Origin of the sequence: Roseivivax jejudonensis (genome assembly GCF_900172265.1) — a bacterium.
Taxonomy (GTDB): Bacteria; Pseudomonadota; Alphaproteobacteria; order Rhodobacterales; family Rhodobacteraceae; genus Roseivivax; species Roseivivax jejudonensis.
Window position 1 is genome coordinate 553,967 of sequence record NZ_FWFK01000001.1, and the last position, 55,125, is coordinate 609,091.

Sequence of the window (55,125 nt, forward strand, 5' to 3'; positions counted from 1 at the left end):
ATCGGACCAGGTGCACGTGCCGGCCCTTCTGGACAGGCTCGGACAATGACCGGAACGCTCGTCTACGATCCTCTCCTGCCATGGGTCGCGATCGCCGCGCTCGCCGGGCTCGCGACGCTCGGGATCGGCCTCGCACTCTGGCGCGGTCTGGCGGGATGGGCGCTGCGCGCGCTTGCCGCGCTGGTTCTGGTCGCCGCGCTGACGCAGCCGTCGTGGCAGGTCGAGGACCGCGCCCCGCTCGACGACATCGTGCTGATGGTGGTCGATACCAGCGCCTCGCAACAGCTGGCCGAACGCGCCGGCGTGACCGAGGACGCCGCCACGACGCTCGAGGCCGAGCTCGCCAACCGCCCGAACACGCAGGTGCGCCGGGTCGAGGTGGGCGACGGTGACGAGGATGCCGGCACGCTCCTGATGACGGCGCTGTCGGAGGCGCTCGCCGAAGAGCCGCCGGCGCAGGTCGCGGGCATCCTGCTTCTGTCCGACGGGCGGCTGCACGATCTGGAGCGGGCGCCGGACCTGCCCGCGCCGATGCACCTGCTGATGACCGGGCAGGAGGACGATTGGGACCGCCGCCTCGTCGTCGAGAACGCGCCGGCCTTCGCCATCCTCGACGAGCCCGTGACCCTGACCGTGCGCGTCGAGGACGAGGGCGCGGCGCCGGAGGCGACCACCACGGATCTGGACATATCGGTCGACGGCGCGGCGCCGCAGACCTTCAACATTCCCATCGGCGAGAGTTTCGAGCTGCCGATCACCCTGCCCCATGGCGGGCTCAATGTGATCCAGTTCACCGTTCCCGAGGCCGAGGGCGAGATCACCGATCGCAACAACACAGCGCTCGTGCAGATCAACGGCGTACGCGACCGGCTGCGCGTTCTGTTGGTCTCGGGCGAGCCGCATGCCGGCGGCCGCACGTGGCGCAACCTCCTGAAGTCCGACAGCTCGGTCGACCTCGTCCATTTCACCATTCTGCGCCCGCCCGAGAAACAGGACGGCGTGCCGGTGAACGAACTGTCGCTCATCGCCTTTCCGACGCGCGAGCTTTTCCTCGAGAAGATCGAGGATTTCGACCTCATCATCTTCGACCGCTACAAGCGCCGCGGCATCCTGCCGTCGATCTACCTCGACAACGTTCGGCAATACGTGGAGGACGGCGGCGCGGTGCTGGTCGCGGCGGGGCCGGACTTTGCCACCGCCGACAGCCTGTGGAACTCGCCGCTGAACGAGGTTCTGCCGGCCGAACCCTCGCGCCGTATCCTCGACGAGGATTACCGACCCGAGATCACCGACCTGGGCCAACGCCACCCCGTGACCGCCGGCCTCGGCGATGCCGACAGCTGGGGCAGCTGGCTGCGCCAGATCGACGTCATGCCGACCGACGATTCCGAGGTGGTGATGTCCGGGATCGACGACCGCCCGCTGCTCGTGCTCGACCGCGTGGGCGAGGGGCGCGTCTCCCTCATGGCATCCGATCAGGCATGGCTCTGGTCGCGCGGCTACGAAGGCGGCGGGCCCCAGCTCGAGCTTCTGCGCCGGCTCGCGCACTGGATGATGAAAGAGCCGGAGCTGGAGGAGGAAACCCTTCTCGCCCAGCCCACCGGGCAGACCATGCGCATCATCCGCCGGACGCTCGGCGACAGCGTCGGCCCGGTCACCGTCACCCGCCCCGATGGCGAGACCGAGGAGGTCACGCTGGAGCAGGTCGCGCCCGGCCGCTTCGAGGCGCTCTACGAAGGACCGCAAATCGGGCTCTACCGCCTCGCCGAGGGCGACCAGGAGGCCGTGGTCGGCCTCGGCCCTGCCGCCCCGCGCGAGTTCGAGCAGACGATCGCGACCGGCGACCTGCTCGACCCGCTGATCGACCAGACCGAGGGCGGCGTCGCGCGGCTGGCTGAGGGCCTGCCGGATATCCGCGAGGTCAGCCCCGGCCGCCCGGCTGCCGGGCGCGGCTGGATCGGTATCACCCCGCGCGACGCGTACGAGACGATGGACATCACGCAGGTGCCGGCCCTGCCCGCCTGGCTCGTGCTGCTGCTCGCGTCCGGGCTCATCCTCGGCGCGTGGCTCCGCGAAGGCCGCCGCTGAACGGAGCCACGAAAAAAGCGCCCCGGTCGTCGGACCGGGGCGTCAGGCATGCCCGAGGCGGGCGAGGGAATTACCAGTCGACGGGACCCTTGTCGCCGAAGACGTGCACGAGGAAATCGATGAAGGCCCGCACCTTGGGCTGCGTGAAGCGGCCCGGCGGGTAGACGGCGTAGATGCCTTGCGTCTCGACCGGCAGATCGGGGATCGCATCCTCGACCAGTCCCTTCTCCATCGCGTCGGCATAGAGGAACGACGGCAGGTAGGCGATGCCGAGCCCGGCGATGCAGGCATTGAGCAGAGACTGGCCGTCATTGACCGACAGCCACCCGGCCGTGCGGATCTGGCGCTTTTCGCCCGACGGCGCGGTGACCTTCCAGACATTGCCGGAGGCCTGGTTGGAGTAGTGCAGCAGCTTGTGCTCGTTCAGGTCGTCGATCCGGTTGGGCCGGCCGAACCGCTCGAAATACGACGGCGCGGCAATCATCCGCTTCGTCGTCTCCGTGAGCTTGCGCGCCCGCAGCGTCGAATCCTCGAGCTCGCCGATCCGCACGGCCATGTCGAAGCCCTCGGAAATCAGCTCCACGTAGCGGTTGTTCAGGACCATGTTCACGGTGATGTCCGGAAACTCGGCGAGGAAGTCGCCAAGTACCGGCGACAGGTGGTTCACGCCGAAATCCGTGGCCACCGAAATCCGCAACAGCCCCGACGGGGCCGACTGCATCGACGTCACCAGCGCATCGGCCTCGCCCGCATCGTTCAGGACGCGTCGCGCCCGATCGTAGTAGGCCAGCCCGATCTCCGTCGGGCTGACCCGCCGGGTGGTGCGATTGAGAAGGCGCGCGCCGAGCCGCGCCTCGAGGGAGGAGACATGCTTCGAGACGGCGGATTTCGATATCCCCATCTTCTTGGCGGCGTCGGTGAACCCGCCCTGATCCACCACGGTGGCGAACGCCTCCATTTCGGTGAGCCGGTCCATGCGCGTCTCCTTCGTAAATCCCTTCGTCCGGTCTTCGGATATGACGGCGAAACAAGGCAGAAACACGGCTGGGCGCCGACAATAGGGGGGTGATAGTCAGCAATGTTTGAGGCGCCGAAACAGCGGATCGCATGTTACCCTAGGGTCAGCAACAATCCACTGGGAGGGGAATTCAATGTTCGCACGTACAATCACAGCTTTTACGCTTGCGCTGGCCGGTCCGCTCGCCGCGCAGCAGACGGCGGCGCCCGAGGGGGCCGAGGTCTACTTCGTCGAACCGGCAGACGGCGCGACCGTGTCCTCGCCGGTCCGCGTGGTGTTCGGCCTGTCGGGGATGGGCGTCGCGCCGGCCGGCACCGAGGCCGACGGCACCGGACATCATCACCTGCTGATCGACCGCCCGCCCTTCGGCGAAGGCGCCGAGGGTGAGACGAGCGAACCGCTCCCGGCCGATGACAACCACGTGCATTTCGGCGGTGGGCAGACCGAAACCTCCGTCGAACTCGAACCCGGTGACCACACGCTGCAACTCGTCCTCGGCGACTGGAGCCACATTCCGCACGATCCGCCGGTGACGTCCGAGGTCATCACCATAACCGTGGAGTAACGGGACCCGTGGCGTGAGGGCGGTACTTGACGTGACCGGCCCTGACGTCACGTTGACATCGACACCCCGCGGGCTTCGTGGAACCTTGCGCCGCAAGGCAAGGGAGGCCCGCACATGACCGTTCTCTACCCGCATCTGCTGTCGCCGCTGGACCTCGGGTTCACCACGCTGAAGAACCGCGTGCTCATGGGCTCGATGCACACCAACCTCGAGGAAACCGGCGACTGGAACCGGGTGGCGGAATTCTACGCCGCACGCGCCCGCGGCGGCGCAGCGCTGATGGTCACCGGCGGCATGGCCCCGAACCGCGAAGGCGGCGTCTTTCCCGGCGCGGCGGGCCTCTTCACCGACGAGGACATCGCGCACCACCGCATGGTGACGGACCGCGTGCACGAGGCCGACGGCAAGATCGCGATGCAGATCCTGCACGCCGGGCGCTACGCCTACGGTCCCGAATGCGTCGCCCCGTCGCCGGTCAAGTCGCCGATCTCGCCCTTCCCGCCGAACGAACTCGACGAAGACGGGATCGAGAAGCAGATCGCCGACATGGTGACCGCCGCCCGCCGCGCGCAGGAGGCCGGTTATGACGGGGTCGAGGTGATGGGATCCGAGGGATACTTCATCAACCAGTTCCTCGTGACGCACACCAACAAGCGCACCGATCGCTGGGGCGGCTCCTACGAGAACCGGATGCGGCTGCCGGTCGAGATCGTGCGCCGCGTACGCGAGGCCGTGGGCCCGGACTTCATCCTGATCTTCCGCATCTCGATGATCGATCTCGTGCCCGAAGGCTCCACCCACGACGAGGTGGTGCAACTCGCCCGCGCGGTCGAGGCCGCCGGCGCGACGATCCTCAACACCGGGATCGGCTGGCACGAAGCCCGCGTGCCAACGATCGTCACCTCGGTGCCACGCGCGGCCTTTGCCTGGGTCACCAAGAAGCTCATGGGCAAGGTCGGCATTCCGATCATCACGTCAAACCGGATCAACACGCCCGACGTGGCCGAGCAGGTGCTCGCCGACGGCTGCGGCGACATGGTGTCGATGGCGCGCCCGTGGCTCGCCGATGCGGACTTCGTGACAAAGGCGGCCGAGGGCCGCGCCGCCGAGATCGCGCCGTGCATCGCATGCAACCAGGCGTGCCTCGACCACACGTTCCAGGGCAAGATCTCGTCCTGCCTCGTCAACCCGCGCGCCTGCTACGAGACCGAGCTGTTGATCGAGCCGACGGACACACCGAAACGCGTGGCGGTCGTCGGGGCCGGCCCGGCCGGCCTGTCCGCGGCGCTCACCGCGGCCGAGCGCGGGCACGCCGTCACGCTCTTCGACAAGGCCGACGAGATCGGCGGGCAGCTCAACATGGCCAAGCAGATCCCCGGCAAGGAGGAGTTCTGGGGCCTCGTGGACTGGTTCCACACGATGATCGAGCGCCACGGCGTCGAGACGCGACTGGGCGCGGAGGCAAACGCCGAAACGCTCGAGGGCTACGACGCGGTAGTCGTCGCCACCGGCGTTCTTCCCCGCGATCCGGAGATCGACGGTCAGGATGCGCCGAACGTCGTCAGCTACGTCGACGTGCTCACCGGGCGCGCGACCGCGGGCAAGCGCGTCGCCGTCGTCGGCGCCGGCGGGATCGGCTTCGACGTGTCGGAGTTCCTCGTCATGGACGGTCAGAGCCCGACCACCTCGCTGCCCGACTGGATGCGCGAATGGGGCGTGACCGATCCCGACGCGGCGCGCTCCGGCTTGTCGCCCGACGGCCCGCAGCCGCACGCGCCCGCGCGGCAGGTCACGATGCTGCAGCGCAAGGCCGAGAAACCCGGCAAGCGGCTGGGCAAGACCACCGGCTGGATCCATCGCGCCGGACTGCAGATGAAGGCCGTGCAGATGAAGACGGGCGTGAACTACGAGCGCATCGACGCCGAGGGCCTGCACATCTCGTACGGCGAGGCGCGCGAGAGGCCCGAGGTCGTGGAATGCGACACAGTCGTGCTGTGCGCAGGCCAGGTCAGCGAGCGCGGGCTCGCCGACGCGCTCGAGGCGAAGGGTGTTGCCGTCCACGTCATCGGCGGCGCGGACGTTGCGGCAGAACTCGACGCGAAGCGCGCAATCGATCAGGGCACGCGGCTCGCCGCGACGCTCTGACCAAGGGAACGGGGTCACCGTCCACGGCGTTTTCCGGATGACCGCGGCCGATGCAAGCCGCGCCCCGAAACCAGACGTCACAGGAGGCAAGCATGCCCCAGATCAACGAAGCGAAGATCCTCATCATCGCAACCCACGGGTTCGAGCAATCCGAGCTCGAGGTCCCGCGCGACCAACTCAAGGACCGTGGCGCGAGCGTGCATGTCGCCTCGCTCGACGGCGAGACGATCAAGGGCTGGGATGGCGACGATTGGGGCCGGACGGTTCCGGTCGATATGTCCATCTCGGACGTGAACCCGGGTGACTACGATGCGCTCGTCCTGCCGGGCGGCCAGATCAACCCCGACATCCTGCGCGTGAACGACAAGGTCATGACCGCGGTCAGCGCCTTCTTCGACCAGGGCAAGACCATCGCCGCGATCTGCCACGCGCCGTGGATCCTCGTCGAGGCGGGCATCCTGAAGGACCGCCAGGCAACGTCGTATAAGTCCATCGCCACGGACGTGAAGAACGCCGGCGCGCACTGGGTCGACCAGACCGTCGTCGCCGACAACGGTATCGTGACCAGCCGGAACCCGGGCGATCTCGACGCGTTTGTTAACAAGATCGTCGAAGAGATTGAGGAAGGCACGCACGAGCGCAAGGCCGCCTGATCTCCGAGGCATCCCTCATGTGTTCCCTTGTGGCCCGGATGCAGTTCCCCGCATCCGGGCCATTTCTTTGCGGGCCGGTCGCGCGCCGGAGCGAGCTGGCACCGGATACTGGGCGCTCCGTTTGCCTTTCGCTGATGTCGCTCCGAGGTTCGGACCAAGCACGCGACGGATTGCGCCTCGGCCCGCGGGGCGGGCTCGATGCGTGGCCGGTGTCCGCCCTACGGTTCAAGCGGGGGACCGGTGAAACGAAAAGAGCCCCAGCAATGCCGAGGCTCTTTTCCTGTGGCTCAGGGCTTCACCCATTTGCGTCGGACACGCTCCCCCGGAGCGTGTCCGAACCGGCGCTTACCCTTTCATCGCGTCCCAGAAGCTCTTCACGCTCTTGAAGAAGCTCTTGGACTCGGGGTTGTTGTCCTCGCTCAGGGAGTCGAACTCCTTGAGCAATTCCTTCTGCCGCGCGGTCAGGTTGACCGGCGTTTCCACCGCAAGCTCGATGAACATGTCGCCGTGCCCGCCCCCGCGCAGGGCCGGCATCCCCTTGCCGCGCAGACGCATCTGGCGACCGGATTGCGACCCCGCGGGAATCGACACGCGCGACCGCCCGCCGGCAATCGTCGGCACCTCTATGTCGCCGCCGAGCGCGGCCGTCGCCATCGACACCGGCACGCGGCATTGCAGGTTCACGCCGTCGCGGTCGAAGATCTCGTGCCGCGTGACCTCCACGAAAATGTAGAGATCGCCCGGCGGTCCGCCGCGCACTCCGGCCTCGCCCTCTCCGGCGAGACGGATCCGGGTGCCGGTCTCGACGCCCGGCGGCACGTTCACGCTCAGCGCACGTTCCTTCTGCACGCGGCCGTTGCCGCCGCAGGTGTTGCACGGGTTCTTGATGATCTGGCCCAGCCCCGAACAGGTCGGGCAGGTCCGCTCGACCGTAAAGAAGCCCTGCGTCGCCCGCACCTTGCCCATGCCCGAGCAGGTCGGGCAGGTGGTCGGCTCGGCACCGCCCTCGGCGCCCGATCCCGTGCACGCGTCGCACTGGACCGAGGTCGGAACGGTGATCGTCTTGGTCAGGCCGTTATAGGCCTCTTCCAGTGTCACACGCAGATTGTAGCGCAGGTCGGAGCCGCGCGCGGCACGGCTGCGGCCGCCACGTCCGCCGCCCATGAAATCGCCGAACAGGTCGTCGAACACGTCGGAGAAGGCCGAGGCGAAGTCGCCCTGACCGCCGCCGAAGCCACCGGCACCCGGACGCGGGCCGCCGCCGCCGCCCATGCCGCCGTCGAACGCCGCATGACCGAACCGGTCATAGGCCGCTTTCTTCTCGGGATCCTTGAGGACGTCGTAGGCCTCGTTCGCCTCCTTGAACTGCGTCTCCGCCTCGGGATTGTCGGCGTTGCGGTCCGGATGCAGTTCCTTGGCCTTGCGACGGTAGGCCTTCTTGATGTCGTCCGCCGAGGCGCCCTTCTGGAGGCCGAGCACGTCGTAATAGTCACGCTTGGACATTCATGCCCTCCTTCTGGGGCAAGCGGGCACGCGGAACGGACGAGGGCCGGTCCGGCGTCCGGACCGGCCCTGTCTGGGTTCCGCGGGCAAAAGGCTCAGGCCCGCTTGCTGTCGTCGAGATCCTCGAAGTCGGCATCGACGATGTCGTCGTCACCCGAGCCGCTCTGCGCTTCGTCCGACGCTTCCGGCGCGTCCTCGGAAGAGCCCTCGGCGGACTGGGACTTGTAGATCGCCTCGCCGAGCTTCATCGCAGCCTCGGTGACGTTCTGAATCCCGGCGCGGATCTTCTCCGCGTCGTCGTTTTCCAGTTCGTCCTTCAGCGCGGCAATGGCCAGCTCGATCGCTTCGATCGTGGACGGATCGACCTTGTCGCCGTGCTCTTCCATCGACTTCTCGGTCGAGTGGATGAGGCTTTCGGCCTGGTTCCGGGCATCGACGAGATCACGGCGTTTCTTGTCGGCCTCCGCGTTCTCCTCGGCATCCTTCACCATCTTGTCGATATCCTCGTCGGACAGACCGCCCGAGGCCTGAATGGTGATCTTCTGCTCCTTGTTCGTGCCCTTGTCCTTCGCCGCGACGTGCACGATGCCGTTCGCGTCGATGTCGAAGGTCACCTCGATCTGGGGCATGCCGCGCGGTGCCGGCGGAATGTCCTCGAGGTTGAACTGCCCGAGCATCTTGTTGTCGGACGCCATCTCGCGCTCACCCTGGAAGACGCGGATCGTCACGGCGTTCTGGTTGTCCTCCGCCGTGGAGAAGATCTGCGACTTCTTCGTCGGGATCGTCGTGTTGCGGTCGATCAGGCGGGTGAACACGCCACCCAGCGTCTCGATGCCGAGCGACAGCGGGGTCACGTCGAGAAGGACCACGTCCTTGACGTCACCTTGCAGAACGCCGGCCTGGATCGCCGCACCCATGGCAACGACCTCGTCGGGGTTCACGCCCTTGTGCGGCTCCTTGCCGAAGAACTTGGTGACCTCTTCCATCACCTTCGGCATCCGGGTCTGACCACCGACCAGCACGACCTCGTCGATGTCGTCCGTCGACAGGCCGGCATCCTTCAGCGCCGCCTGGCACGGCTTGATCGATGCCTTGATCAGGTCGTTCACAAGGCTCTCGAGCTTCGCACGGGTCAGCTTCATCACCATGTGCAGCGGCTGACCGTTGGAGCCCATCGAGATGAACGGCTGGTTGATCTCGGTCTGGCTCGCCGAGGACAGCTCGATCTTCGCCTTTTCAGCTGCTTCCTTCAGGCGCTGGAGCGCCATCTTGTCCTGCGTGAGATCGACCTGGTTCTCTTTCTTGAACTCGTCGGCGAGGTAATTGACGATCCGCATGTCGAAGTCTTCACCGCCGAGGAACGTGTCGCCGTTCGTCGACTTCACCTCGAACAGGCCGTCATCGATCTCGAGGATGGTCACGTCGAACGTGCCGCCGCCGAGGTCGTAGACCGCGATCGTCTTGCTGTCCTTCTTGTCAAGCCCGTAGGCCAGCGCGGCGGCCGTCGGCTCGTTGATGATGCGAAGCACCTCGAGACCGGCGATCTTGCCGGCGTCCTTCGTGGCCTGACGCTGCTGGTCGTTGAAGTAGGCCGGGACGGTGATGACCGCCTGCGTGACCTCTTCGCCGAGATAGCTCTCGGCGGTTTCCTTCATCTTCTGCAGGATGAAGGCGGAAATCTGGGACGGGGAGTACTTCTCGCCCTTCGCTTCGACCCAAGCGTCGCCGTTGCCGCCGTCGATGATCTCGTACGGCATGTTCTTCTTGTCTTTCGCCAGATCCGGATCGTCCTGACGACGACCGACCAGGCGCTTGACGCCGAAGATCGTGTTGGTCGGGTTGGTCACCGCCTGGCGCTTGGCCGGCTGGCCGACGAGCCGCTCGTCATCGGTGAAAGCGACGATCGACGGCGTGGTGCGTGCGCCCTCGGCGTTCTCGATCACCTTCGACTGGCTGCCATCCATGATGGCGACGCAGCTGTTGGTGGTGCCGAGGTCGATGCCGATAACTTTGCCCATATCGTTTCGTTCCCTTTTTGACTTCAAGGCGAATCCCCGAGGCGCAGACCCGTTCCGGCGTCCGGCCCCGGTGTGTGAGGCGGGTGCCATACGGCTCGCTCCCGCGTTCGAGCGGTATATAAGGAGCGACATTTTGGCCTGCAAGCAGCCCCCGGCCGGCGGTTCCCGGAAATTGCCGGGAAATTCCGGCCGCTCCCGGTTTGCATCCGGCGCTCGCGACGGCAAAGACTGCGCCCATGACCGACACGCTGGAGATCCGCGGTTTCCGCATCCACCCCGGCCATCTCGACCGCGCGGCGCAGATCCGCGTCGTCGAGGCACTGCGTGGCGTGCTGCGCATCGCACCGCTGTTTCAGCCGGTGACGCCGCGCGGGCGGCCGATGTCGGTGCGGATGAGCGCGGCGGGTCGCTTCGGCTGGATCACCGACCGGCGCGGCTATCGCTACGCGGAAACGCACCCCGACGGCCAGCCGTGGCCGCCGATCCCGAACGAGATCATGGCGATCTGGACCGCCGTGGTGCCCGAGGCGCGCGCGCCCGAGTGCTGTCTCGTCAACTGGTACGGAGAGGGCGCCCGGATGGGTCTGCATCAGGATCGCGACGAGGCCGATTTCGACCAGCCGGTCGTGTCGGTGTCGCTGGGCGACGATGGCCTGTTCCGCATGGGCAACACGGAGCGTGGCGGCAAGACGGAATCGGTCTGGCTGGGCTCCGGCGACGTCGTGGTCATGGGCGGAGAGGCGCGGTTGCGCCATCACGGCGTCGACCGCATCCGGTTCGGCTCATCGACCCTTCTGCCGCAGGGCGGGCGGATCAACCTCACCCTGCGCGTGGTGACCTGATCAATCCGGCGTCTCGAGAGAGCAGCAGCCCGACAGCATCCGCGACCCGCTGCCGCCGAGGATAAGCGCCGCGTCGAGCCCGTAGAGCCTGTCGGACATGCCGTCGGAACATCCCGTCACGGTGATCGCCAGCGCCAGCTGCCGCCCGGCCGCGCCGCCGGTCACGCCGTAGCGGCCCGTCCGCCCCTCGCCCGTCTGCACCGGGCCGGTCAGGAACAGCGCCTCGCTCTCGGGCTCGGAAAAGTTCGACAGTCCGCCGGCGTCCACGTCGAGCGTCCAGAACGGCTCGGTCCCGAAACAGCTCAGCCGCGCGACGTCGGGCAGCGCGCCGCCCTCCTCGGGCGAAAGGAAGTCGAGAGAGGCCCAGCCCGCGCGTTCGTTGGTGTTGACCCGCGCCCAGCCTGTCGCCGCATCGATCGCCGTGACCTCGACCCCGATCGCGTCGGCCGCCAGTTCGCCGATCTTCTCGGCCTCGGGGTCGGGCTCCGCCCTAACGTTCAGGACATCGCCCGGCACGACGCCGGTGACCGCGTGCAGAGCGGGCAGAGTCGGAGCATCGGATGGCATGACGGCGGCGCCCTCCTGCGCGGAAGCGGGCCCGGCGGCGAAGGCGGTGGCGACCGACGCAAGCGCGGCGGCGAGGACCAGGGTAAATCGTGTCATGCGCAGAGCTTACGCATGGTCAGGCGCGCTCGGCAACGGTCGCGTGGCCCGACCGGCGGGCTATCGCCGCGCGCCCCACGACGCCGAGGCGTGGCGACGGGTGTAGAATTCGCCCATCAGCCCGATCATCAGCGCGACCAGCGCGAACCAGAGCGCGTACTCCCAGCTCGAATTGCGCGGGAAGTAGTTGACGAAGGTATAGCCCCGGCACTGGTCGATCGCGTGGAACAGCGGGTTCCAATCGAAGAGCTGCAGCATCGTCGGCGGCAGCGCATTGGCGACGAACATCTTGCCGGACGCGATCATGTTGGCCCGCTGGTAGACCGTGCTGAGCAGACCGACGAAGGTCGGCGCCCACGGTTTTGCGGCGAGGAAAACCATACCGATCGCCGCGCCTGAGAACCACGCCAGAAGCAGCATGCCGAGCGCCGAGATCGGGTCGACGATCTCGGCCAGGACGCCTGGATTGAGCAGCGCGTCGTAGACGAACAGGATGACCACGAGGCTCAGGATTTGCACGTAAAGCGTCGACAGCATCGCCGACAGGATCGACACCGCCGTCGTCATCGGTGCGTGTTGCATCATCGGCGAGGTCGGCCCTTCGGCCGACGATACCGCGCCCACGCTCTTGGTATGGGTCAGGAACAGAAACACCCCGGTCATGATGTAGAGCAGGAAGTCGCCCCGCATGGAGACGCCCTTCAGCCCGAGGATCATGAACATGAAGTAGAAGATGGTGACGAAGATCACCGCCTGCATGATGTTCAGGCCGATGGCGAGCACGGCGTTGCCGTGCGACTTGCGCACCGATCGGACCGAGGCGTGATAGACCGTCTCGGCCAGCATGTAGGCCGATCCGACCTGGTTGCGCGGCTTGCGTGCCTCGAACATCGTCGCTCGTCCCGCCTCTCTGTGGCCGATGGCGGCCGTCGCCGCCGCCTGTCGCCCGCGCCGGGTCGCGCCCGGCTTCTGCCCTGCCCCGCCGTCCTCGTGCCGGCGCGCCGGTCGCGCGCATGGTTGCCGCGGCGCGGCAGGCCCAGCATAAGGGGGCGGATATTCGCGATCAATGAACCCGCGCAATGTGCCATGGAAAGGGCGAGACCTTGAATTATTCCGATCTGACCCCCGTTCTGCGGCGCCTGGCGCTCGAGGCCGGCGACGCGATCATGGAGATCTACGACGCCTACGATTTCGAGGTGAAGACAAAGTCGGACGACAGCCCCGTAACCGCCGCCGACGAAGCCGCCGACGCGCTGATCTCCGCCGGATTGCGCGCGGCCTTTCCTGACGTTGCGCTGGTGACCGAAGAACAGGCCGACAGCCACGACCAGGATGTCGAGACCTTCCTGATCGTCGATCCGCTCGACGGCACGAAGGAATTCGTCAATCGCCGTGGCGATTTCACCGTGAACATCGCGCTGGTCGAGGATGGCGTGCCGTCGCGCGGCGTCGTCTATGCGCCGGCCAAGGGGCGTCTGTTCTACACCGACAGCGTCGGCAGCACGGTCGAGGAAACCGGCCCCTTCGACAAGGACGAGGCCGGCGAAACGAAGCCGCTGCGCGTGTCCGATCCGGACAACGGCGCGCTGATGGTCGTGGCGTCGAAATCGCACCGGGACGAGGCCACGGACTCCTACATCGGCAAGTACTCGGTGAAGGACATGACGTCGGCGGGCTCGTCGCTCAAGTTCTGCCTCGTCGCCACGGGCGAGGCCGATCTCTATCCGCGTCTCGGCCGCACGATGGAATGGGACACCGCTGCGGGCCACGCCGTGCTGATGGGCGCGGGCGGCCGCGTCGTGCGCTTCGACGATCACACGCCGCTCTCCTACGGCAAGCCGGGCTTCGCCAATCCCTACTTCATCGCCTACGCCCCCGGCGTGAAGCTTCAGAAGGGCTGAGCGCAGCCGGGTGACGGGCGCGCGACGCGATACCCTGCCGAACCGGCCGCCGTCCCGGTTGGGCAGGGGCCCCACGCCCCGTTCGGCCCGGCCACGTCCCCCTATGGATACGCGACCTATCCGTTTTTTCGGTGGTCTCGCGCCGGCCGCGCATGCAAAACCGGGCCCGAGGCGTTAGGCTGGCACGGAAGCTGAGGAGAGTGAGATGTCGAACAAGGTAACCAAGGCGATCTTTCCGGTCGCCGGTCTCGGGACCCGGTTCCTGCCGGCCACGAAATCCGTGCCGAAGGAGATCATGACGCTCGTCGACCGGCCGCTCGTGCAATACGCCATCGACGAGGCGCGGGCCGCCGGGATCAAGGAGTTCATCTTCGTGACGTCGCGCGGCAAGGGCGCGCTCGAGGACTATTTCGACCACGCCCCGCAGCTCGAGCAGGAGCTCAAGGCGAAGGAGAAGGACGACCTTCTCGACATCCTCAAGTCGACGAACATGGACTCGGGCGAAATTGCCTATGTCCGCCAGCACAAGGCGCTCGGTCTCGGCCACGCCGTGTGGTGCGCCCGCCGGCTCATCGGCGACGAACCCTTTGCCGTCATGCTGCCGGACGACGTGATCTCGGGCGGCACGCCGTGTCTTCAGCAGATGGTCGAAGCCTACGAGACCTCGGGCGGCAACATGGTCGCCGCGATGGAGGTGCCGCGCGAAAAGACGTCGTCCTACGGCATCCTCGATGTGGCCGAAGACATGGGATCGCTGGTCTCGGTCAAGGGCATGGTGGAAAAGCCGAAAGTCGATGACGCCCCGTCCAACCTGGCGGTGATCGGCCGCTACATCCTGTCGCCGCAGATCCTGAAGAACCTCAACAGGATGAAGGAAGGCGCAGGCGGCGAGATCCAGCTGACCGACGCGATCGCGCAGGAGATCGGCGGCTCCGAGGGCGTCTACGGCCTGCGCTTCAACGGCCGGCGCTTCGACTGCGGATCGAAGGCGGGCTTCCTCCAGGCGACCGTCGCCTTCGGCCTCGAGCGCGAGGATCTGGGCGGCGACCTGCGGCGCTACCTCCACGAGGTGGTGGCGGCCGACAAGGCGGCGGAGTAACCGACCGACATGGCGAACGTGCTCGTCACCGGCGGCGCCGGCTACATCGGCTCGCATGCCTGCAAGGCACTGAAGGCGGCAGGCTACACCCCTGTCACCTACGACAACCTTGCCACCGGCTGGGACTGGGCGGTCAAGTACGGGCCCTTCGTCGAGGGCGACCTGCTCGACCGCGACAGGCTCGACGCGGCCTTTGCCGAGCATGCGCCCGTCGCGGTCATGCATTTCGCGGCGCTCAGCCTCGTGGGCGAGGCGATGTCGAACCCGGCGAAATACTGGCGCAACAACGTGGCGGGCTCGCTCAACCTGCTGGAGGCGACGGTCGCGGCCGGCGTGCCGCACTTCGTATTTTCGTCGACCTGCGCGACCTACGGCGAACACGACAACGTCGTGCTGGACGAGCACACGCCGCAGCAACCGCTCAACGCCTACGGCGCGTCGAAGCGCGCGATCGAGGACATGCTGCGGGATTTCGAGGCGGCGCACGGCCTGCAATCGGTGATCTTCCGTTACTTCAACGTCGCCGGTGCGGATCCCGACGCCGAGATCGGCGAGGCGCACGAGCCCGAGACACACCTGATCCCGGTGATGCTGGAGGCGATCCAGGGCAAGCGCGACGCGCTGACCATCCACGGCACCGACTATGACACGCCCGACGGCACCTGCATCCGCGACTACGTGCATGTCTGCGATCTGGTCGATGCGCACGTGCTCGGCCTGTCCTGGCTGCGCGAGGGCCGGGGCAGCCGGGTCTTCAACCTCGGCACCGGGCGTGGCTTCTCGGTGCGCGAGGTGATCGACGCCTCTCGCGCGGTCACCAACGAGGACGTGCCCCACGGCGAAGGCCCGCGCCGCGCCGGTGACGCGACCAAGCTCGTCTCGGGATCGACGCGCGCCGAAGAGGAACTGGGGTGGGTGCCGGGCCGCTCGACCCTCGCGCGGATGATCGCGGATGCGTGGCGCTGGCAGCAGACCCGAAGCTGACCCGGCCGAGCGCGTCCGGCGCAGCGTGGCCGAGGCGTTTCGCCTGCGCTGGATGCGCCGGCGGCTGTTGTGGCGGGCTCTGCGGGCGCGCCACGCGCTGACACCGGTGGCCGACCGCACCCGAACGATCGCCCCGGGCGTGGTTCTGGCCTTCACCGTCGTGCGCAACGAGGCGCTGCGCCTGCCATATTTCCTGTCGCATTACCGCGCGCTCGGCGTCGGACATTTCCTGGTGGTCGACAACGACAACGACAGCGACGACGACACGCGCGCGCTCCTCGTCGACCAGCCCGACGTGTCGCTCTGGCACACGACCGCGCGCTACCGCGCGGCACGCTTCGGGCTCGACTGGTGCGGCTGGCTGCGGATGCGTCACGGCCACGGGCGCTGGTGCCTGACGGTCGATGCCGACGAACTTCTCGTCTATCCCGGCTGCGACCGGACGGACCTGCCGGCGCTGACGCGCTGGCTCGACCGGCAGGGCCTGTCCGGCTTCGGCGCGCTGATGCTCGACCTCTATCCCGCAGGCCCGCTCGATGCCGTGCGCTACACGCCCGGGCAGGACCCGACCGAGGTGCTCCGCCATTTCGACGCCGGCCCCTATCGCAGCGTGCGCCAGCGGCCAATGGGCAACCTTTGGACACAGGGCGGCGCGCGGGAACGGGCGTTCTTCGCCGATGCGCCCCGGCGCTCGCCCACGCTCAACAAGATCCCGCTGATGCGGTGGAACCGCCGGCACGTCTACGTCAACTCGACGCATTCGGCGCTGCCGCCGCGGCTCAATGCGCTCTACGACGGCCCGGGCGGCATGTGTCCGTCGGGCGTGCTGCTCCACACCAAGTTCCTGCCCGACGCACCGGCGCGGGCGGCGCGCGAACGCGCGCGCGGCGAACATTTCCACACGCCCGAGATGTTCGCGGATTACTACGTCTCGGTCGAGGCGGCGCCGACGCTGCATCACGCAGGTTCCGTCCGCTACACCGGTCCCGCGCAACTCGCCGCGCTCGGCCTCGCGACACCGGGCGGCTGGCCGGGCGCTGTCCCGACCGCGGCCGGAACGGACGACCCCGACAGCACGCCCGCGACGTAACGCGATCTCAACCTCTTGCGCGCAACACGAACGCGATGCGATGACTGATCCACGCCGCGGGCCGGAACCGGCACGGCGCGCAGCACCCCACCGGGAAGGATCAAGAACGACGTGGGCGTATGGGACTCCTACCGGATGCGACTGCGCCGCAAGCGCAGGATCATCCGGGCGACGCGGAAAGGCCGCGAGCTGCGGATCGTCGCCAACCGGACCGACCGGATCCGGTCGTCCGATGTGCTCCTGTTCTCGTGCCAACGCAACGAGGGTGTGCGCCTCCCGTATTTCCTCGACTACTACCGCGGCCTGGGCGTCGATCACTTCCTGATCGTCGACAACGATTCCACCGACGGCTCGCTCGACTTCCTCGCGCGACAGCCCGACGTCTCGGTCTGGCACACGCGGGCGAGTTACAAGCGCGCGACGTTCGGGGTCGACTGGCTGAACCGGCTCGCGCGGCTCTACGGGCACGGGCATTGGTGCCTCACCGTCGATCCCGACGAGCTGTTTCTCTACCCGTTCTGCGACACGCGCCCGATCCGCGGGCTGACCGACTGGCTCGATGCCTGCTCGATCCGCTCGTTCTCGGCCATGCTGCTCGACATGTATCCCAAGGGCCGGATCGACGCGACGCCATACCGGCCCGGTCAGGATCCGCTCGAGGTCGCGCCTTGGTTCGACGCCGGGAACTACAAGGTCGCGCGCAATCCCGAATACGGCAACCTGTGGATCCAGGGCGGACCGCGGGCGCGCGTCTTCTTTCCCGACGCGCCTGCGAAGGCGCCCGCGCTCAACAAGATCCCGCTGGTGAAATGGCACCGCCGTTACACCTACGTATCGTCGACGCACATGCTGCTGCCGCGCGGCCTGAACCTCGTCTATGACGAGTGGGGCGGCGAGAAGGCCTCGGGCGTGCTGCTGCACACCAAGTTTCTCGACACCTTCACCGGCAAGGCCGAGGAAGAGCTGCGGCGGCGCCAGCACTACGGCGCGTCGCGCGAATACATCGCCTATGCCGACGGCGTGCAGTCCAATCCGGACCTCTGGTGCAAGTGGTCCGAGAAATACATCAACTGGCGCCAGCTCGAGATCCTGGGCCTGATGTCCAAGGGCAACTGGGCATGACGGTCGGCATCGTCATGCTGGTGCATACCGCGCTCGGCCGGGCCGAGCAGGTGGCGCGGCAATGGACGCGCGCGGGCTGCCCTGTTGTCATTCACGCCGACCGCAACGTGCCCAAGGCCGACTACGACGCGTTCACCGCGGCACTTTCCGACGAGCCGCTGGTGCGGTTCTCGCGCCGCCACCGGTGCGACTGGGGCACCTGGGCGCTCGTCGCCGCGACGCAGGACGCCTGCGAACGGATGCTGGCGGAGTTTCCCGAGGCGCGGCATGTCTACCTGGCCTCCGGCGCCTGCCTGCCCCTGCGCCCGGTCGAGGAATTGGTCGCCTACCTCGCCGACCGCCCGCACACCGATTTCATCGAGAGCGCGACCACCTCGGAGGTGCCCTGGACTGTCGGCGGCCTCGACGAGGAGCGCTTCACGCTCCGGTTCCCGTTCTCGTGGCGGCGCAACCGCTACCTCTTCGACCGGTTCACCGAGTTCCAGCGGCGCGTCGGCTTCCGACGGCGCATCCCGAAGGACATCGTGCCCCATATGGGCAGCCAGTGGTGGTGCCTGACCCGCAAGACATTGACGGCGATCCTCGAGGATCCGCGCCGCCCGGTCTACGATCGCTATTTCCGCCGCGTCTGGATCCCCGACGAAAGCTATTTCCAGACGCTCGCGCGGCTCTACTCGACAAATATCGAAAGCCGGTCGCTCACGCTGTCCAAGTTCGACTACCAGGGCAAGCCACACATCTTCTACGACGATCACCTGCAACTCCTGCGGCGCTCGGACTGCTTTGTCGCGCGCAAGATCTGGCCGCACGCGGACCGGCTCTACCGCGCCTTCCTCGGAGACGCGGCGGCCCGGAACCGGGCGGAACCGAACCCCGGCAAGATCGACCGCATCTTCGCCAAGGCCGTCGAGCGCCGGCTGCGCGGCCGCGCCGGGCTCTACATGCAGTCGCGCTATCCGCACTGGGGATGGGAAAACGGCGTGACGGCCGGCAAGTATTCCGTCTTTCAGGGCTTCGCGGAGCTGTTCGAGGATTTCGAGACTTGGCTCGCGCGAACGACTGGGGCGCAGGTTCACGGCCACCTCTTCGCGCCGGAACGCGCGGAGTTCGCGGGCGGGCAGACTCTCGTCGCGGGCGCGCTGCCGGACAATGCCGCCCTGCGCGACGCCGATCCGCGCGCCTTTCTGACGAACCTCATCTGGAACACGCGCGGCGAACGTCAGTGCTTTCAGCTCGGGCCCCGCGACAACGTCTGGATCAACTGGCACATGGCCCGCGATCCCAACGCGCAGATCTCCGTCATCTCCGGCGCCTGGGCCGTGCCGCTCTTCCGCTCGGACAAGAGCTTTGCCGACCTGCGCGCCGAGGCCGCAGAGCTGCAGAAGATCGAGGCCCGCATGATCGGCGAGCTGCGCCACCCGGAGGTCAAGGCGCGCGTGCGGATCTGGTCGATGGCCGAGTTCATCGAGGCGCCGATGGAACCCCTGCAGGTCATCATCGACGAGATCGGGCAGAAGACCCAGCGCCGGCTCGCCGAGGCGCCGCGCATGACCGACCTCGCGGGCTTCGGCCAGTTCCTGCAGAACCTCAAGAACCAGGGCATGCACCCCTACCTGATGGGGGACTTCCCGGTCGATCCGGCGCCGCGCGCGGGCAACGCGCCGAAGAAGCGCCCGTACCTCGTGAAGAAATCGGCCGGATGACGCCGTCCTCCCCCTGCCCCAAGGCCCCGAGATGACCGACCGCTTCGACTACTTCGTCGTCTTCGCCGAGATGCGGACCGGTTCGAACTTCCTCGAGACGAACCTCAACGCGTTTCCGACGCTGACCTGCTACGGCGAGGCGTTCAATCCGCATTTCATCGGCTACCCGAACGGCACCGAGATCCTCGGGCTCGACCGCGCCGCGCGCGACGCCGATCCGACGCGGCTGCTCGCGCGGATTGCCAGGGCCAGCCACGGCATGGGCGGCTTTCGCTATTTTCACGACCACGATCCCCGGGTGCTGTCGGAGATCCTCGACGATCCCAGCGCCGCGAAAATCGTGCTGACCCGCAATCCGGTCGACAGCTATGTCAGCTGGAAGATCGCGCAGGCCACCGGACAGTGGAAGCTGACGAACGTCGCCCGCCGGCAGGACGGCCGCGCCCGCTTCGACCGGGCCGAGTTCGAGCGGCACCTGTCCGAGTTGCAGGCGTTCCAGGTCGCGCTGCTCGGCGCGCTTCAACGCAGCGGCCAGACCGCGTTCTACGTCGATTACGAGGATCTGCAGGACGTCGCGGTGATGAACGGGATCGCCGCGTGGCTGGGCATCCCCGAACGCCTCGAAGCGCTCGACACCTCGCTGAAGCGGCAGAACCCCGATCCGGTGGACACCAAGGTCGAGAACTTCGAAGAGATGGAGACCGCGCTGGCCCGGCTCGACCGGTTCAACCTGTCGCGCACCCCGAATTTCGAGCCGCGGCGCGGGCCGGTCGTGCCGTCCTACGTCGCCGCAGCCAAGACGCCGCTTCTGTTCATGCCCGTGCGCTCTGGGCCCGAGACGGCCGTGACCGACTGGCTCGCCGCGCTGGACGGCGTGGACCCTGATGCGCTCGAATCGGAGTTCAGCCAGAAAACGCTGCGCCGCTGGAAATCGGCCCGCCCCGGCCACCGCACGTTCACGGTGGTCCGCCACCCGCTTGCCCGGGCGCACGCGGCCTTCTGCGACAAGATCCTCGCGACAGGCCCGGGCAGCTTTGCCGCGATCCGCAAGATGCTCGTGAACAAGCACGACCTGCCGCTGCCCGACGACCCGAGCGATCCGGGCTACACGACAGAGCGGCATCGCGCGGCGTTCGAGGGTTTCCTGCGCTTCGTTAAGGAGACGCTGAACGGCCAGTCGCCGGTGCGGGTCGACGCGCATTGGGCGAGCCAGAGCCAGATCCTGCAGGGCATGGCCGACTTCGCCCTGCCCGACATGATCGTGCGGGAAGACGAGATGGCCGCCTATCTGCCGGCGCTCGCGATGCAGGTCGGCCATGCCGCCCCGCCCGAGCCCGGCGTCGCGCCGGACGCGCACCCGCACGCTCTGTCCGAGATCCACGACGCTGCGCTGGAGAAACTCGCGCGGGAAGTCTACCAGCGCGATTACCTGATGTTCGGGTTTTCGGACTGGGCCTGACCGGCCCGGCGGTTCAGGCCGCCTGGACCGGGGTGATTTCCGTCAGGATTGTGTAGATCTTCGCAGGGTCCGGGTTGGCCCGAAGCTTGGCGCAGAACGCTCCGTCGCGCAGCGTGCGCGAGATGAGCGCAAGCGCCTTCAGGTGCTCGACGCCCGCATCCTCGGGCGCGAACAGGGCAAAGACCAGATCGACCGGCTGGCGATCCACCGCCTCGAAATCGATCGGCCGCTCCAGAAGCACGAAGGCGCCTGTGACCGAGTCGATCTCCGGCAGCCGCGCGTGCGGCAGCGCGACGCCGTGACCGACGCCGGTCGGCCCGAGGCTCTCGCGCTCCATCAGCGCCTCCACCGTGCCGTTGGCCGACACGCCGTAGGCGGACGCGGCGATGTCCCCGATGTCGTGCATCAGGCGCTTCTTGCTGGACGCGCCGGAAATCACGCGCACCGCCGCCGGCTTGAGAAGATCATTCACGTTCATTGCGCCTGCTCTTTCCCGGGCCTGTGCCCTGTTATGTCCCTGCGGCCGGGTCTTACGGATCGATCCAGCCGATGTTGCCGTCATCGCGGCGATAGACGACATTCACGCCGTCTTTCTTTTCGTTCCGGAACACCAGGACCGGCGCGCCGGCGAGTTCCATCTGCATCACTGCTTCGCCGACGGACAGCGACGGGATTTTGGTCTCCATCTCCGCCACGATGATCGGCTGAAGGCTGTCGGGTTCCGAACTCTCTTCGTCACTCTCCCGTGATCCGGCGAGGATATACGAGGACGCGCCCATCAGTTCAACCGGTACCGTACGTTCCTTGTGGTGGTCCTTGAGCCGCCGCTTGTAGCGCCGCAATTGCTTGTCCATCTTCTCGGCCGCGGCCTCGAACGCGGCGTAGATGTCGGGCGCGTGGCCCTTTGCGGTGCAGTTGAGACCGGTCGACAGGTGCACCACAGCTTCGCAGACATGCTCGTGCCCGGACTTCGAAAAGATCACGTTCGCGTCCGTCGGACGGCCGGCGTACTTTTCGAGCATCGACGAGAGTTCGGTCTCGACATGAGTCTGCAGGCTTGCACCCACGTCGATCTGCTTGCCCGTGATCTGATAGCGCATGGAACCTCCCCTCTCGGAATGGACGTCACCCGGCACGAACGGACGGAGCGGCGCCGACGGCGCAACCCCAGTGCCCGAAAGCCGGTGAAGTCGGGAAATCTGACGCTCGGCACCGCCACGTGCCGATGCGCCCGAAGATTGCGGGAGGACAGGCACGCCAGGGTCGGTGGATCGACGTCATTACGGTATTTGAGGCGAGAAGAGCCGCCGCTGTCAAACGAAACCGGAGCACGATTTTCGGAAACCGGGCGCGATCCCGCGACGGCATGCGCGGCGCGCCGCCCTCAGCCGATGCGGAAGCTGTCGCCGAGATAGACCCGCCGAACGTTCTCGTTGCGCACCACCTCGTCAGGCGTGCCGGACATGAGCACCTGCCCGTCGTGCAGGATGTAGGCGCGATCCACGATCTCGAGCGTTTCGCGCACGTTGTGGTCGGTGATGAGAACGCCGATCCCGCGTTTGCGCAGATCGGCGACAAGCGCGCGGATGTCGCCAACGCTGATGGGATCGACGCCCGCGAACGGCTCGTCGAGCAGCAGGTATTTCGGATCGGCCGCAAGGCAGCGTGCGATCTCGACGCGCCGGCGCTCGCCGCCCGACAGCGCCAGCGCCGGGGCCCGGCGCAGATGCTCGATCGAGAACTCGCTCAGCAATTCCTCGAGCCGACGGCGACGCGCATGCCCCTCGCCCACCGAAATCTCGAGGATCGACAGGATGTTGTCCTCGACGGACAGGCCGCGAAAGATCGACATCTCCTGCGGCAGGTAGCCGATTCCCATCCGCGCCCGGCGATACATCGGCAGGTAGGTCGCGTCGCGCCCATCGATCAGGACCTGCCCGCCCTCGGGATTCACGAGGCCCGCGATGGCGTAGAAACTGGTTGTCTTGCCCGACCCGTTCGGCCCGAGCAGCGCCACGACCTCGCCGCGGTCGAGCGACAGGGACACGTCGCGGATCACCACCTTCTTGCGGTAGCTCTTACGCAGATGGCTGACCTGCAGGCCGTGCGGCCCCTCCGCCACGCTCAGACGCTGATCCGCCATCTCACTCGGACCCGCCGGAGGCCGCGTCGGACGGTTGCAGGACGGTCCGAACGCGGCCGTCCATCTGCGCGCGGCCCGTGTCGAGGTCGACCACCATGCGCTCGGACGACAGGGCGTTGTCGCCCTGTGTCAGAAGGACATTGCCCATCATCTCGACGGTGCCGGCATCGATGTCGTAATCGGCGCTCTCGGCCTCGGCCGCCTCCTCGCCGGACACGAGCGTGACGCCGCCGCTGGCCTCGAGCCGCTGGATCCGGCCGGCCTGTTCGGCATAGACGACGAGGACGCGCGGCGCGGCGAGGCGCATCTCTCCCTGGCCGATCACCACGTCGCCCGTGTAGAGCGCGGTGCCGTCCGACTGGTTCACCTCGAGCTGGTCGGCGCTGATCTCCACCGGGAGCGAACTATCCTGCCGCATGCCGCCAAAGGCGACCTCGGCCCCCTGCGCCGCGGCGCGTGTCGCCAGCGTCGCGGACCCTGCCACGATCACGGCGGCCGGCCCGGCCGCGAACAGCGCGGCGGCGCATGTCAGCGCGCGGATCATGTCGGGTCCCCTGTTGTGCTCACGGCTCGTATACCACGTCCACGCCGTCCGTGAAGAGCAGCCGCACATCTCCCGCGGTCGCGCCCTCGCTGCCGATCTCCTCGATCCGCATGCCGCCGGCGCGCAGCGTGCCGGCCGGGCCGACCCCCGACACCGGCGTGTCGCTCTCGACCGCGATCCGGCTCATCGCCGCCTGAAGCCGGTCGGTCTCGAGCGTGTAGCCGCGTGACGACCGTATGGTCACGCCGCCCGACAGCCGGACGAGATCCTCGGCATCGGCGAGCCTCGCCTCCGGTGCCGCAAGGTCGATGCGACTGCCGTCCTCGAATTCCATCGCCGCCTCGAGCCTGTCGGCCACGATCGTGGCGTCGTCACCGTCCTCGGGCCGCGCGCTCGCGGCGGTCATGCGAAGCGTCGCGCCGCTGTCGGTGGTCCCGGAATAACTCGGCTCGCTCACCATCTGGGATGCGCGCCCGGCGAGGTCGCGGGCAGTGGCGACCGGGATGTTGGACGTCGGGTCCGAGCTTCGCGCGAACAGGAATATCGTCGACAACAGGGCGAGCGCGACAAGCGGCAGAAGAAGCTTCAACCAGGCGACGATGCGCGAGTAGGACCCGGTGGAGCGTGTCGCCATCGCCATGCTCATGAATGAGCGAAAATGTCGGTGTCCGGCCACCCGGCAAGGTCGAGCCGCGCGCGCATCGGCAGGAAGTCCCAGCAGGCCTGCGCCATCCCGGTGCGGCCCTCGCGATCCAGCATGCCGTCGAGGGCGTCCTTCAACCGATGGAGGTGGAGCACGTCGGACGCCGCGTAGTCGCGCTGCGCCTCGCTCAGGGTCTCCGCCCCCCAGTCCGAGCTCTGCTGTTGCTTGGACACGTCGATGCCCAGCAGCTCCTGCAACAGGACCTTGAGCCCGTGCCGGTCGGTGTAGGTCCGCACGAGGCGGCTCGCGATCTTGGTGCACGCCACCGGCGCCGTCTCGACCCCGAAGGTGTGCAGCAGAACCGCGATATCGAAGCGGCCGAAGTGAAACAGCTTGAGGCACTCGGGATCCGCCAGCAGCCGCTCGAGATTGGGCGCCTGCGTCTGCCCCTGTGCGATCTGCACCAGGTGGGCATCTCCGTCGCCCGACGACAGTTGCACAACGCACAGCCGGTCGCGATGCGGGTTCAGGCCCATCGTCTCGCAGTCGATCGCGACCACGGGCCCGAGGTCGAGACCGTCGGGAAGGTCATTCTGGTGCAGATGTGTCGCCATGCCGTGCCCTTGTCGCCCGTTCTTTTGGCAGATAGCCAGCGGATGACGCGGTGACAAGGCGACGTCGGAGTGTCCACGCCTGCGGCAGGACGCCCGGCCGGGTCGGGCGAGGTCCCGGAAGGTGTCGGAAATGGGGCAAAGCCGGAAATGTGCCGGGGCGATTCGGGCAGATTCCGGCCGAATTAAGGCTTGCATGCCGGCAAAAGGCCGCTTCTCCGCCCAAATTGAAACACTTCGTGAAGATTCGGATGCACCTCCAACGTGTCAGAGCGGCGGCTCCGACATCGCTTTGACGGCGCCCGCGGCAGGGGACCCAGACCGCGCGTGAGACGGGATTTTCGCTGTCTGCAAAGGCCGCCGATTGTTTCCTCTACGGCAATAGCCAGCAACCCGGCTCGATCCGGGGACACCACGTATCGCTGTCTTCGGCGCACAACACCCACACGGCGCGATATCGGCACAACCCTCCGGTGCATTTCGCGTCGCTTTGTTTCCTCTTTTGCCACGCGCCATGATACAATCTGCGTTAGTCCTATCGCGGAAATGACGCATCCGCGGCGTGTATATTTCCGGTCCGCTTCGGCCGCCTCCGTACGGTCATGCGACACCGCCCACGCCACCGCGTTTTCCCGCAGAGGATGAAACGCTGTGAGGCACATTGACTAAATTTGGCCTCATTTGCACAACTTAGGCATCGGGCAGTGGCCCGGTTTTGATAATGGATTTCATCTCGGCACTCAGGGGGCTGGTGCTTTTTGACAAGTGGGAGTGGGTGCGACAGCGACCTGACGCGCACGATCTGACGATCACGTGACATTGCCGCAGACCGGCCGGAGCGCCGTCACGCCGCACCCCGTGCGGTGAACGGTAATTTCGTGTCTTACGAGAATTGCGCGCGTATGGCGACGACGCGTCCACGCTGCCTCTGGAGGGCATCGTGACACTTCAATTCAGGCCGCCCGCCCAAACCGCCAGAGAGCTGGACACGCTCGTCGCGGACCTTTTCCTCCCCGGTCCCACCGCGGCCTATCGCGACGGTTTCAAGCGCGTCCTCGACATCGCGATCGTGCTGCTCGCCGCGATCCCGGTCCTGCTGGCGCTCGCTCCGATCCTCGCCGCGATCGCCGTCGACGGCGGCTCTCCGTTCTACCGGCAGCGCCGGATTGGCCGCAACGGCCGCATCTTCGGCATGTGGAAGCTGCGCAGCATGGTGCCGGACGCCGAGAGCCGGCTGGAGGCGCATCTCGAGGCGGATCCGGCCGCGCGGATGGAGTGGACGGTGTCGCAGAAGCTGCGCAACGACCCCCGTATCACCCCGATCGGCCGCATCATCCGCAAGACCTCGATCGACGAGCTGCCGCAGCTCTGGAACGTGCTGGTCGGTGACATGTCCCTTGTCGGGCCGCGCCCGATGATGGTGAACCAGCGCGACCTCTACCCCGGCACCGCCTACTACGCGCTGCGCCCGGGGATCACAGGCTACTGGCAGACCGCCACCCGCAACGAGTCGAGCTTTGCGGAGCGCGCCTCCTACGATCACGCCTACCTGCGCGACCTGTCGTTCCGGACCGATCTGAGGATCCTCGGCCGCACCGTGGGCGTCGTGCTGCACGGCACGGGCTGCTGAGGCGCCGCTGCCTCAGGCCGGGGCGCGCGCGATGCGGCGGGCGTCCGCCACGCTCCGCAACTGCCCCATGAGGTCATCGACGAGCTTGGCCGCCTGCGCGTCGTTCAGCCGGCCGTCGTCGGTCCATTTCGATCCCGTCTGCCGCACGAACACCTCGGGCCCCGGCAACAGGTATGGCCGGAACGGCGTCAGGCAGAGCCGGGCCATGTTCTGGGCCCGCTCGCCCCCGGCCGCGCCGGCCGCGGCCGACATCAGTGCGACGGGCTTGTCGCGCCACGGGTTGCCCTCGGTCCGGCTGATCCAGTCGAGCGCGTTCTTCAGGACGCCCGAGATCCCCTTGTTGTATTCCGGCGTGCAGACGATCACAGCGTCGGCGCGGCCGACGAGATCCGACAGCGCCTGCACCTTCGCCGGGATCCCGGCATCCTCCACGTCGCCGTTGTAGATCGGCAGGTCGAGGTCGCCCGCCTCGAACGTGGCGGGCCCGAACCGCCGGACGGCTTCGGACAGAAGAAGACGGTTGGTCGACGCGGCGCGCAGCGAACCGCACAGTCCCGCAAGGACGAGATCGGACATGATGTCTCTCCCCGGTGGCTGAATTCGCGCAAGACCTGATGCAAAAGGGCGCCGCGGCAAGCCGCGACGCCCTGCATCGTCCATTGGTGCCCGCGATCAGGCGTTGGGCAGGATCACGATCTCCACCCGGCGGTTCTGCTGACGGCCCTCGGGCGTCAGGTTCGACGCGACAGGCTGATCCTCACCGCGGCCGATCGCCTGAATCCGGCCCGAGGACACGCCGTTGGCGACGAGGATCCCCGACACCGACTGCGCGCGGCGCTGCGACAGGTCGTAGTTGTACGACGCGTCGCCGGTGTTGTCGGTGTGGCCGATCACCTGGATCGTCTGGTTCGGGTACTGCGACAGGTTGCCGGCGACGGCGCGCAGGTCGCCCTGGATCGACGACGACACCTGAGCGCTGTCGGTGGCAAACAGGATGTTCTGCGGCAGCGTCACGATCAGACGGTCGCCGGTGTTGCGCACGTCGATCTGGCTGTTGCCGACCGAATTGCGCAGCTCGGCCGCCTGCTTGTCGAGTTCGTTGCCGACGAGCGCGCCGGCACCGCCGCCGATCAGCGCGCCGGCCGCAGCGTTCGCGCGCCGCTCCTCGGCATCGTTGCCGAGAGCCGCACCCGCGATGGCACCGAGGCCCGCACCGATCAGCGCGCCCTGCTGGGTGTTGCGGCGCGGGTTGTTCGGGTCGTTCAGGCCGCCCATTTGTTCGGTGCAGCCGGCGACGGCGAGCATCGCGGCGGAGGCGAGAAGAAGGGACGTTCGAGCGCGGAGCATGACTGTGCCTCGTGTGTTCGTTGTGGTGCGTCCCGCGACATGCGGGCTCGCCCGCCTGTATAGCCACCTGCCCGCGGTCAAGCGATAACAACGCGACGAAAACCGGCAAGACTCCGCCGACACCGATGGTGTCAGCCGTCTTCTCGCGCGGCCTCCCACGCCAGGATCGCGCGCTTGACGGGCAGACCCCAGTGATACCCCCCGAGCCCTCCGGATTTGCGCAGCGCCCGGTGACAGGGAATGAGAAAACTGACCGGGTTGCGCCCGACCGCCGTGCCGACCGCGCGCACGGCCTTCGGGTGGCCGATCGCGGCGGCGATCTCGGAATACGTGGTCACCTGGCCAGACGGGATCCGCATCAGCGCCTCCCACACCTTGATCTGGAAGGGCGCCCCGATCAGGAACAGCGGCGTTGGCGCCGCCGGGTCCGGTGCCGCGCCGAAGGCCGACAGGACCCACGGGCGCAGGCGGGCGGGCGCCTCGACGAAACGTGCCGAAGGCCAGCGCCCGGTCAGATCGGCGAAGGCCGCGTCGGCGCCCGCCTCGGCGGCAAAGGCGATGCCGCAGATCCCGCGCTCCGTCCCGGTGACGAGCGCCGGTCCGAACGGACTGTCGAACCAGCCCCACGCGATGTCGAGCCCGTCACCCGCACGCGCCCAGTCGCCCGGGCTCATCGCCTCCCACCGCAGGAACAGGTCGTGCAGGCGCGACGACCCCGACAGCCCGGTCGCGTGCGCCGTCTCCAGCGTGGTGAACCGCTCGGCCAGGAGCGCCTTGGCGTGCCCGAGCGTCAGGTATTGCTGGAACCGCTTGGGGCTGACTCCGGCCCATTCGGAAAAGACGCGCTGGAAATGCGCCGGGCTCATGTCCATCGCGGCGGCAAGGTCGTCGAGCCGCGCCTGCGGCCCCATCTCGTCGACGAGGTCGATCGCGCGGCGCATCACGTCGAAATGGTAGCGGCGGGTTTCGGGGATCGGGGTCTGGTCGGTCATGGCATGGGGTCCGATGCTGGCACGTGTCCCGTTCTACGGCAGGCCGCGCCGGTGGCGCGATCCGTTTCTTGCGGATTGGCGCCGTTAAGGCCCCTTTCAGGATATCATGTCAGATTGCGGCGCATGTCGGTCCTTCGCTCCATCGCGGCGCTCCTCGCGCTTCTTCTGGCCGCCGCCTGCAACGTCCCCGCCCCGAGTCTGTCCGCGGGCCCGGCCCGCGCGCTGGCCGAGGGGCCGAGCCGCTTCCTGCTCTTTCGCCATGGCGACGCCGCCGATGTCATCCGCACGAGCGTGGAGCCGGCGCCTTCGACGCCCGCCGTCGCGCGCCGCGCCGGGCGCGCGGTCGCGCGCGCCACCGGCTGCGGGGTCGCGTGGATCCGGGGCGATGCGGCACAACTGCGCCTCGGCCTCGACTGTCCCGGACGGATCGCGCCGCGCCCGCCGGATCCGCCGCCCGAACTCGACTGCCTGGCGCTCGACCTCGACGCCCCGCCCGGCGCGGTCCACGGCGAACTCGGGCTCGACTGCGCAGGTCTCCCCGGCATCCGCGCCTCGGCGGCCGTGCCCCTCAGCCGCTGATCCGGGCGCCGCCGCCCAGCGGCTTTTCGTAGAACACGCTTGATCCGTTCGCAGCGTAGCCGCCGAACGGGCCGCGCTGGCGATAGCCGCTTTGCGCGTAGAGCGCCCCTGCCGCCGCAAGCTTGTTGCCGGTCTCCAGTCGCAGCAGCGAAAAACCCTCCTCGCGCGCCACCGCCTCGACATGCAGCAGCAGTTTGCGCCCGAGGCCGAGCCCCCGCGCCTCCGGCGCCACGAACAGGGACTTCACCTCGCCGTACCCCGCGTGCCGCTGCAACGCGACGCAGCCCAGCACCTCGGCCTCCGCCTCTGCCCCCCACAGCCGGACATCCGGCCCCGCGAGCGCGTCGAGATCGAGCATGTGATTTTCGTCAGCGGGAAACAGCGCGCACATCAACGCATGGCTCGCCTCGATAAGCGCCCGCACCGGCGGCGCATCGGGCGACATTGGCGCGATCCTGACGGACATCGCATTCCCCTACCCTTGACCCGAGTCAGAGCAAAGTCCGGCGATGCGCCATCCGTCAACCCCGCCAGCGCTTGCTCGATCGTCAATATCTTGTGGATAATCGACGTGTCGATGCGACATCGTGGGAAAAGCCTTTGACACGGGGCCGGGTCGGCCGCCACATTACGCATCGAGGCAGGTTCAAGGACGCGCACCATGCGGTTTTCACGGCTGCGGCTGACCGGATTCAAGAGCTTCGTCGATCCCACGGACCTGCTGATCCAGGACGGCCTGACCGGAGTCGTCGGCCCGAACGGCTGCGGCAAGTCCAACCTGCTCGAGGCACTGCGCTGGGTCATGGGCGAGAACCGCCCCACCGCCATGCGCGGTGGCGGCATGGAGGACGTGATCTTCGCCGGCGCGGCCTCCCGCCCGGCCCGCAACTTCGCCGAAGTCGCCCTGTCGCTCGACAATTCCGAGCGCCTCGCCCCCGCCGGATTCAACGAAACCGACGCGCTCGAGATCACTCGCCGCATCACTCGCGACGTGGGCTCCGCCTACCGCGTGAACGGCAAGGAGGTGCGCGCCCGCGACGTGCAGATGCTGTTTGCCGACGCGGCGACCGGCTCGCATTCGCCGGCGCTCGTGCGGCAGGGCCAAATCTCCGAGCTGATCAACGCCAAGCCCAAGTCGCGCCGCCGCGTGCTCGAGGACGCGGCCGGGATCGGCGGCCTCTACCAGAGGCGCCACGAGGCCGAACTGAAACTGAAGAACACCGAGGCCAATCTCACCCGCGTCGACGATGTGGTGGAGGGCCTCGCGACGCAACTGGCGAGCCTCGCGCGGCAGGCCAAGCAGGCCGCGCGTTACCGCGCGATCGGCGCCGATCTCCGTGCGGCCGAGGGGCAGCTGCTCTACCGGCGCTGGAAAGATGCCGATGCGGCCCGCGCCGCCGCCGCGACCGCGTTGCGCGCCGCGGTGACCGAGGCAGCCCGGGCCGAAACCGCCGCGCGCGGCGCCGCGACGGCGCGAGAGACGGCCGAGGCCGCGCTGCCCCCGCTCCGCGAAGAGGATTCGATCGCCGCCGCGATCCTGCAGCGCCTGAGCGTCGAACGCGACGCCCTCACCGCCGAGGAGGAGCGCGCGCGCGCCGCGATCGAGACCCTGACGGCGCGCATCGCCCAGCTGACCAAAGACATCGAGCGCGAGGGCGGTCTCGACCGCGACGCCGGAGAGACGATCCGCGCGCTCGAGGACGAATCCGAAGCGCTGGCGGCGGCCGAGGACGGCCACGACGAACGGCTGGCCGAGGCGGCCGAGGCCGCGCGCGAGGCCGCGTCGGTGCTCGAGACCCGCGAGGCCGCGCTCGCGGAAAAGACCGAGGACATGGCCCGGCTGTCCGCCCGGCACCAATCCGCGACGCGGGCGCTGTCGGACGCGCGCAAGACGGCGGAGCGCAGCGAGGGCGAAGCCGCCAAGGCCGAAACGGCCGCGCAGGAGGCCACCGCCCGCAAGACTGCCGCGGCCGCCACGCTCGCCGAGGCCGAAACCGCCGCCGCCGCGGCGCAGGAGACCGCCGGCCGCGCCGAGCGCGTGCTCGCCGATGCCGAGACCGCGCGCGCCGAAACGCAGTCGCGCGAGGCGGACGCCCGCGCAGCGCGCAGCGCCGCCGAGGGCGAAACCGCCGCGCTGGCCGCCGAGGTGGGCGCGCTCGCGCGCCTGCTCGACCGCGACACCGCCGAGGGCGGGCACGTTCTCGACCGGCTGCAGGTGGAACAGGGCTTCGAGAAGGCGCTCGGCGCCGCGCTTGCGGACGATCTGCGCGCGCCGCAGGTCGACGGCAGCCACGGCTCGGGCTGGACGGTTCTCGCACCGTACGACACCGACCAGCCGCTGCCGGCCGGGATCACGCCGCTCGACCGCCACGTGTCAGTGCCCGACGTGCTGGCGCGGCGGATGTCGCAGATCGGGCTCGTCGACCCGGACGAGGGCGCGCGGCTGCAGCCGGCGCTGGCGCCGGGCCAGCGGCTGGTGAGCCTCGAGGGCGATCTCTGGCGCTGGGACGGCTATCGCGCCGCCGCGGTGGACATGCCGTCGGCCGCCGCGCTCCGGCTGGAGCAGCTCAACCGTCTCGAGGCGCTGAAGCAGGAAACCGCGCGCGCCGAGGCCCGGCAGGCCGGGGCCCGGTCGGCGCACGAGGCGCTGTCGGCGCGGCTGGCCGAGCTCACCGAGGCGGACAAGGCCGCCCGCGACGCGCGGCGCGAGGCCGACCGGCGCGTCGCTGAAACCCAGCGCGCGGTGTCACGGGCAGAGGCCGACCGCGACATGGCCGAGGGCCGGCTCGAAAGCGCACGCCTCGCCACCCGCCGCCACGCCGAGGAGGCCGCGCAGGCCCGCGCGCAGCTGGCCGAGGCCGAGCGCGCCGCCGCCGACCTGCCGGACCTGGAGAGCGCCCGCGCCGAGGTCGAGGATGTCCGCATGACGGTCGAGGCCGCGCGCATGACGATGATGGCGCGCCGCTCGGCCCACGACGAGATCCGCCGCGAGGGCGAGGCCCGCCGCGACCGCGCCGCCAAGGTCACGGACGAGCTGGCCGGCTGGCGGCGCCGGCTCGACACCGCGCGCACCCGCACCACCGAGCTCGACTCGCGCCGCGAGGCCGCCGAGGCCGAACTGTCGGAGGCGCGCGGCGCCCCCGATGCACTGGCCGAAAAGCGCGCCGCCCTGTCGCGCGACATCGACACCGCCGAGGCACGACGCCGGGCTGCGGCAGACGCGCTCGCCACCGCGGACACGTCGCTGCGCGCAAGCGTCGCCGCCGAACGCGAGGCCGAGCGCGTCGCCTCCGAGGCGCGCGAGGCCCGCGCCCGCGCCGAAGCTCGCGCCGAGGCTGCGGATGAGGCCGTGACCGCCGCCGCCGAGCGCATCGCGGACGAGCAGGAGACGACCCCGCACGAGCTCTTGGCCCGGCTCGACATCGATCCCGAAACGCTCGCCAGCGCCGAGGACATCGAGGCGCGCGTGAACCAGTTCAAGCGCCAGCGCGACGCGCTCGGCGCGGTCAACCTGCGGGCCGAGGAGGATGCGCGCGAGGTCCAGACCGAGCACGACGCGCTGCAGACCGAAAAGGCCGATCTCGAAGAGGCCGTGCGCACGCTGCGCTCCGGCATCGCCAGCCTCAACCGCGAGGGGCGGGAGCGCCTGCTCACCGCGTTCGAACAGGTGAACGCCAACTTCGGAATGCTGTTCACCCACCTCTTCAACGGCGGGGAGGCCAACCTCGTGATGGTCGAGAGCGACGATCCGCTCGAGGCCGGCCTCGAGATCATGTGCCAGCCTCCGGGCAAGAAGCTGTCGACCTTGTCGCTGCTATCGGGCGGGGAGCAGACGCTGACCGCGCTCGCACTCATCTTCGCGGTGTTCCTGGCGAATCCCGCGCCGATCTGCGTGCTCGACGAGGTGGACGCGCCGCTCGACGACGCGAACGTCACCCGTTTCTGCGACATGCTCGACGAGATGTGCCGCCGCACCGACACGCGATTTCTCATCATCACGCACCACGCGGTGACGATGGCCCGGATGGATCGGCTGTTCGGCGTGACGATGCAGGAACAGGGCGTCAGCCAACTCGTGTCGGTGGATCTCAAGCGCGCGGAAAAGATGGTCGCCTGAGGCGACGAATGCGGGCGCGATGGCCCGTGTGCTCTATGCCGCCTTGCAGAGCTTGCGCAGCGTGCCCTTGCTGAACTGGCCGTCCTCGAGGCTCCGCAAAAGCTCGGCGAGGGTCGGCTCGTCCACCCGCTTGGCCGCGGAGCGGATCGAGAACCAGCGCCGCTTGCGCTGCTTGCGCTCTTTCCAGCGCCGCTTGAGCTTGTCGGCGATCATCGGAAAGAGCTGAACGCGACAGGGCTGGACGCTGCCGTCATCGAGCACCTTGCCATAGGTGTACGTGCCGATTGCCTCGCGCGCGATGTGTCCGCGCACGCCGGCTTCTTCCAGCGCCTCGATGGCGGCGGCGGCCCACGGCTTCTTGCCGTCCATCTCCCAGCCTTTCGGCATCACCCAGCGCCCGGTGTCCCGCGACGTGACCATGAGCACCTGGAGGCGACCCTTGCGATCCCATCGCAGAGGCAGCGCAGCGATCTGCTCTCCCCATTCTGACATCTCGACCTAGACAACTATTATTAAATGTTGATTATCAAAAGATATTAGCACTCGCTGCCTGACTTTCAAACATTGCAAGTAGGCAGGATTAAGGAAAACGTGCCTCCGACGCGGCGTCGTAACCGGCAGACACCGCTCTCACGATCGGCTCCGGCGTCATCACCGTCACCTGCCCGAGGGGCCGTGGGACGGCCCGGTATCCCGCGACCGACCAGAGCGCCGCCCCCTCCGCCAGCAAGAGGCACGGCGCTCCCTCGGACGACAGCACGAACGTCCCCGGCGGCAGCGTCTCGGCCGCCGCCAAGAACCGCCGCTGCGCCCGGCTCCCGGGCTCGATCCGGGCGGCATGAAGCACCCTGTCCATCTCCGCCGCGCGCGGTGCGGGCCCGAGCTCAGGGTGCGCCGCCGCGAAGGCCGCGCGAAACCGGAGGTAGTCGGCCCGCCGACACTCCGCGCAAGGCCGGTGCCCGGCCGCGAACGCCACAGCCTCGTCGGTGAAGAACAGCTCGGTATAGCGTCCGGGGGTCATCACCGCGCGCCGGCGCCCCCGGAACGACAGGCGGCAGGCGATCCACGCCCGGTGGCGCCATCGCGCGGCCCCGAGCCGGCGATCGTCGTCATGCAGGATCCCGCGATTGCCCATCAGCGTCCCGCGCATGTCGAGCGCGAGGATCTCGCCGGCAGGAGTGACGCGGTTCTGAAGAGGCACGGAACTTCCCTGTTTCACGCGGCGGCGAAGAGAGGAAGTGGCGGACCGAGGAGGATTCGAACCCCCGACCCCCTGATTCGTAGTCAGGTACTCTATCCAGCTGAGCTATCGGTCCGTGGAGCGCTGATTTATCTGGCCCCGCCGAGTGATGCAAGGGGCGCTCCGGGAAAATCTCGGGCCTTCCGCGGCGGCAGGCGGCCGCTCAGCTCAGGTCGCCCATCGGCAGGCGGATCACGAAGCACGTGCCATCCGGCCCAGACTGCGACAGGTCGAGCGTGCCGCCGTGGCCGCGCACCAGCTCCAGCACGATGGCGAGCCCGAGGCCCGAGCCGCCCTTGCGCACCCCGCCCCGGAAGGGCTGGAACAGGTTTTCGCGTGCCTTGGGGGGCAGACCGGGCCCGGTATCGGCCACCTCGATGCGCCAGACCGTTTCCTCGGCGGCGGCGCTGACGGTGATGTGGCCGGGCTGGCCCGATCCGATGATCGCCTGCCGGGCATTGCGCACGAGGTTCGACACGATCCGGTGCAGTTGCTCGGGGTCGGCGCGCAGCATCAGGTTGGGCGGGATGTCCGCGGCAAGCGACACGTCGTAATCGCCGATCGCGAGGTGCTCGGCCTCCAGCACGTCGTCGACCACCTGCGCGAGGTTAACGTGACCGAGGGTCGGCGCGGGTTCTTCCGCGCGGCCGAAGGCCAGCGTCGACTCGCACAGAGACACCGCCCGCGCGATGGAATTGACGAGCTTCGGCGCCAGCCGCTTCACCACCGGGTCCTCCGAGCTCTCGAGCCGGTCGGTGAAAAGCTGCGCCGATGTCAGGATGTTGCGCAGGTCGTGGCTCACCCGCGCGACGGCGCCGCCCAGCTGCGCCAGCCGCTCCTTCTGGCGCAGCGCCTGCGTCAGCTCCGTCTGCATCCGCGCGAGCGCATCCTCGGCCTCGCGTAGCTCGCGCACGGTGGCCTTTGGGCGGATGATCCGCCCGGCATCCTCGGGCGCGGCGGCGTAATTCTGCATGTGCGACACCACGCCCTTGATCGGTTTCACCAGCAGACGTCGGACCGCGAGAAACAGAAGGAACGCCGTCAGGACCGAAATCACCGCCGACAGCACCAGGATCCGCAGGCCGTAGTCGATCATCGCGGCGCGCAATTCGCCGGTCTGCAGCGTCACCTCGATCTGCAGCCCCGCGTCGCGCGACGGACTGCCGATCACCCGCACGAGTTCGCTCTCGGGCGTGACCAGCCGCGACAGCGCGTCGTAGATAAGCGTCAGCGCGCTCGCATCCCGCAGATCGTAGGTTTCCGACACCTCGCCCGGCATCGGCGAGGACAACACCAGCTGGCGCGCCTCGTCGCGGCGCAGAACGACGTTGTAGACCCCGGCATTGAGCAGCAGTTCCTCTTCCAGCGCCGGGTCGATCATGTCCGTCGCCAAGAGGGACAGAGACGCGATCTGCGCGCGTTCCAGCCGCGTGAGCAGGAAGCTCTCGCGGAATCGCGCGACCGACGGCACGAAGATCAGGACTTCGGCCAGCATCACGAAAATCGTCGTGAGGATCAGGAAACGGCCGGAAAGCGAATTAACCATAGTGCCCTGATGTAGCGCCGGGTTTACGGCATCCAGCGTTGGACCAATCCCACCGCACGCTTCACCGCCGCGCTGTCGAAAAGCTTGGGGGAGAAATATGCGCCGGCGGCCCGTTTGTTAACCTCTCCGTAGGTCGGGTACGGCGAGACCATGCCGGTCACCGCCGACATCTTCGCCTTTGACGACAGCGCGAAGGCCCAGAGGTTGATATGTTCGCCGGCCTGATGGCCGACGATCCCGGCGCCGACGGGTCGTCCGCGATGGACCACCACCTTCACCAGCCCTGCGGTGTGGCGCTCTGCATGCGCGCGGTCGTTGCCCGAATACTCGAAGCGTGCCACCTCGATCCTGTCGCCGTGCCGCTCGCGCGCCTGATCTTCGGTCAGGCCGACATTGGCCAGTTCCGGATCGGTATAGGTCGCCCACGGCAGGTGATCCGTCGTCGCCTTCGCCGGCAGACCAAGCACCGCGGAGCGCACCACGACGCCGGCATGATAGCCGGCCACGTGCGTGAACTGCAGCCCGCCTGCAACGTCGCCGATGGCGTAGACCCGGCGGTTTGTGGTCTTGAGCCGGTCGTCGACGCGGATACCGGTGCGCGTCGTCTCGATGCCTGCCTTGTCGAGATCGAGATCCTCGACATTCGCGCGCCGCCCCACCGCGACGAGCAGATGCGACCCCGAGACGGTGCGCCCGTCCTCGGTCTCTACCTCGATCGCGCCGGCCGTGCCCCGAACCTGCGCGGCCGTGGCATTTTCGAGGATGTCGACACCCTCTCCGCGGATCGCGTCGAGCGCGATGGCCGATAGCTCCGGATCGTCCTTGCCCAGCGCCTTTGCGCCTTCGAGGACCGTGACCTCGGCGCCGAGACGGCGATGCGCCTGCGCCATTTCCATGCCGATCGGGCCGCCACCGATCACGATCAGGTGCCGCGGCAGCTCGCGCAGGTCCCACAGAGTCTCGTTCGTCAGGTAGGGCACGCCGTCGAGCCCCGGGATGGGCGGCACGAAGGGCCGCGAGCCGGTGGCCAGGACGATCCGGCGCGCGGCGATCCGGTAGCCGTCGGTCTCCATCTCGCGGTCCGACACGAAGCGTCCGCTTTCGCGAATGACGCGCACGCCGAAGCCTTCGAAGCGCTCCTGGCTGTCATGCGGGGCGATGTTGGCGATGACGCCGTGCACGTGATCCTTCGCGGCGGCGTAATCGACCTCGGGCGTCACCGACGCGATGCCGTAGCGGTCGGCGTGGCGCATGGCGTGGGCGGTCTTGGCCGACTGGATCAAAGCCTTGGACGGCACGCAGCCATAGTTCAGGCAGTCGCCGCCCATCTCGTGACGTTCCAGAAGGACCACCCGCGCGCCCATCTGCGCCGCGCCGGCCGCGACCGACAGCCCGCCCGAGCCCGCGCCGACGATCAGGATGTCCGTGTCGATCCGCTCCATCGATCAGAGTCCCTTCTTGCCGCGCACAGCCCGGATGGCGATCGGCAGCGCGGCCAGCGCCGCGAGGCCGAGAAGCGGCAGGATCACCTGCGGCGCATAGAGCAGCGACAGGTCGGGCGTTCCGCCGCGGTCGAACACTTCGCCCACGCCGACGCCGATCGAGGTGAACACGATGGCCCCCGGCACGATGCCGAGCGCGGTGGTCAGAACGAAGTTGCGCAGCGACACACCGACGAAGGCCGGCACGATGTTGGCGACGAAGAACGGCACGACCGGGATCAGCCGCATCAGGAACAGCACCTCGATCTCGTTCTCGTGGAGCCGCGCCTTCAGCGTCTTCACCGTTCCTTCTGAAGCGTTCATCTTGGCCGACAGGGTCTGGCCGAGGCCCGTGCGCGCAGCAAGAAAGATCGCCACCGCGCCAATCGTCGCCGCGAGAACGTTGAAGGCCGTCCCGGCCCACAGCCCGAACAGGAAGCCGCCGGTCACCGACGCCACCGCCGCGCCCGGCAGCGAAAACGCGACGATGAGCACGTAGACCGCGACGAACGCCGCGGCGAGCCCGGCGAAGTTGTCGTTCCGGAACGCCAGCAGCGCGTCGCGATTCTCGGCGAGCGTCTGGAAGGTCAGGTAGTCGCGCAGGGTGAAGAAGCCGACCGCCGCGACGATCAGGATGAGCGCGAGCGGCAGGTGCCGCAGCAGGCCGGTCCGGGTCATCGTCGCGGTCTCCTTGGTGTCGCGTCGGGGGACGCTGTTGTCGGACACGGTCATCGGGGCGGCTCCTCGCGGGCTGGGCTGAAGTGGTCGATCTCAGAGCCAAAATGCGCGCCCCGGCCCGATCGAAACAGCGCCCTCACGCGCGCTTGATGCGCGGTGACGCGACAGGCGCCCAAACCGGGGGTCCCGCGCCGCGACTGAAACATTTCGGCCCGCCCGCGACCAGACATGTGTCAGAGTCTGGGATCTCGGGGCCCGATTTCCGTCGCGACACCCGGGCAGGATCAGCACGTTTGACAGCGGCAGGCGCTTTCCCTATAGCGCGGGCTTCATCACAGATTCCGTCCCGCGGGCCACGTCCGCGCCATGCGGGACCCGAAAGAAGACGACGGAGAACGGCGCCATGTCCAAGCGCACTTATCAGCCCTCGAACTACGTGCGGAAAGCCCGCCACGGTTTCCGCGCGCGCATGGCCACGAAGGCCGGCCGCAAGGTGCTGAACGCCCGCCGCGCGCGCGGCCGGAAGAAGCTCAGCGCCTGATCTCGCCCGCCGCGAGCCAGCGCATGATGCCGCCGGAGGCTCCGACAGATCCGTCGGGCGCCGTTCATCCGGCGGCTTCGTCGCGTTTGCCCGTCCGCATTGATCGGTTGCGGCGGCGGCCCGATTTTCTGGCCGCCGCACGCGCGGACAAGCAAGGCACGCCCTCCATGCTGGTTCAGGCCCGCAATCGCCGCGACGGCGATCCGCTGGTGCGCGTGGGGTTCACCTGTTCCAAGAAGATCGGCAATGCCGTGGCCCGCAACCGCGCCAAGCGTCGGCTGCGCGAGGCCGCACGACTCGTGCTCCCCGGCATCGCGCGCCCCGGTGTCGATTACGTCCTGATCGGGCGGCCCGGCGCGACCATCGAACGACCGTTCGACGCGCTCTGCACCGACCTCGGCCAGGCGGTGCGCCGCCTCAACGCCCGCCAGCAGGGCTGAGATGACGCCCGCGGCCCGGCTCCTCGCCCTGCCGGTTCGCGCCTACCGGCTCGTCTTTTCGCCGTGGGTCGGCTTCAACTGCCGCTATACGCCAACGTGCTCCGCCTATGCGCTCGAGGCGCTCGAGCGGCACGGCGCGCTGCGCGGTGCCTGGCTCACGCTGCGGCGGATCGGGCGCTGCAATCCCTGGGGCGGCAGCGGCATCGACAACGTCCCGGACTGACGCACGGTCAGGCGAGCTCTCGCCGAGGGTTCGAGAAACATGTCGCCCGATCGCGCGCGAGCGTGTATGCCAGCGGTACGGAGCCCGCATGACACGAGGAGGGGCGAGTATGACAGTATCGTTTCGCTTCGCCCATGCCGGCATCCGCGCGGGATCAGGCTGCTGCCGTCTAGGCTGAGCCGTCGTCCCGACTGATCCGGGCCGAGGCATCCGCCGGCCGGGATCCCTTTCGCACTTCAGACCAGCCAGTCCGGCGCGCAACGCCTGCGGGTGACGTGTGTCTCGGCCATGTCCGCCTAGTGCGTCCGGCCTGACATTTACACACACAGGAGCCCGGCCCGGCCGGGACAGATGCATGATCCGACTCGTTCACACCAATGCCGTCTCCGAGACGAGCATAGATGCCACCATCGCGCGCCATGGCGCGCTTCGGGTTCTCATGGCCGCGCTCGGCGCGCTGTTGCGGCCGGCCGCGCCGCACCCGCCGCCCGAAGCCGGGGTCGATGGCCTCACGCCACATCTGCGGCGCGACATCGGCCTTCCGCCCGAGGCGGCCCACGCGCGACTCGAGGCGCTGCCGCCATTGATGCCGCCGGTCTGACCCGGCGGCCACGCCCCGGGCCGTCGCGGGCCCGGGGCAGACATGCACCGATCAGGATGCGGTCTCGATCACGCCGCAGGCCAGGCGGGTGCCCGCGCCGGCTTCGGCGCCGTAGCTGTCGGCGTTTTCGTGCACGATGATGGCAGAGCCGTCGTCGTCCATCACCGGCGCGTCGCCGCCGTCGATCGACAGGACCGTGCTCACCACGTCGGCGCGCACGTTGCCTTCGGCCCCGGCGAACACGTTGGGCAGATCGCCCGCATGCGCGCCGTCGGAGTTCATCAGGCCGTGCGCATTGTCGCCCGGCGCGTAGTGATCGCCGGCGGACGTGAAGTCGCCGCTGCACTCACCGGTCTGGTGCACGTGGAAGCCGTGACCGCCCTCGGGCATGCCGGTGGCTTCGACATGGAACAGCAGGCCGTCCACGGTCTCGAAGATGTCGACCTGCCCGACCTCGACGCCGCTCTGGTCCATCAGCGTCGCGGTGGCGGCGGGCGCCGCATCGTCCTGCGCCAGTGCCGCGCCGGAGGCGAGGATGGCGGCCGCGGATGCGGTGGCGGCAAATGTGCGAAGACGCATGTCTTCCTCCTGTAAGTCGTCGTTCGGATACGGCCGAAACGTGTGGCCGCGCGCGCCCGTTCCCCGCGTTTCCCCTTGTCCGGTCAGGCGCGCGCGCGTATCCCGCAGCCCATGCTCGACGACACCGACGACATCCACCCGCTCTTCCGCGGCGCGCCCAAGACCACGGAATTCAAGAAGCTGCGCAAGCGGCTCGTACAGCAGGTGCGCGAGGCGGTGGAACAATACGGCATGGTGTCGCCTGCGGCGCGCGACGGCGCCCGCCCGCGCTGGCTCGTCTGCCTCTCGGGCGGCAAGGACAGCTACACCCTCCTCGCGATCCTGCACGAGTTGCAATGGCGCGGCATGCTGCCGGTCGACATCCTCGCCTGCAACCTCGACCAGGGACAGCCCGGCTTTCCCGCCACGGTCCTGCCCGCGTTCCTCGAGGATCGCGGCGTGCCGCACCGGATCGAGTACCAGGACACCTACTCGGTCGTCGTCGACAAGGTGCCGCAGGGGCGGACCTTCTGCGCGCTCTGCTCGCGGCTCCGGCGCGGGCACCTGTATCGCATCGCGCGGGAGGAAGGCTGCGAGGCGGTGGTTCTCGGCCATCACCGCGACGACATCCTCGAAACGTTCTTCATGAACCTCTTTCACGGCGGGCGGCTGGCCACGATGCCGCCGAAGCTCGTGAACGAGGAGGGCGACCTCTTCGTCTTCCGCCCGCTGGCCCACGTGGCCGAAGCCGATTGCGAGCGGTTCGCCCGTGCGATGGACTACCCGATCATCCCCTGCGACCTCTGCGGCAGCCAGGACGGCCTGCAGCGCCAGCAGGTCAAGCAGATCCTCGACGGGTGGGAGCACAACAGCCCCGGCCGGCGTCAGGTGATGTTCCGCGCGTTGATGAACGCGCGGCCCTCGCACCTCCTCGATCCGAAGCTGTTCGATTTCGCAGGGCTCGTGCGCGACGCGGAGGCTAACGCGGAGACGGTGGCGCCCGACGTTCCGGATCTGTCTCCCGGCCATTAACGGAACGCACATCGCGCGGTTGTACCGTCCGACGCAACGGCGTGCGATTGGGGCGTTTCCATGTTCGAAGTCTTTGCGGTCCGGCGCGCGCAGGCCGGTCAGGCGATCCGGCGCAGCCTTGGCGGCGGGCAGATGCTGGCTTTCCTGCCCGCACTCGCACTCGCGGGTTTCTGGATCGGCGGGGAATGGCTGCTTCTGGCCGTTGCGCTCGGCCTGCCGGCCGCACTCGCCGCGGGGGGCGCACTCGACGCGCGCCGCCCTGCCGGCCCCACGGGGGCGGAACCCCGTGATCTCCTCGGCATCCCCTGCGCGGAGGCTGCCTGCGAGACCGCGATCCGCGACGCCCGGCTGTCGGGGCTCTCGACCGCCGCGATCGCCTTCGACCTCGACGGCCTGCAAACTGTGGCAGAGGACGCCGGCGACCGCAGCGCCGCGCAGGTCAGTGAAACCTGCCTCACCCGTCTGCGACACGCGATCCGCCTGGGCGATCGGGCGTGGCGCATCGGTGATGCCCGGTTTCTCGTGCTGCTCGAGCCCCGCACCCGGCTCGACGCGGAATCGGTTCTGGAGGCGGCGACGCGGCTTCAGCCGCTCCTCGAAGAGCCGGTGCGCGTCGATGGGACACCGCTCTGTCTCAGCGCCGCCGCGGGCTTCTGCACCATGACGCGGCTGCGAGAGGGTGCAACCGGGGAACGCCTGCTCGAGGCCACGCTCGACGCGCTGGCAGAGGCGAAGGCTGCCGGGCCGTCCGCGATCCGCGCATGGTCCGACGGGCTCGACGCCTCACGCGCGCTGCGCCGTGTCCTGCGCAGCGATGCGGCGACAGCGCTGGAGGCGGGCCAGATCCAGCCGTGGTTCCAACCGCAGATCTGCACCTCGACCGGGGAGATCAGCGGCGCCGAGGCGTTGGCCCGTTGGGTGCACCCCGAGCGGGGACTGGTTTCCCCGCTGCACTTCCTCGACGCGCTCGAAGACGGTGGCCACATGGGCCAGCTCTCCGACGTGATGATCCGTGGCGCGCTCGCCGCGCTCGCCTCGTGGGACACGATCGGGCTCGGCATTCAACGCGTCGCCATCAACCTGTCCGGCGCCGATCTGCGCGATTCCACCTTCGTGGAGCGCCTGAAATGGGAGCTCGACCGCCACGACCTGCGCGGCGATCGGCTCTGCGCCGAGGTGCTCGAAACGGCCTTCCGCGACGGCACCGATGATGGCGTCGCCACCACGATCGCCGAGCTGAAGCGGCTCGGCTGCCGTATCGATCTCGACGATTTCGGCACTGGGTCCGCCTCGATCATGGCCCTGCACCGCCTGCCAATCGACCGTGTGAAGATCGACCGCGGCTTCATCGCCGGCATCGACCGCAACGAACGGCAGCGCCGCATGGTCGCCGGCATCCTCAGCCTCGCCGAACACCTCGGGATGGAGACGCTCGCCGAAGGTGTCGAAAGCGCAGGAGAGCACGCGCTGCTCGCGCAGCTCGGCTGCGACCACGTGCAGGGGTTTCGCATCGCCCGGCCGATGCCTGCCGGCCAGATGCCCGACTGGGTCGTCACCCACCGCCAGAGCGTGGCCACCCCCGACCTGTCGCGCCGGGCGAAGTAGTCGCCACCGCCTCCGCCGCACCGGAGCGGGTCACGGTCCGTGCCGAGGCGCCGTTGTTGCAGACCCCGCCGAACCGCGCGCCCGGGCCGACCGACATGCCGGGCCGGCCCAGGCCCACCATGGCGACCGGCCAGTCGAAGCCGCTTGCGTGCACGCGCGAACACGATGCGCTCTCGCCCCGACCGGGCAAACATCCACCCGGCCGCCCTTGTCGCGCCGGGTCCGCGGGCGCGACGCGCCGTCCCGCCATCCGGAATCTCCTTGACCTTCGCTGCCCGGCTCTGTTGAACCCCTGCCATCTTGTCAGGACCGGGATCTCCGCCTCATGGACGACCAGAACAGGAACCTAATCGTCGCGACTGCACTCAGTTTCCTCGTGATCCTGGTGTGGTTCGTGCTGTTCCCGCCGCCGGAGCCCGATCCCAACGCGCAGCAGACCGAAACATCAGAGTCCGAACAGGTCGGAACGCCCGGTGACAACCCCGAGGCGATCGCCCCCTCGGCACAGCCCGACTCCGCCACGACGGATACCGGCCTCAGCGCCGAGGCCGACCCGGAGGCGCCGCGCGTGTCGATCGAAACGCCGCGCCTGACGGGGTCGATCTCGACGCTCGGCGGCCGGATCGATGATCTGCAGCTCAAGGACTACACCGAGACGATCGAAGAGGATTCCGAGATCGTCCACCTCTTCAACCCGGTCGGCGGCGATGACGCGTATTACGCCCTCTACGGCTGGGCGCCCGGGCAGGGCCTCGCCGTCGATGCGGTGCCCGGCCCGAACACCACGTGGCAGGCCGAGGACGGTGCGACCCTGACCCCCGACAGCCCGGTGACTTTGACCTGGGACAGTCCCGCCGGCCTGACCTTCTCGCGCACCATCTCGGTCGACGACGATTACATGTTCACCGTAACCCAGCGCGTCGAGAACACCGGCGAGGGCACGGCGTCGCTCGCGCCATACGGGATCCTGCGCCGGCACGGCGAGCCCGCCAACGCCAAGAACTTCTTCATCCTCCACGAAGGCGCCATGGCGATGGCCGATGGCGAACTGAGCGAGACCTCGTGGGGCGGCCTTACCGATCTCGACACCGATTCCGCGCTCGGCGTGCCGGCAGAGACCTTCCAGGTGGGCGAAAACGGCTGGATCGGCTTCACCGATCACTACTGGATGTCGACGCTGATCCCCGACGCCGGCCAGCGCTTCCGGGCCGTGGCGAAATACGATCCCCGCACGGACATCTACCAGACCGAGCAGGTCCTCCCGACCCAGACCGTCCAGGCCGGCGGCAGTGCCGAGGTGTCCACCCGTCTCTTCGCCGGCGCCAAGGAATGGTCGACGATCCGCGAATACCAGAACCAGCCGGGCACCCTCGCGCGGCTGTTCGGGGCCGAGGTCGACCCCGATCGCCAGCCGATCGACCGCTTCGTGGACTCGATCGACTGGGGCTGGTTCTTCTTCCTGACGAAGCCGATCTTCGCGGTGCTGCATGCCCTCAATGCCTTCATCGGCAACATGGGCGTCGCGATCATCGTGCTCACGCTCCTGATCAAGGCGCTTTTGCTGCCGCTGGCGTACAAATCTTACGTTTCGATGGCGAAGATGAAGGAGCTTCAGCCAGAAATGGAGAAGCTCAAGGAGCGCGCGGGCGACGACCGCCAGAAGCTCCAGCAGGAGATGATGGAGCTCTACAAGAAGGAGAAGGTGAACCCCGCTTCGGGCTGCCTTCCGATCCTCTTGCAGATCCCGATCTTCTTCTCGCTTTACAAGGTGATCTTCGTCACGCTCGAACTGCGCCACGCGCCGTTCTTCGGCCCGTTCCAGGATCTCTCGGCGCCGGATCCGACCTCGATCATGAACCTCTGGGGCATCCTGCCCTGGGGGGCGCCCGAGGCCGGCACGCTGCTCGCGCTCGTCTTCATCGGGATCCTGCCGCTTCTCCTCGGCGTCTCGATGTGGCTGCAGCAGAAGCTCAACCCCGCGCCGCCGGACCCGACGCAGGCGATGATCTTTGCGTGGATGCCGTGGGTATTCATGTTCATGCTCGGCAGCTTCGCGAGCGGCCTGGTTGTGTACTGGATCGCCAACAACACCATCACCTTCACGCAGCAATACGCGATCATGCGCAGCCAGGGCTACACGCCGGACGTGTTCGGAAACATCAAGGCAAGCTTCAAGCGCGGCGCCAAATCGTCGGGCGACAGCGGAAAATGACCGCCACCGTCACCGCGCTGTGGCGCCACCCGATCAAGGCGATCGGCCGCGAGGCGGTGGAGCGGGTGACGCTGGAAGCGGGCCAGACCATGCCGTGGGATCGCCACTGGGCGGTCGCGCATCAGAAGAGCAGCGCCGACGGCTCCGAGTGGGTGCCCTGCGGCAACTTCCTGCGGGCGGTCAACATCCCGACGCTGATGGCTGTCGAGGCCGACACCGACGAAGCCCGGGGCCGCGTGACCCTGCGCCATGTCGATCGTCCGGAGGTCACGCTCGACCCCGTAACCGACGAGGCCGAGCTGCTGGCCTGGCTGCAGCCCCTCACCGCCGGCAGTCCCTTTCAACCGGCGCGCGTCGTGCGAGCCGCGTCCCGCGGTCTGACCGACAGCGCGATGCCGTCGATCACGCTCTGCAACGCCGCCTCCCATGCCGACATGGCGGGCCGCGCCGGGCGCGAGCTGTCGATCCATCGCTGGCGGGGCAACATCTGGATCGACGGATTCGCCCCGTGGGAGGAGTTCGACTGGATCGGTCGGGAGGTGCGCATCGGTGACGCGACGCTGGCGGTGCGCGAACGCACCGGCCGCTGCAAGGCCACCCACGCCGATCCGGATACCGGCATCCGTGACATCGACATGCTGGGCCTGCTGTCCGCGCTCGGTCACCAGGATTTCTCGGTGCAGGCAGAAGTGACGCGGAGCGGCGCGGTGGCCATCGGCGACACGGTCGAACTGCTGTGACGACGCTGCGCTTTCCACTCTCCGATCGGCCGGAGCCGCAGGCGGCCGAGGCCGCGCACCGGCTCTTTTCAGCCGGGGCGGACTTTCTCAAGGGCGTCGTGGCGATGGACGGCCTGCCGGACGACGACCGGGTCGAGGTCTGCTTCGCCGGACGATCCAACGTCGGAAAGTCGACGCTCATCAACGCGCTGACAAACCGCAAGGGGCTGGCGCGCGCGTCGAACACGCCCGGCCGCACGCAGGAAATCAACTACTTCACGCTCGGCGACAGTCACTACCTCGTGGATCTGCCGGGCTACGGCTTCGCCAATGCGCCGGTCGCCGTGGTTCGGCGCTGGCAGGACCTGCTGAAGACCTACCTCGCCGGCCGGGCGGGCCTGCGCCGCGCGTTCGTCCTGATCGATGCGCGCCACGGCGTGAAGGACGTCGATGACGAGATCATGACTTTGCTCGACCGCAGCGCCGTGACCTTTCAAGCGGTGCTGACGAAAGCCGACAAGGTCAAGGAAAAGGACCGCGAGGCGGTCCTGGCGCAGGTGCGCGGGCGCCTGGCGACGCACCCCGCGGCCTTTCCCGAAATGGTGCTGACCTCGTCCGAAAAGGGTTGGGGCCTCGACACCCTGCGCGCGCTGATCGCCACCCTGCCCTGATCCCGGCCGCAACGCCGCGCCCCCGCGGGGCGCGGCGCGCCACGTCAGTCCGCGCCCTTGACCTCGAAGCGCATGTCGCCGCCGCTTCCCAGCATGCGCTGGAGTGCGAAGGCCGCGGCGGTGAAGGCGATGCCGATCAGGTCCGTGGCCCATCCGCCCTCGATCATGAAGAGCGCAGCGACGAGGAGCGCGATCCGGCTGAACCACGCCGCGCGCGCCCCGAGCAACCAGCCCTGCACGCCGGACGACAGCAGGAACACCCCGAACGTCGCCGTGATGCCTGCACGGGCCACCTCGAACCATGTACCCTCCATCAACAACGCGTTGTTGTAGAAGAACATGAAGGGCACGATGAAGGCGGCGATGCCGATCTTGAACGACGCCACCGATGTCTCCATCGGGTTGGCGCCCGATATGCCGGCCGCCGCGTAGGAGGCCAACGCCACCGGTGGCGTGATCGCCGAAAGGACCGCGAAGTAGAAGACGAAGAAGTGCGCGGTCAGCTGCGGAATGCCGAGTTCCACGAGGCCCGGCGCGACCACCGACGCGGCCACTGCGTAAGCCGCCGTTGTCGGCATCCCCATCCCGAGGAGGATCGAGATGCACATGGCGAAGAAGAGCGCGAGAAGCTGGCTCACCCCGGCCAGCCCGAGCAGCAGGTTGGAGAACCGCGCACCGACGCCCGTCAGCGCGATCACACCGACGATGATGCCCGCGCACGCGCAGACCGCGATGATCTGGATCGACATGTAGCCGGCCAGTTCGAACGCCTTCACGATCGAAGGCAGGCCCATGCGATATGGCGTGAGCCAGCTTACGACCGCGGCGGTCACGGTCGCCAGCGTGCCCGCCCGGATCACCGAGTAGCCCATGAACAGCGCAACGATCAGGATGATGATCGGCAGGAACAGGAATACCCGCTTCATCATCGTTTTCAGCCGGGGCAGTTCGTCGTCCCGCATGCCGCGCATGCCGAGCTTGGCCGCCTCGAAATCGACCATGAAGTAGACCGAGACGAAGTAGAGGATCGCCGGAATGACCGCGGCAAGCGCGATCTCGGTGTATGGGATTCCGGTGATCTCGGCCATGATGAACGCGCCCGCGCCCATGATCGGCGGCATGATCTGCCCGCCGGTCGACGCCGCGGCCTCGACCGCGCCGGCGGTCTGCTTCTTGTAGCCGACCTTTTTCATCAGCGGGATGGTGAGCGACCCGGTCGCCACCACGTTGCCCGCCGACGTGCCGTTGATCATGCCCATCAGGCCACTGGCGAAGATCGCGACCTTCGCCGGGCCGCCGCGGGCGCGACCGGCGCAGGCGAACGCGAAGTTGACGAAGTAATCGCCCACCTTGGAGGCCTGCAGGAACGCGGCGAAGATGATGAAGAGAATGATGTAGGTCGAACTGACCGCCGTCGTCGGCCCGAGGATACCGGCATCGGTGTAGACCTGGCTGAAAAAGCGTTTCCAGCTGATCGCCGGCGAATTGAGGAACCCGGGTAGGTACTGCCCCAGGAACACGTAGGCGAGGAACACCCCGGCAATGATGATGAGCGCGAGGCCGGCGACCCGGCGCGTCAGTTCCATGATCAGGATCGTGCCTGCGGTGGCGGCGATCGAGATCCCGACCGGCGCGAAGGGCGTGCCCGTCGAGTTGCGCATCAGCGTGCCGTAGATGGCGATGAGGTAGACCGCGACGGCGATCCCGCAGATCGACAGCACGAGGTCGAGCCATGACAGCGTCGCGCGCTGGCGGCGCGAGGCCCACGCCATCAGGACGCCGCCCACTGTCGCCACCATCAGCGGCACGCCGTAGAGCCACACCTCCCAGAAGCGGATGGTCTCGTCGATCCCGGTCCAGGAAAAGCCGTTGGAGATCTTGATGGCGAACCAGATCGACACCCCGAGCGACCACACCGCCGGGATCAGCAAGAGCGCGCCCAGCCGGTCGATCATCGGGGTCTCGCTCACGTCGTCCGCCGGATCGTTGCCGAACCGGGTCGCGGCGTAGAGCACGAACCCCAGAAGCAGCGCACCGGCCACGTGGACGATGCGGAAGTTCCACGTCTCCATCGGAAAGGTCGGCAGGAACGGAATCTCGATCCCGGTCCATTCGGCGATCGACAGACCGTTGAGCGCCGCAACGTGGAAGAAGGCGTAGATCGCGGAGAGCGCGCTCACGGTGTAGAATCGCCAGCCCGTGAACAACCGCCTGTTGGCGTCGACCGGTTCGTCGTCGACCCCCTCGGCGATCTCGAGGTCCATCGGATCGGCTTCCTGCTGTGTCATGACGGCCCCCTTCCCTGGTCAGCGCTGTCGGTCTCGGGCGCAGGTCTCTTTGGTCTGTGGATGCGCCGTCGGTTCGGGCCTCGGGGCCCGATGCAGACAGGGCCGCGTCCTGTCGCGGAACGCGGCCCTGCAATGGTCCGAAAGGACCGCGATCAGCTTCCGGAGCTGTAGATCATGTCGTCCGGAATATCGGCGTCCGCGTTCTCCATGAACCAGCGCGCCGCGCCCGGGTGCCACATGAGAACCTGGTTGCGGTCCCAGTTCTCCGGCACGGTGCTTTCCGCCGCGCGGTGGATGTTCACCATCCGCTCGTTGTCCGACATGACGATGTCGGTGACGGCGTAGACGAAGCTCTCGGGCAGGTCACAGCCTGCGATCGCGAAGTTCCACATCGACACGGAGCGTGCGGGCTCCTCGAGCGTCGAATAGGTGTCCGCCGCGATCTCGAACTCGGAGACCGGGAACTCCTCGAGCAGCATTGCCTGCTCTTCCTCGGTGAACTCGATGATGTTCACGTCGGTCTGCACCTCGAGCTGGCTGACCGCCGGGACCGGCACGCCGGCGGCGAACGCGATCACGTCCAGAAGGCCGTCCTGCAGCTGCGTGCCGAGGTCGGACCAGCCGCCGTTGCGGCGCTCGTAGTTCACGCCGAGCGTGTCCATCATGCGCGGAAAGTAGGTGTCGGAGGTCGAGCCCGCCGGGCCGAAGCCGATGCGCGCGCCATCCGGGATATCGGAGATCGACGCGATGTCCGACGACGACAGCGCGGTCACGGAGAACGGCGTCTGGTACATCGGGAACATCGCGCAGGCGCCGGTCATCTCCAGGCCGGGCGCGATCGGGTTGGTGCCCTCGAGCGACTCCGCCGCCGGGCCCATCGTCGTCATGCCGAAGGCCGCGTCACCGGTGTGAACGAGCGCCATGTTCTGCATCGGGCCGCCGGTGACCTCGCCACCGCCAGAAATGCCGAGTTCATCGGCCACGAGGTTCGCCCAGCCGGAGCCGTAGGCGAAGTAGGTGCCGCCCTGGCTCGCCGTGCCGACGGTGAAGCTGTCGGGCCAGCCCTCGCGGTCGCCGTACTCGTCCTGCGCGGAGGCGGCCGTCGCGCCCATGGACACGAGCGCCGCTGCGCAGAGCGCATGGGCGGAAGTGGTGAATTTAGTCATGAAATTCCTCCAGTCGGTACAGTCGTGCCGGTCCTCTTCCGGCGGAACCGGTGTAGTCGCACCGTACACCAACCCGGGCGTCTTGCAATCTAGGCAAATCGGGTTTGCGCCGATGACCGGTCGCACTCAGACTAGGACGGGCGCCGGCCCCGGCCAGCCCCGCGGCCGGCATCGGGCGCGCGCGACACGGCAGGGGCCCGAAGCGCAGGCCGGGCCGCGAACGGCGCCCCTTGCACCGCTGGCGCGCCCGTCCGATAACGGCGCGGCCCGCTTGAACGGTCAGACGAGATGCAGCCGCAGGACATGAACCGAGACTGGCACGCCACCGCCCGCACGCTGTCCGAGGCGCTGCCCTACATGCAGCGCTATTCGGGCGCGACCGTCGTCGTGAAATTCGGCGGCAACGCCATGGGCGACGTCCGCGAGATGGCGAGCTTCGCGCGCGACATCGTCCTGATGCGGCAGGTCGGCATGAACCCGGTCGTCGTGCATGGCGGCGGACCGATGATCAACCAGACGCTCGAGAAGCTCGGCATCGAGTCTCGCTTCGTGCGCGGCAAGCGCGTCACCGACCAGGCGACTGTCGAAGTCGTCGAGATGGTGCTGACCGGGCTCGTCAACAAGCGCATCGTGCAGGCGATCATGGACGAGGGCGGCCGCGCCGTCGGCCTGTCGGGCAAGGACGACGACCTTATCGTGTGCGCCGCCGACGATCCCGAGCTCGGCTATGTCGGCCGCCCGATCGAGATGAACGTCCAGGTGCTGCGCGATCTGTTCGCGGCGGGCATCATCCCGGTCATCGCCCCGGTGGCGACGGGCATGGACCCGAACGAGACCTTCAACGTGAACGGCGACACCGCGGCGGGTGCCATCGCCGGTGCGCTCGCCGCCGACCGCCTGCTGCTTCTCACCGACGTGCCCGGCGTGAAGGACACCACCGGCGAGGTCGTGACCCAGCTGTCGCCCGACGACGTGCGCAAGATGACCGCCGAGGGCGTGATCGCAGGCGGCATGATCCCGAAGACCGAAACCGCCCTGAAGGCGATCGGCGAAGGCGTGCGCGGTGTCGTGATCCTCGACGGGCGGGTGCCGAACGCCTGTCTTCTTGAACTCTTCACCGAGCATGGCGCGGGCTCCCTGATCCGCTCGCCCGAACTGCCGCGCCACGAGCAGCGGGTATGAGCGGCGTGCGCCGGCTTCTGCTCATGCGGCACGCGAAGTCCGACTGGAGCTTCGAGGAACCGGACCACGATCGCCCGCTGAACGCGCGCGGCCGGCGCAGCGCCGATGCCCTCGGCGCGTGGCTGCGCGACAGCGGCATGCTGCCAGATCAGGTGCTCTGCTCCACATCCCGCCGCACGCGCGAGACGCTGGAGCGGCTCGACATCGATGCGCCCGTCCGCTTCGAGGACCGGCTGTACCACGCCGCGCCCGAGGCCGTGCTGGATGCCCTGCGCGGCGCGGAGGGCTCGCGCGTGCTTATCATCGGGCACAATCCCGGCTTCCAGGAGACCGCGGCGCGGCTCGTCCGCGCCGCACCGACGCATCCGCGCTTCGGCGACTATCCCACCGGCGCGACGCTCGTCGCGCGCTTCGCGCTCGACGATTGGCGCGATGCCGTCTGGGGTATGGCAGACCCCGAGGATTTCGTGATCCCGCGCGAACTGCTCGACGCGTGAGCGCTCAGTCCCGCGTGTCTGCCCGGGCGAACGCCTCGCGAGATCTCAGGTTCTTTGCATAGGCCTTGAAGGCGTCCGGCGGCGGCGGAAACTTCGCCGCAATCGCCCAGCCACCGCAATGGCACAGGATGATGTCGGGCACGGTCATCGTGTCGCCCATCACATACGGGCCCGGAATCTCTTTGGTCAGGCGCTCGAGGTTGCGCGCGTATTCCGACTTCAGGCTGTCCTTCACCTCGGGAACCCGGTCGGCCTCGGGCAGGACGAAGCTGTGCCGCGCAGCGGTCCACAGAAGCGCGTCGAGTTCGTCGAGGATGCGGAAGGTCCACGCGTCCTGCCGCGCCCGCTCGGGCGTGCCGGCCGCATGGGTGAACCCGCCGTGCTTGTCGGCGAGATAGGTCAGGATCGCCGCACTGTCGGGAATGACGTGATCTCCGTCGAGCAGCACCGGCAGCTTGCCGAGCGGGGACACGCGCGTCACCTCTTCGGAGCGCGGCGCGGCCGGCACATGGGTGTAGTCCTGGCCCAGTTCCTCCAGCATCCAGAGAACCCGGAAGGCGCGGCTCTGGCGCATGCCGATGACGGTATAGCTCATTGATGTCTCTCCTCTGCCCGCACCGAGACTGGCCCAGTGCCGCGCGTCCGGCAAGCGCCCGTGCCCCTAGCGGCGGGCCAGCATCGCCAGGCGGATCAGCGCCCGTTCGACAAGCGCCATTGCCGGTGCATGCTGTCCGGCCGAGCGGAGCGCGAGATCGGTCTCGGTCAGGATCCGCACCGCCTGCTCCAGCCGGTGCATGCCCCAGCCTTGCGCCTGCCGCAGCATGCGGTCGCGCCGCGGACCGAAGACCGGCGGCCGCAGCCGCCCGATCCCCTGCCCCGGCCCGCCGGGATCGGCCGCCGCGGCATGGAGCGCGCGAAAGTGGCGCAGCGCGAAGATCGTCACCTGCACGGGCTGCACGCCCTGCCCCTCGAGCCGCCGAACGATCGGACCAAGCTGGTCCGCCTCTCCGTCGGCCGCGGCGTTGAGCGCGTCGTCGACCTCGGCGTCGGTCGTCGCCGGCGCCAGCAGCGCCACCTCCGCCGCCTCGAGCGGTGTCGGGTCGTCGTATTTGTAGAGCGCGACCTTCTCCACGGTCTGGCGGAAGTCGCCCGGATCGAGTTCGCGCGCGAGGGCAAAGAGCGCGTCCGACGCGGCGCGGTCGATCGACACGAGGCCGGCGCGGGTCAGCGTGTCCTCGATTTCGGCCCGCCCCGGCGGGTCATTGTAGATGCCGACGGCATACGCGCCGCGATGACCCTCGAACGCCTTGCGCAGTTTCGATCCGCCCTTGAGCGCACCGGCCGTCACCACGATCTGTGCGTCGCCCGGCCGCCACTCCGCCAGCGCGGCCTCGATCGCGGGAAAGACGGCATCGGTCGCGTCCTCGACGAAGGCGACCCGCGGCCCCGGAAAGAACCCCTGTGCCTTGATGGCGTCGAGCAGGGCAGCGCGGTCCTTGCGCAAATCTCCGCCCGGTAGCCGCGTCAAACGCATCTCGGTCTCGCCCTCGGGGCCGATGAGCGCGGCAATGACCTCTTGCCGGCGCAGCGCCACGCGCATCGCGTCCTCGCCATAGATGAGGATCCCGGTGGCGTCGGGATCGGGCCGCTTGAAATAGGCGGGCGCGTCGCGTGCCGAAAGCTTCATCGCCGTATCACCCGGGCAGTTCGGGCGCGGCGAGGATCAGCCGGTCGACGATCCGGTCGGCCAGAAGCGTCATCAGCCGCTCGAGCGCATCGCGTTCCGCCGCGAGCGTGGCGACGGCGGAGCCCGTGGCCGAATAGCCGGTGAAGCTGTCGAGCCGATCCTCCAGCACCACGGCACCGGTCGCCGTGTCGCGCAGTCGGATATCGACGCTGCCGACGACGCGATAGCGCGTCGTGGTTCCCGTCGAAGTGGTGCCGAAATCGGTCTCGCCGGTATCGATCGGTGTTTCGAGCGCATAGCGCCCGCCGGGCGCGTGGCCGAGGCGTTCCTCGATCCGACGATTGAGCACGTAGCCCGCCCGGTTCCTCGGCTCCGACAACGCAACCGAATCCTGCAGCCGACCGGCCGAGCCCTGCGGCCCGTAGGCCGGCGTGAAGCCGCAGGCCGGCGCCACGACGAGAGCGGCCAGAACGGTCCGGCGGTCCAGTCGTGTCGGAACAGGGCGGCGCGGCATCGCGGGATCTCTCGAAACGGCAGGGCGGGCCGGCGGCACCGGCCTCTCGCGGTGTTACGCGCCGCCCGCCCGCGCGTCCAGTGGCGGCGCGGTCCGGTCGGCGTTCACCGGCTGTTTACCACTTCCGTGATCTTCAGGAGGGGCCGTGCCGAGATGCAGCGACCGCGGCGGAGGTTCGACGATGGACAACGAGATTCCAGCCCTGACCGCTTCGGCCACTCGGTCGGCGCCTACACTGGTTCTGTCGCGTAGCGTGCTCGACTTCCCCGAGAACGCGACCGGCACGGTGCTGACGGCGCGCGCACCGGGCGCGACGCTGACCCTCGCAGGCCCGGACGCGCCGCGCTTCGTTCTCGGCGCGAACGGCGTTCTGCGTTTCGTCGCGCCACCGGACTACGAGGTGCCGGCCGATCTCGATCGCGACAACGTCTATCGCGTGACCGTGCGCGCGACCGCGCAGGGCGAAACCGCGACGGCCACAGCTGCGATCACCGTCGCCGACGTGGTCGAAACGCTGCCGCAGCCGGGTCTGAGCCTGTCCGAGACCGCGCCGCGCTTTTCCGAGAACGGGCTCGGTGTCGTGCTGACCGCGCGCGGTGCGCCCGGCGCCAATCTCGGTCTCATCGGACCGGACGCCGCCGCCTTCGTCCTGATTGGCGGCGTCCTTCGTTTCGTCGAGCCACCGGATTTCGAGGCGCCCGCCGACGTAGACGGCAACAACCGCTACGACGTTACCGTCACCGCCCGGAACCCCGAGACCGGCACGCTGGACGACGCGGTCGCAG

Annotated in this window: 54 protein-coding genes and 1 tRNA gene (2 of these 55 only partly in view); 28 read left to right on the forward strand and 27 right to left on the reverse strand. The window is 68.4% G+C overall.

Annotated elements, in window-relative coordinates; translation table 11 throughout:
- Together ROJ8625_RS02770 and ROJ8625_RS02775 are read left to right on the forward strand one after the other, a co-directional pair.
- On the forward strand, positions 1-49 hold the 3' portion of the coding sequence (locus tag ROJ8625_RS02770; protein WP_085790306.1) for a DUF4159 domain-containing protein. The gene continues 2,735 nt to the left of window position 1, outside the view; the window shows 49 of its 2,784 coding nt (coding positions 2,736-2,784); its start codon lies beyond the left edge, outside the window; its stop codon occupies positions 47-49.
- Positions 46-2,088, forward strand: coding sequence for a glutamine amidotransferase (locus ROJ8625_RS02775; RefSeq protein WP_085790307.1), 2,043 nt, complete (start codon positions 46-48; stop codon positions 2,086-2,088). Before ROJ8625_RS02770 ends, ROJ8625_RS02775 begins: the two co-directional genes overlap by 4 nt.
- 70 nt (positions 2,089-2,158) lie before the next feature.
- On the opposite strand, the gene ROJ8625_RS02780 is transcribed toward ROJ8625_RS02775, so the two are convergent.
- Positions 2,159-3,064, reverse strand: coding sequence for a LysR family transcriptional regulator (locus tag ROJ8625_RS02780; protein WP_085790308.1), 906 nt, complete (start codon positions 3,062-3,064; stop codon positions 2,159-2,161).
- 175 nt (positions 3,065-3,239) lie between these two features.
- Here ROJ8625_RS02780 and ROJ8625_RS02785 point away from each other — a divergent pair, with 175 nt between their 5' ends.
- The 3 genes from ROJ8625_RS02785 to ROJ8625_RS02795 all read left to right on the forward strand — a co-directional run bounded on the left by ROJ8625_RS02785 (position 3,240) and on the right by ROJ8625_RS02795 (position 6,469).
- Positions 3,240-3,671: a DUF4399 domain-containing protein gene (locus ROJ8625_RS02785; RefSeq protein WP_085790309.1), complete on the forward strand. Its 432-nt coding sequence runs from the start codon at positions 3,240-3,242 to the stop codon at positions 3,669-3,671.
- A 114-nt stretch (positions 3,672-3,785) separates the two neighbouring features.
- On the forward strand, positions 3,786-5,816 hold the full coding sequence (locus tag ROJ8625_RS02790; RefSeq protein ID WP_085790310.1) for an NADPH-dependent 2,4-dienoyl-CoA reductase: 2,031 nt from the start codon (positions 3,786-3,788) through the stop codon (positions 5,814-5,816).
- Positions 5,817-5,908: 92 nt separating this feature from the next.
- Complete coding sequence (locus ROJ8625_RS02795; protein ID WP_085790311.1) at positions 5,909-6,469, forward strand: type 1 glutamine amidotransferase domain-containing protein; 561 nt, start codon at positions 5,909-5,911, stop codon at positions 6,467-6,469.
- Between the two features lie 345 nt (positions 6,470-6,814).
- Here ROJ8625_RS02795 and dnaJ read toward each other — a convergent pair whose 3' ends face one another.
- Together dnaJ and dnaK are read right to left on the reverse strand one after the other, a co-directional pair.
- On the reverse strand, positions 6,815-7,972 hold the full coding sequence (gene dnaJ, locus ROJ8625_RS02800; RefSeq protein ID WP_085790312.1) for a molecular chaperone DnaJ: 1,158 nt from the start codon (positions 7,970-7,972) through the stop codon (positions 6,815-6,817).
- Positions 7,973-8,067: 95 nt separating this feature from the next.
- On the reverse strand, positions 8,068-9,990 hold the full coding sequence (gene dnaK, locus ROJ8625_RS02805; RefSeq protein WP_085790313.1) for a molecular chaperone DnaK: 1,923 nt from the start codon (positions 9,988-9,990) through the stop codon (positions 8,068-8,070).
- 236 nt (positions 9,991-10,226) lie between these two features.
- On the opposite strand from dnaK, the gene ROJ8625_RS02810 reads away from it, so the two are divergent.
- Positions 10,227-10,832, forward strand: a complete 606-nt coding sequence (locus tag ROJ8625_RS02810) for an alpha-ketoglutarate-dependent dioxygenase AlkB family protein (protein WP_085790314.1) — start codon at positions 10,227-10,229, stop codon at positions 10,830-10,832.
- On the opposite strand, the gene ROJ8625_RS02815 is transcribed toward ROJ8625_RS02810, so the two are convergent.
- Entirely contained in the window at positions 10,833-11,495 is a 663-nt protein-coding gene (locus ROJ8625_RS02815; RefSeq protein ID WP_085790315.1) for a COG3650 family protein, read from the reverse strand.
- 60 nt (positions 11,496-11,555) lie between these two features.
- Positions 11,556-12,386: an ABC transporter permease gene (locus ROJ8625_RS02820; RefSeq protein WP_085790316.1), complete on the reverse strand. Its 831-nt coding sequence runs from the start codon at positions 12,384-12,386 to the stop codon at positions 11,556-11,558.
- Positions 12,387-12,574: 188 nt separating this feature from the next.
- Between ROJ8625_RS02820 and cysQ the strand changes: the two genes are divergently transcribed.
- From cysQ to ROJ8625_RS02855, 7 genes are all read left to right on the forward strand, one after another.
- A complete protein-coding gene (gene cysQ / locus ROJ8625_RS02825) occupies positions 12,575-13,396 on the forward strand; it encodes a 3'(2'),5'-bisphosphate nucleotidase CysQ (RefSeq protein WP_370738461.1) in 822 nt (273 codons plus the stop codon).
- 205 nt (positions 13,397-13,601) lie between these two features.
- Entirely contained in the window at positions 13,602-14,495 is an 894-nt protein-coding gene (gene galU, locus ROJ8625_RS02830; RefSeq protein WP_085790317.1) for a UTP--glucose-1-phosphate uridylyltransferase GalU, read from the forward strand.
- A gap of 9 nt (positions 14,496-14,504) precedes the next feature.
- Positions 14,505-15,479, forward strand: coding sequence for a UDP-glucose 4-epimerase GalE (gene galE, locus ROJ8625_RS02835; RefSeq protein WP_085790318.1), 975 nt, complete (start codon positions 14,505-14,507; stop codon positions 15,477-15,479).
- Positions 15,448-16,569: a glycosyltransferase family 2 protein gene (locus ROJ8625_RS02840; RefSeq protein ID WP_085790319.1), complete on the forward strand. Its 1,122-nt coding sequence runs from the start codon at positions 15,448-15,450 to the stop codon at positions 16,567-16,569. Before galE ends, ROJ8625_RS02840 begins: the two co-directional genes overlap by 32 nt.
- A 135-nt stretch (positions 16,570-16,704) precedes the next feature.
- The gene (locus ROJ8625_RS02845; RefSeq protein WP_085790320.1) at positions 16,705-17,691 is read left to right on the forward strand and encodes a glycosyltransferase family 2 protein; all 987 of its coding nucleotides are present in this window, start codon (positions 16,705-16,707) and stop codon (positions 17,689-17,691) included.
- A complete protein-coding gene (locus tag ROJ8625_RS02850) occupies positions 17,688-19,394 on the forward strand; it encodes a DUF5927 domain-containing protein (RefSeq protein ID WP_085790321.1) in 1,707 nt (568 codons plus the stop codon). Before ROJ8625_RS02845 ends, ROJ8625_RS02850 begins: the two co-directional genes overlap by 4 nt.
- Positions 19,395-19,425: 31 nt before the next feature.
- Entirely contained in the window at positions 19,426-20,853 is a 1,428-nt protein-coding gene (locus ROJ8625_RS02855; RefSeq protein ID WP_085790322.1) for a sulfotransferase family 2 domain-containing protein, read from the forward strand.
- A 13-nt stretch (positions 20,854-20,866) separates the two neighbouring features.
- On the opposite strand, the gene ROJ8625_RS02860 is transcribed toward ROJ8625_RS02855, so the two are convergent.
- The 6 genes from ROJ8625_RS02860 to ROJ8625_RS02885 all read right to left on the reverse strand — a co-directional run bounded on the left by ROJ8625_RS02860 (position 20,867) and on the right by ROJ8625_RS02885 (position 24,797).
- A complete protein-coding gene (locus ROJ8625_RS02860; RefSeq protein ID WP_085790323.1) occupies positions 20,867-21,331 on the reverse strand; it encodes a PTS sugar transporter subunit IIA in 465 nt (154 codons plus the stop codon).
- A 52-nt stretch (positions 21,332-21,383) separates the two neighbouring features.
- Positions 21,384-21,953, reverse strand: a complete 570-nt coding sequence (gene hpf / locus ROJ8625_RS02865) for a ribosome hibernation-promoting factor, HPF/YfiA family (RefSeq protein ID WP_085790324.1) — start codon at positions 21,951-21,953, stop codon at positions 21,384-21,386.
- 284 nt (positions 21,954-22,237) lie between these two features.
- Entirely contained in the window at positions 22,238-22,996 is a 759-nt protein-coding gene (lptB, locus tag ROJ8625_RS02870) for an LPS export ABC transporter ATP-binding protein (RefSeq protein ID WP_085790325.1), read from the reverse strand.
- Position 22,997: 1 nt separating this feature from the next.
- Positions 22,998-23,540, reverse strand: coding sequence for a lipopolysaccharide transport periplasmic protein LptA (lptA, locus tag ROJ8625_RS02875; protein ID WP_085790326.1), 543 nt, complete (start codon positions 23,538-23,540; stop codon positions 22,998-23,000).
- A 19-nt stretch (positions 23,541-23,559) separates the two neighbouring features.
- A complete protein-coding gene (gene lptC, locus ROJ8625_RS02880) occupies positions 23,560-24,174 on the reverse strand; it encodes an LPS export ABC transporter periplasmic protein LptC (RefSeq protein ID WP_159456709.1) in 615 nt (204 codons plus the stop codon).
- Between the two features lie 8 nt (positions 24,175-24,182).
- Positions 24,183-24,797, reverse strand: a complete 615-nt coding sequence (locus ROJ8625_RS02885) for a ribonuclease D (protein ID WP_085790328.1) — start codon at positions 24,795-24,797, stop codon at positions 24,183-24,185.
- A 937-nt stretch (positions 24,798-25,734) separates the two neighbouring features.
- Here ROJ8625_RS02885 and ROJ8625_RS02890 point away from each other — a divergent pair.
- Positions 25,735-26,424 carry a sugar transferase gene (locus tag ROJ8625_RS02890; RefSeq protein WP_085790770.1) on the forward strand — a complete coding sequence of 230 codons (690 nt, stop codon included), beginning with the start codon at positions 25,735-25,737 and terminating at the stop codon, positions 26,422-26,424.
- 12 nt (positions 26,425-26,436) lie between these two features.
- On the opposite strand, the gene ROJ8625_RS02895 is transcribed toward ROJ8625_RS02890, so the two are convergent.
- The 3 genes from ROJ8625_RS02895 to ROJ8625_RS02905 form a co-directional block, all read right to left on the reverse strand.
- Entirely contained in the window at positions 26,437-27,000 is a 564-nt protein-coding gene (locus ROJ8625_RS02895; RefSeq protein ID WP_085790329.1) for an NADPH-dependent FMN reductase, read from the reverse strand.
- A gap of 96 nt (positions 27,001-27,096) precedes the next feature.
- Complete coding sequence (locus ROJ8625_RS02900; RefSeq protein WP_085790330.1) at positions 27,097-27,771, reverse strand: YiaD family glycine zipper/OmpA-like lipoprotein; 675 nt, start codon at positions 27,769-27,771, stop codon at positions 27,097-27,099.
- Positions 27,772-27,902: 131 nt separating this feature from the next.
- A complete protein-coding gene (locus tag ROJ8625_RS02905) occupies positions 27,903-28,763 on the reverse strand; it encodes a methylated-DNA--[protein]-cysteine S-methyltransferase (protein ID WP_085790331.1) in 861 nt (286 codons plus the stop codon).
- Positions 28,764-28,886: 123 nt separating this feature from the next.
- Between ROJ8625_RS02905 and ROJ8625_RS02910 the strand changes: the two genes are divergently transcribed.
- The gene (locus ROJ8625_RS02910; protein WP_085790332.1) at positions 28,887-29,342 is read left to right on the forward strand and encodes a hypothetical protein; all 456 of its coding nucleotides are present in this window, start codon (positions 28,887-28,889) and stop codon (positions 29,340-29,342) included.
- On the opposite strand, the gene ROJ8625_RS02915 is transcribed toward ROJ8625_RS02910, so the two are convergent.
- Complete coding sequence (locus ROJ8625_RS02915) at positions 29,332-29,787, reverse strand: GNAT family N-acetyltransferase (RefSeq protein ID WP_234984148.1); 456 nt, start codon at positions 29,785-29,787, stop codon at positions 29,332-29,334. The genes ROJ8625_RS02910 and ROJ8625_RS02915 overlap by 11 nt on opposite strands.
- 216 nt (positions 29,788-30,003) lie before the next feature.
- Between ROJ8625_RS02915 and smc the strand changes: the two genes are divergently transcribed.
- Entirely contained in the window at positions 30,004-33,459 is a 3,456-nt protein-coding gene (gene smc, locus ROJ8625_RS02920) for a chromosome segregation protein SMC (RefSeq protein WP_085790334.1), read from the forward strand.
- 33 nt (positions 33,460-33,492) lie between these two features.
- On the opposite strand, the gene ROJ8625_RS02925 is transcribed toward smc, so the two are convergent.
- The 6 genes from ROJ8625_RS02925 to ROJ8625_RS02950 all read right to left on the reverse strand — a co-directional run bounded on the left by ROJ8625_RS02925 (position 33,493) and on the right by ROJ8625_RS02950 (position 38,404).
- Complete coding sequence (locus tag ROJ8625_RS02925) at positions 33,493-33,951, reverse strand: NUDIX hydrolase (protein WP_085790335.1); 459 nt, start codon at positions 33,949-33,951, stop codon at positions 33,493-33,495.
- A gap of 88 nt (positions 33,952-34,039) precedes the next feature.
- Complete coding sequence (locus ROJ8625_RS02930; RefSeq protein ID WP_085790336.1) at positions 34,040-34,660, reverse strand: hypothetical protein; 621 nt, start codon at positions 34,658-34,660, stop codon at positions 34,040-34,042.
- A 38-nt stretch (positions 34,661-34,698) separates the two neighbouring features.
- Positions 34,699-34,775, reverse strand: a tRNA-Arg gene (locus ROJ8625_RS02935).
- A gap of 87 nt (positions 34,776-34,862) precedes the next feature.
- On the reverse strand, positions 34,863-36,245 hold the full coding sequence (locus tag ROJ8625_RS02940) for a sensor histidine kinase (RefSeq protein ID WP_085790337.1): 1,383 nt from the start codon (positions 36,243-36,245) through the stop codon (positions 34,863-34,865).
- 23 nt (positions 36,246-36,268) lie between these two features.
- On the reverse strand, positions 36,269-37,687 hold the full coding sequence (locus ROJ8625_RS02945) for a dihydrolipoyl dehydrogenase family protein (protein ID WP_085790338.1): 1,419 nt from the start codon (positions 37,685-37,687) through the stop codon (positions 36,269-36,271).
- Positions 37,688-37,690: 3 nt separating this feature from the next.
- On the reverse strand, positions 37,691-38,404 hold the full coding sequence (locus ROJ8625_RS02950) for a TVP38/TMEM64 family protein (RefSeq protein WP_234984169.1): 714 nt from the start codon (positions 38,402-38,404) through the stop codon (positions 37,691-37,693).
- A 403-nt stretch (positions 38,405-38,807) separates the two neighbouring features.
- Here ROJ8625_RS02950 and rpmH point away from each other — a divergent pair, with 403 nt between their 5' ends.
- The 4 genes from rpmH (at position 38,808) to ROJ8625_RS02970 (ending at position 40,209) form a co-directional block, all read left to right on the forward strand.
- Positions 38,808-38,945 (forward strand): 50S ribosomal protein L34, encoded by a 138-nt coding sequence (rpmH, locus tag ROJ8625_RS02955; RefSeq protein ID WP_085790340.1) that lies wholly within the window; start codon positions 38,808-38,810, stop codon positions 38,943-38,945.
- Positions 38,946-38,968: 23 nt separating this feature from the next.
- On the forward strand, positions 38,969-39,385 hold the full coding sequence (gene rnpA, locus ROJ8625_RS02960; RefSeq protein ID WP_085790341.1) for a ribonuclease P protein component: 417 nt from the start codon (positions 38,969-38,971) through the stop codon (positions 39,383-39,385).
- 1 nt (position 39,386) lies between these two features.
- Positions 39,387-39,608 (forward strand): membrane protein insertion efficiency factor YidD, encoded by a 222-nt coding sequence (yidD, locus tag ROJ8625_RS02965; protein WP_085790342.1) that lies wholly within the window; start codon positions 39,387-39,389, stop codon positions 39,606-39,608.
- 355 nt (positions 39,609-39,963) lie between these two features.
- Positions 39,964-40,209 carry a hypothetical protein gene (locus ROJ8625_RS02970; protein ID WP_085790343.1) on the forward strand — a complete coding sequence of 82 codons (246 nt, stop codon included), beginning with the start codon at positions 39,964-39,966 and terminating at the stop codon, positions 40,207-40,209.
- A 51-nt stretch (positions 40,210-40,260) separates the two neighbouring features.
- On the opposite strand, the gene ROJ8625_RS02975 is transcribed toward ROJ8625_RS02970, so the two are convergent.
- Positions 40,261-40,788 (reverse strand): superoxide dismutase family protein, encoded by a 528-nt coding sequence (locus ROJ8625_RS02975; RefSeq protein WP_085790344.1) that lies wholly within the window; start codon positions 40,786-40,788, stop codon positions 40,261-40,263.
- A gap of 111 nt (positions 40,789-40,899) precedes the next feature.
- Here ROJ8625_RS02975 and ttcA point away from each other — a divergent pair, with 111 nt between their 5' ends.
- The 5 genes from ttcA (at position 40,900) to yihA (ending at position 47,006) form a co-directional block, all read left to right on the forward strand.
- Positions 40,900-41,799 carry a tRNA 2-thiocytidine(32) synthetase TtcA gene (ttcA, locus tag ROJ8625_RS02980; protein WP_085790345.1) on the forward strand — a complete coding sequence of 300 codons (900 nt, stop codon included), beginning with the start codon at positions 40,900-40,902 and terminating at the stop codon, positions 41,797-41,799.
- Positions 41,800-41,859: 60 nt separating this feature from the next.
- Positions 41,860-43,404, forward strand: coding sequence for a putative bifunctional diguanylate cyclase/phosphodiesterase (locus ROJ8625_RS02985; protein WP_143535022.1), 1,545 nt, complete (start codon positions 41,860-41,862; stop codon positions 43,402-43,404).
- 325 nt (positions 43,405-43,729) lie between these two features.
- A complete protein-coding gene (gene yidC, locus ROJ8625_RS02990; RefSeq protein ID WP_085790346.1) occupies positions 43,730-45,616 on the forward strand; it encodes a membrane protein insertase YidC in 1,887 nt (628 codons plus the stop codon).
- Positions 45,613-46,356 (forward strand): MOSC domain-containing protein, encoded by a 744-nt coding sequence (locus ROJ8625_RS02995; protein WP_085790347.1) that lies wholly within the window; start codon positions 45,613-45,615, stop codon positions 46,354-46,356. The genes yidC and ROJ8625_RS02995 overlap by 4 nt, the downstream gene beginning before the upstream one ends.
- Positions 46,353-47,006, forward strand: a complete 654-nt coding sequence (yihA, locus tag ROJ8625_RS03000; protein WP_085790348.1) for a ribosome biogenesis GTP-binding protein YihA/YsxC — start codon at positions 46,353-46,355, stop codon at positions 47,004-47,006. The genes ROJ8625_RS02995 and yihA overlap by 4 nt, the downstream gene beginning before the upstream one ends.
- A gap of 44 nt (positions 47,007-47,050) precedes the next feature.
- On the opposite strand, the gene ROJ8625_RS03005 is transcribed toward yihA, so the two are convergent.
- A complete protein-coding gene (locus ROJ8625_RS03005) occupies positions 47,051-49,294 on the reverse strand; it encodes a TRAP transporter permease (RefSeq protein WP_085790349.1) in 2,244 nt (747 codons plus the stop codon).
- Between the two features lie 152 nt (positions 49,295-49,446).
- Positions 49,447-50,460, reverse strand: a complete 1,014-nt coding sequence (locus ROJ8625_RS03010) for a TAXI family TRAP transporter solute-binding subunit (protein WP_085790350.1) — start codon at positions 50,458-50,460, stop codon at positions 49,447-49,449.
- Positions 50,461-50,748: 288 nt separating this feature from the next.
- Between ROJ8625_RS03010 and argB the strand changes: the two genes are divergently transcribed.
- Complete coding sequence (gene argB, locus ROJ8625_RS03015; protein ID WP_085790351.1) at positions 50,749-51,642, forward strand: acetylglutamate kinase; 894 nt, start codon at positions 50,749-50,751, stop codon at positions 51,640-51,642.
- Positions 51,639-52,139: a SixA phosphatase family protein gene (locus ROJ8625_RS03020; protein ID WP_234984149.1), complete on the forward strand. Its 501-nt coding sequence runs from the start codon at positions 51,639-51,641 to the stop codon at positions 52,137-52,139. The genes argB and ROJ8625_RS03020 overlap by 4 nt, the downstream gene beginning before the upstream one ends.
- A 4-nt stretch (positions 52,140-52,143) precedes the next feature.
- Here ROJ8625_RS03020 and ROJ8625_RS03025 read toward each other — a convergent pair whose 3' ends face one another.
- From ROJ8625_RS03025 to lptE, 3 genes are all read right to left on the reverse strand, one after another.
- A complete protein-coding gene (locus ROJ8625_RS03025; RefSeq protein WP_085790352.1) occupies positions 52,144-52,734 on the reverse strand; it encodes a glutathione S-transferase family protein in 591 nt (196 codons plus the stop codon).
- A gap of 66 nt (positions 52,735-52,800) precedes the next feature.
- Complete coding sequence (holA, locus tag ROJ8625_RS03030; RefSeq protein WP_085790353.1) at positions 52,801-53,826, reverse strand: DNA polymerase III subunit delta; 1,026 nt, start codon at positions 53,824-53,826, stop codon at positions 52,801-52,803.
- Positions 53,827-53,833: 7 nt separating this feature from the next.
- Positions 53,834-54,340 (reverse strand): LPS assembly lipoprotein LptE, encoded by a 507-nt coding sequence (lptE, locus tag ROJ8625_RS03035; protein ID WP_085790354.1) that lies wholly within the window; start codon positions 54,338-54,340, stop codon positions 53,834-53,836.
- A 181-nt stretch (positions 54,341-54,521) separates the two neighbouring features.
- On the opposite strand from lptE, the gene ROJ8625_RS03040 reads away from it, so the two are divergent.
- Positions 54,522-55,125, forward strand: the beginning of a protein-coding gene (locus ROJ8625_RS03040; protein WP_085790355.1) for a calcium-binding protein. It continues 917 nt past the right edge of the window; only the first 604 of its 1,521 coding nucleotides appear in the window; its start codon is at positions 54,522-54,524; its stop codon lies beyond the right edge, outside the window.

Bases quoted from the DNA above. Each gene is read 5' to 3' on its own strand.
- ROJ8625_RS02775 (WP_085790307.1), top strand. From the start codon at position 46: ATGACCGGAACGCTCGTCTACGATCCTCTCCTGCCATGGGTCGCGATC.
- ROJ8625_RS02780 (WP_085790308.1), bottom strand. From the start codon at position 3,064: ATGGACCGGCTCACCGAAATGGAGGCGTTCGCCACCGTGGTGGATCAG.
- ROJ8625_RS02785 (WP_085790309.1), top strand. From the start codon at position 3,240: ATGTTCGCACGTACAATCACAGCTTTTACGCTTGCGCTGGCCGGTCCG.
- ROJ8625_RS02790 (WP_085790310.1), top strand. From the start codon at position 3,786: ATGACCGTTCTCTACCCGCATCTGCTGTCGCCGCTGGACCTCGGGTTC.
- ROJ8625_RS02795 (WP_085790311.1), top strand. From the start codon at position 5,909: ATGCCCCAGATCAACGAAGCGAAGATCCTCATCATCGCAACCCACGGG.
- dnaJ (WP_085790312.1), bottom strand. From the start codon at position 7,972: ATGTCCAAGCGTGACTATTACGACGTGCTCGGCCTCCAGAAGGGCGCC.
- dnaK (WP_085790313.1), bottom strand. From the start codon at position 9,990: ATGGGCAAAGTTATCGGCATCGACCTCGGCACCACCAACAGCTGCGTC.
- ROJ8625_RS02810 (WP_085790314.1), top strand. From the start codon at position 10,227: ATGACCGACACGCTGGAGATCCGCGGTTTCCGCATCCACCCCGGCCAT.
- ROJ8625_RS02815 (WP_085790315.1), bottom strand. From the start codon at position 11,495: ATGACACGATTTACCCTGGTCCTCGCCGCCGCGCTTGCGTCGGTCGCC.
- ROJ8625_RS02820 (WP_085790316.1), bottom strand. From the start codon at position 12,386: ATGTTCGAGGCACGCAAGCCGCGCAACCAGGTCGGATCGGCCTACATG.
- cysQ (WP_370738461.1), top strand. From the start codon at position 12,575: ATGTGCCATGGAAAGGGCGAGACCTTGAATTATTCCGATCTGACCCCC.
- galU (WP_085790317.1), top strand. From the start codon at position 13,602: ATGTCGAACAAGGTAACCAAGGCGATCTTTCCGGTCGCCGGTCTCGGG.
- galE (WP_085790318.1), top strand. From the start codon at position 14,505: ATGGCGAACGTGCTCGTCACCGGCGGCGCCGGCTACATCGGCTCGCAT.
- ROJ8625_RS02840 (WP_085790319.1), top strand. From the start codon at position 15,448: ATGCGTGGCGCTGGCAGCAGACCCGAAGCTGACCCGGCCGAGCGCGTC.
- ROJ8625_RS02845 (WP_085790320.1), top strand. From the start codon at position 16,705: ATGCGACTGCGCCGCAAGCGCAGGATCATCCGGGCGACGCGGAAAGGC.
- ROJ8625_RS02850 (WP_085790321.1), top strand. From the start codon at position 17,688: ATGACGGTCGGCATCGTCATGCTGGTGCATACCGCGCTCGGCCGGGCC.
- ROJ8625_RS02855 (WP_085790322.1), top strand. From the start codon at position 19,426: ATGACCGACCGCTTCGACTACTTCGTCGTCTTCGCCGAGATGCGGACC.
- ROJ8625_RS02860 (WP_085790323.1), bottom strand. From the start codon at position 21,331: ATGAACGTGAATGATCTTCTCAAGCCGGCGGCGGTGCGCGTGATTTCC.
- hpf (WP_085790324.1), bottom strand. From the start codon at position 21,953: ATGCGCTATCAGATCACGGGCAAGCAGATCGACGTGGGTGCAAGCCTG.
- lptB (WP_085790325.1), bottom strand. From the start codon at position 22,996: ATGGCGGATCAGCGTCTGAGCGTGGCGGAGGGGCCGCACGGCCTGCAG.
- lptA (WP_085790326.1), bottom strand. From the start codon at position 23,540: ATGATCCGCGCGCTGACATGCGCCGCCGCGCTGTTCGCGGCCGGGCCG.
- lptC (WP_159456709.1), bottom strand. From the start codon at position 24,174: ATGGCGACACGCTCCACCGGGTCCTACTCGCGCATCGTCGCCTGGTTG.
- ROJ8625_RS02885 (WP_085790328.1), bottom strand. From the start codon at position 24,797: ATGGCGACACATCTGCACCAGAATGACCTTCCCGACGGTCTCGACCTC.
- ROJ8625_RS02895 (WP_085790329.1), bottom strand. From the start codon at position 27,000: ATGTCCGATCTCGTCCTTGCGGGACTGTGCGGTTCGCTGCGCGCCGCG.
- ROJ8625_RS02900 (WP_085790330.1), bottom strand. From the start codon at position 27,771: ATGCTCCGCGCTCGAACGTCCCTTCTTCTCGCCTCCGCCGCGATGCTC.
- ROJ8625_RS02905 (WP_085790331.1), bottom strand. From the start codon at position 28,763: ATGACCGACCAGACCCCGATCCCCGAAACCCGCCGCTACCATTTCGAC.
- ROJ8625_RS02910 (WP_085790332.1), top strand. From the start codon at position 28,887: ATGTCGGTCCTTCGCTCCATCGCGGCGCTCCTCGCGCTTCTTCTGGCC.
- ROJ8625_RS02915 (WP_234984148.1), bottom strand. From the start codon at position 29,787: ATGTCGCCCGATGCGCCGCCGGTGCGGGCGCTTATCGAGGCGAGCCAT.
- smc (WP_085790334.1), top strand. From the start codon at position 30,004: ATGCGGTTTTCACGGCTGCGGCTGACCGGATTCAAGAGCTTCGTCGAT.
- ROJ8625_RS02925 (WP_085790335.1), bottom strand. From the start codon at position 33,951: ATGTCAGAATGGGGAGAGCAGATCGCTGCGCTGCCTCTGCGATGGGAT.
- ROJ8625_RS02940 (WP_085790337.1), bottom strand. From the start codon at position 36,245: ATGGTTAATTCGCTTTCCGGCCGTTTCCTGATCCTCACGACGATTTTC.
- ROJ8625_RS02945 (WP_085790338.1), bottom strand. From the start codon at position 37,687: ATGGAGCGGATCGACACGGACATCCTGATCGTCGGCGCGGGCTCGGGC.
- ROJ8625_RS02950 (WP_234984169.1), bottom strand. From the start codon at position 38,404: ATGACCCGGACCGGCCTGCTGCGGCACCTGCCGCTCGCGCTCATCCTG.
- rpmH (WP_085790340.1), top strand. From the start codon at position 38,808: ATGTCCAAGCGCACTTATCAGCCCTCGAACTACGTGCGGAAAGCCCGC.
- rnpA (WP_085790341.1), top strand. From the start codon at position 38,969: ATGATGCCGCCGGAGGCTCCGACAGATCCGTCGGGCGCCGTTCATCCG.
- yidD (WP_085790342.1), top strand. From the start codon at position 39,387: ATGACGCCCGCGGCCCGGCTCCTCGCCCTGCCGGTTCGCGCCTACCGG.
- ROJ8625_RS02970 (WP_085790343.1), top strand. From the start codon at position 39,964: ATGATCCGACTCGTTCACACCAATGCCGTCTCCGAGACGAGCATAGAT.
- ROJ8625_RS02975 (WP_085790344.1), bottom strand. From the start codon at position 40,788: ATGCGTCTTCGCACATTTGCCGCCACCGCATCCGCGGCCGCCATCCTC.
- ttcA (WP_085790345.1), top strand. From the start codon at position 40,900: ATGCTCGACGACACCGACGACATCCACCCGCTCTTCCGCGGCGCGCCC.
- ROJ8625_RS02985 (WP_143535022.1), top strand. From the start codon at position 41,860: ATGTTCGAAGTCTTTGCGGTCCGGCGCGCGCAGGCCGGTCAGGCGATC.
- yidC (WP_085790346.1), top strand. From the start codon at position 43,730: ATGGACGACCAGAACAGGAACCTAATCGTCGCGACTGCACTCAGTTTC.
- ROJ8625_RS02995 (WP_085790347.1), top strand. From the start codon at position 45,613: ATGACCGCCACCGTCACCGCGCTGTGGCGCCACCCGATCAAGGCGATC.
- ROJ8625_RS03005 (WP_085790349.1), bottom strand. From the start codon at position 49,294: ATGACACAGCAGGAAGCCGATCCGATGGACCTCGAGATCGCCGAGGGG.
- ROJ8625_RS03010 (WP_085790350.1), bottom strand. From the start codon at position 50,460: ATGACTAAATTCACCACTTCCGCCCATGCGCTCTGCGCAGCGGCGCTC.
- argB (WP_085790351.1), top strand. From the start codon at position 50,749: ATGCAGCCGCAGGACATGAACCGAGACTGGCACGCCACCGCCCGCACG.
- ROJ8625_RS03020 (WP_234984149.1), top strand. From the start codon at position 51,639: ATGAGCGGCGTGCGCCGGCTTCTGCTCATGCGGCACGCGAAGTCCGAC.
- ROJ8625_RS03025 (WP_085790352.1), bottom strand. From the start codon at position 52,734: ATGAGCTATACCGTCATCGGCATGCGCCAGAGCCGCGCCTTCCGGGTT.
- holA (WP_085790353.1), bottom strand. From the start codon at position 53,826: ATGAAGCTTTCGGCACGCGACGCGCCCGCCTATTTCAAGCGGCCCGAT.
- lptE (WP_085790354.1), bottom strand. From the start codon at position 54,340: ATGCCGCGCCGCCCTGTTCCGACACGACTGGACCGCCGGACCGTTCTG.